The sequence below is a fragment of the Nonomuraea sp. NPDC005501 genome (assembly GCF_040605905.1).
Lineage (GTDB): Bacteria > Actinomycetota > Actinomycetes > Streptosporangiales > Streptosporangiaceae > Nonomuraea.
Genome location: NZ_JBEXDT010000004.1, coordinates 56,651 through 112,169, shown reverse-complemented (window position 1 = coordinate 112,169; position 55,519 = coordinate 56,651). Strand labels below are relative to the sequence as shown.

Annotated in this window: 61 protein-coding genes and 3 tRNA genes (1 of these 64 only partly in view); 30 read left to right on the top strand and 34 right to left on the bottom strand. The window is 66.9% G+C overall.

Annotated elements, in window-relative coordinates; translation table 11 throughout:
- Positions 1–36: 36 nt before the first annotated feature.
- Positions 37–762 (bottom strand): ABC transporter ATP-binding protein, encoded by a 726-nt coding sequence (locus ABZS51_RS04475; RefSeq protein ID WP_355436166.1) that lies wholly within the window; start codon positions 760–762, stop codon positions 37–39.
- 376 nt (positions 763–1,138) lie between these two features.
- On the opposite strand from ABZS51_RS04475, the gene ABZS51_RS04470 reads away from it, so the two are divergent.
- Entirely contained in the window at positions 1,139–2,341 is a 1,203-nt protein-coding gene (locus tag ABZS51_RS04470) for a PP2C family protein-serine/threonine phosphatase (RefSeq protein WP_355436163.1), read from the top strand.
- 114 nt (positions 2,342–2,455) lie between these two features.
- Here the strand turns inward: ABZS51_RS04470 and ABZS51_RS04465 are convergent, their stop codons facing one another.
- On the bottom strand, positions 2,456–3,094 hold the full coding sequence (locus tag ABZS51_RS04465; RefSeq protein WP_355436160.1) for a DUF6461 domain-containing protein: 639 nt from the start codon (positions 3,092–3,094) through the stop codon (positions 2,456–2,458).
- A 251-nt stretch (positions 3,095–3,345) separates the two neighbouring features.
- Between ABZS51_RS04465 and ABZS51_RS04460 the strand changes: the two genes are divergently transcribed.
- Positions 3,346–3,888: a GNAT family protein gene (locus tag ABZS51_RS04460; RefSeq protein WP_355436157.1), complete on the top strand. Its 543-nt coding sequence runs from the start codon at positions 3,346–3,348 to the stop codon at positions 3,886–3,888.
- 105 nt (positions 3,889–3,993) lie between these two features.
- Here the strand turns inward: ABZS51_RS04460 and ABZS51_RS04455 are convergent, their stop codons facing one another.
- Positions 3,994–4,554: a hypothetical protein gene (locus tag ABZS51_RS04455; protein WP_355436154.1), complete on the bottom strand. Its 561-nt coding sequence runs from the start codon at positions 4,552–4,554 to the stop codon at positions 3,994–3,996.
- A 26-nt stretch (positions 4,555–4,580) separates the two neighbouring features.
- On the bottom strand, positions 4,581–5,234 hold the full coding sequence (locus tag ABZS51_RS04450; protein ID WP_355436151.1) for a hypothetical protein: 654 nt from the start codon (positions 5,232–5,234) through the stop codon (positions 4,581–4,583).
- A gap of 323 nt (positions 5,235–5,557) precedes the next feature.
- Between ABZS51_RS04450 and ABZS51_RS04445 the strand changes: the two genes are divergently transcribed.
- The gene (locus ABZS51_RS04445) at positions 5,558–6,274 is read left to right on the top strand and encodes an erythromycin esterase family protein (protein WP_355436148.1); all 717 of its coding nucleotides are present in this window, start codon (positions 5,558–5,560) and stop codon (positions 6,272–6,274) included.
- Entirely contained in the window at positions 6,180–6,917 is a 738-nt protein-coding gene (locus tag ABZS51_RS04440; protein ID WP_355436354.1) for an SDR family oxidoreductase, read from the top strand. Before ABZS51_RS04445 ends, ABZS51_RS04440 begins: the two co-directional genes overlap by 95 nt.
- A 269-nt stretch (positions 6,918–7,186) precedes the next feature.
- Here ABZS51_RS04440 and ABZS51_RS04435 read toward each other — a convergent pair whose 3' ends face one another.
- Complete coding sequence (locus ABZS51_RS04435; RefSeq protein ID WP_355436146.1) at positions 7,187–8,362, bottom strand: MFS transporter; 1,176 nt, start codon at positions 8,360–8,362, stop codon at positions 7,187–7,189.
- Positions 8,347–8,811 carry a GNAT family N-acetyltransferase gene (locus tag ABZS51_RS04430; protein ID WP_355436143.1) on the bottom strand — a complete coding sequence of 155 codons (465 nt, stop codon included), beginning with the start codon at positions 8,809–8,811 and terminating at the stop codon, positions 8,347–8,349. The genes ABZS51_RS04435 and ABZS51_RS04430 overlap by 16 nt, the downstream gene beginning before the upstream one ends.
- Before the next feature lie 26 nt (positions 8,812–8,837).
- On the opposite strand from ABZS51_RS04430, the gene ABZS51_RS04425 reads away from it, so the two are divergent.
- A complete protein-coding gene (locus ABZS51_RS04425; protein WP_355436140.1) occupies positions 8,838–9,365 on the top strand; it encodes a CGNR zinc finger domain-containing protein in 528 nt (175 codons plus the stop codon).
- Positions 9,366–9,695: 330 nt separating this feature from the next.
- Here ABZS51_RS04425 and ABZS51_RS04420 read toward each other — a convergent pair whose 3' ends face one another.
- The 4 genes from ABZS51_RS04420 to ABZS51_RS04405 form a co-directional block, all read right to left on the bottom strand.
- Positions 9,696–10,331, bottom strand: coding sequence for a hypothetical protein (locus tag ABZS51_RS04420; RefSeq protein WP_355436137.1), 636 nt, complete (start codon positions 10,329–10,331; stop codon positions 9,696–9,698).
- Between the two features lie 397 nt (positions 10,332–10,728).
- On the bottom strand, positions 10,729–11,643 hold the full coding sequence (locus ABZS51_RS04415) for a LysR family transcriptional regulator (RefSeq protein ID WP_355436134.1): 915 nt from the start codon (positions 11,641–11,643) through the stop codon (positions 10,729–10,731).
- Positions 11,640–12,335, bottom strand: a complete 696-nt coding sequence (locus ABZS51_RS04410) for a hypothetical protein (RefSeq protein ID WP_355436131.1) — start codon at positions 12,333–12,335, stop codon at positions 11,640–11,642. The genes ABZS51_RS04415 and ABZS51_RS04410 overlap by 4 nt, the downstream gene beginning before the upstream one ends.
- Before the next feature lie 74 nt (positions 12,336–12,409).
- Positions 12,410–12,574 (bottom strand): hypothetical protein, encoded by a 165-nt coding sequence (locus tag ABZS51_RS04405; RefSeq protein WP_355436128.1) that lies wholly within the window; start codon positions 12,572–12,574, stop codon positions 12,410–12,412.
- Between the two features lie 365 nt (positions 12,575–12,939).
- Between ABZS51_RS04405 and ABZS51_RS04400 the strand changes: the two genes are divergently transcribed.
- Complete coding sequence (locus ABZS51_RS04400) at positions 12,940–13,602, top strand: site-specific integrase (RefSeq protein ID WP_355436351.1); 663 nt, start codon at positions 12,940–12,942, stop codon at positions 13,600–13,602.
- 190 nt (positions 13,603–13,792) lie between these two features.
- Here ABZS51_RS04400 and ABZS51_RS04395 read toward each other — a convergent pair whose 3' ends face one another.
- A complete protein-coding gene (locus ABZS51_RS04395; RefSeq protein ID WP_355436125.1) occupies positions 13,793–14,284 on the bottom strand; it encodes an NUDIX hydrolase in 492 nt (163 codons plus the stop codon).
- A 342-nt stretch (positions 14,285–14,626) separates the two neighbouring features.
- Between ABZS51_RS04395 and ABZS51_RS04390 the strand changes: the two genes are divergently transcribed.
- On the top strand, positions 14,627–15,145 hold the full coding sequence (locus tag ABZS51_RS04390; protein ID WP_355436122.1) for a hypothetical protein: 519 nt from the start codon (positions 14,627–14,629) through the stop codon (positions 15,143–15,145).
- 267 nt (positions 15,146–15,412) lie between these two features.
- Here ABZS51_RS04390 and ABZS51_RS04385 read toward each other — a convergent pair whose 3' ends face one another.
- Positions 15,413–15,721 (bottom strand): helix-turn-helix transcriptional regulator, encoded by a 309-nt coding sequence (locus ABZS51_RS04385; protein WP_355436119.1) that lies wholly within the window; start codon positions 15,719–15,721, stop codon positions 15,413–15,415.
- Positions 15,722–15,793: 72 nt separating this feature from the next.
- On the opposite strand from ABZS51_RS04385, the gene ABZS51_RS04380 reads away from it, so the two are divergent.
- Both ABZS51_RS04380 and ABZS51_RS04375 read left to right on the top strand, forming a co-directional pair.
- Complete coding sequence (locus tag ABZS51_RS04380; RefSeq protein ID WP_355436116.1) at positions 15,794–16,717, top strand: hypothetical protein; 924 nt, start codon at positions 15,794–15,796, stop codon at positions 16,715–16,717.
- A gap of 140 nt (positions 16,718–16,857) precedes the next feature.
- Entirely contained in the window at positions 16,858–18,510 is a 1,653-nt protein-coding gene (locus ABZS51_RS04375; protein ID WP_355436113.1) for a hypothetical protein, read from the top strand.
- Positions 18,511–18,753: 243 nt separating this feature from the next.
- On the opposite strand, the gene ABZS51_RS04370 is transcribed toward ABZS51_RS04375, so the two are convergent.
- Positions 18,754–18,868, bottom strand: a tRNA-Ala gene (locus ABZS51_RS04370).
- A 698-nt stretch (positions 18,869–19,566) separates the two neighbouring features.
- Here ABZS51_RS04370 and ABZS51_RS04365 point away from each other — a divergent pair.
- Positions 19,567–20,115 (top strand): hypothetical protein, encoded by a 549-nt coding sequence (locus tag ABZS51_RS04365; protein ID WP_355436110.1) that lies wholly within the window; start codon positions 19,567–19,569, stop codon positions 20,113–20,115.
- Positions 20,116–20,149: 34 nt separating this feature from the next.
- Here the strand turns inward: ABZS51_RS04365 and ABZS51_RS04360 are convergent, their stop codons facing one another.
- Positions 20,150–20,926: a methyltransferase domain-containing protein gene (locus tag ABZS51_RS04360; RefSeq protein ID WP_355436107.1), complete on the bottom strand. Its 777-nt coding sequence runs from the start codon at positions 20,924–20,926 to the stop codon at positions 20,150–20,152.
- A gap of 476 nt (positions 20,927–21,402) precedes the next feature.
- On the opposite strand from ABZS51_RS04360, the gene cutA reads away from it, so the two are divergent.
- Entirely contained in the window at positions 21,403–21,723 is a 321-nt protein-coding gene (cutA, locus tag ABZS51_RS04355; protein WP_355436104.1) for a divalent-cation tolerance protein CutA, read from the top strand.
- Here cutA and ABZS51_RS04350 read toward each other — a convergent pair.
- Complete coding sequence (locus ABZS51_RS04350; RefSeq protein WP_355436101.1) at positions 21,689–23,116, bottom strand: helix-turn-helix transcriptional regulator; 1,428 nt, start codon at positions 23,114–23,116, stop codon at positions 21,689–21,691. The two genes, cutA and ABZS51_RS04350, sit on opposite strands and share 35 nt — an antisense overlap.
- Positions 23,117–23,713: 597 nt before the next feature.
- On the opposite strand from ABZS51_RS04350, the gene ABZS51_RS04345 reads away from it, so the two are divergent.
- The 9 genes from ABZS51_RS04345 (at position 23,714) to ABZS51_RS04305 (ending at position 29,604) form a co-directional block, all read left to right on the top strand.
- Positions 23,714–24,358, top strand: coding sequence for a hypothetical protein (locus ABZS51_RS04345; RefSeq protein WP_355436098.1), 645 nt, complete (start codon positions 23,714–23,716; stop codon positions 24,356–24,358).
- Positions 24,359–24,656: 298 nt separating this feature from the next.
- Positions 24,657–25,016 (top strand): hypothetical protein, encoded by a 360-nt coding sequence (locus tag ABZS51_RS04340; RefSeq protein ID WP_355436095.1) that lies wholly within the window; start codon positions 24,657–24,659, stop codon positions 25,014–25,016.
- A 3-nt stretch (positions 25,017–25,019) separates the two neighbouring features.
- A complete protein-coding gene (locus ABZS51_RS04335; protein ID WP_355436092.1) occupies positions 25,020–25,226 on the top strand; it encodes a hypothetical protein in 207 nt (68 codons plus the stop codon).
- A 221-nt stretch (positions 25,227–25,447) separates the two neighbouring features.
- Entirely contained in the window at positions 25,448–25,636 is a 189-nt protein-coding gene (locus ABZS51_RS04330) for a hypothetical protein (RefSeq protein WP_355436089.1), read from the top strand.
- 25 nt (positions 25,637–25,661) lie between these two features.
- Positions 25,662–26,006, top strand: coding sequence for a hypothetical protein (locus tag ABZS51_RS04325; protein ID WP_355436086.1), 345 nt, complete (start codon positions 25,662–25,664; stop codon positions 26,004–26,006).
- A gap of 77 nt (positions 26,007–26,083) precedes the next feature.
- On the top strand, positions 26,084–27,829 hold the full coding sequence (locus tag ABZS51_RS04320; protein WP_355436083.1) for a cell division protein FtsK: 1,746 nt from the start codon (positions 26,084–26,086) through the stop codon (positions 27,827–27,829).
- A 152-nt stretch (positions 27,830–27,981) separates the two neighbouring features.
- Complete coding sequence (locus ABZS51_RS04315) at positions 27,982–28,164, top strand: helix-turn-helix domain-containing protein (RefSeq protein ID WP_355436080.1); 183 nt, start codon at positions 27,982–27,984, stop codon at positions 28,162–28,164.
- A 100-nt stretch (positions 28,165–28,264) separates the two neighbouring features.
- Entirely contained in the window at positions 28,265–28,417 is a 153-nt protein-coding gene (locus ABZS51_RS04310) for a ribbon-helix-helix domain-containing protein (RefSeq protein ID WP_355436076.1), read from the top strand.
- A 5-nt stretch (positions 28,418–28,422) separates the two neighbouring features.
- Entirely contained in the window at positions 28,423–29,604 is a 1,182-nt protein-coding gene (locus ABZS51_RS04305; RefSeq protein WP_355436073.1) for a site-specific integrase, read from the top strand.
- 101 nt (positions 29,605–29,705) lie between these two features.
- On the opposite strand, the gene ABZS51_RS04300 is transcribed toward ABZS51_RS04305, so the two are convergent.
- From ABZS51_RS04300 to galU, 7 genes are all read right to left on the bottom strand, one after another.
- Positions 29,706–29,782: transfer RNA gene (locus tag ABZS51_RS04300), tRNA-Ala, on the bottom strand.
- A gap of 56 nt (positions 29,783–29,838) precedes the next feature.
- Positions 29,839–30,444, bottom strand: a complete 606-nt coding sequence (locus tag ABZS51_RS04295; RefSeq protein ID WP_355436070.1) for a hypothetical protein — start codon at positions 30,442–30,444, stop codon at positions 29,839–29,841.
- A gap of 124 nt (positions 30,445–30,568) precedes the next feature.
- Positions 30,569–31,213, bottom strand: a complete 645-nt coding sequence (locus ABZS51_RS04290) for a GNAT family protein (protein ID WP_310709542.1) — start codon at positions 31,211–31,213, stop codon at positions 30,569–30,571.
- A 41-nt stretch (positions 31,214–31,254) separates the two neighbouring features.
- A complete protein-coding gene (locus tag ABZS51_RS04285; RefSeq protein ID WP_355436066.1) occupies positions 31,255–31,737 on the bottom strand; it encodes a MogA/MoaB family molybdenum cofactor biosynthesis protein in 483 nt (160 codons plus the stop codon).
- Positions 31,734–32,204 carry a cyclic pyranopterin monophosphate synthase MoaC gene (gene moaC / locus ABZS51_RS04280; protein WP_310709540.1) on the bottom strand — a complete coding sequence of 157 codons (471 nt, stop codon included), beginning with the start codon at positions 32,202–32,204 and terminating at the stop codon, positions 31,734–31,736. The genes ABZS51_RS04285 and moaC overlap by 4 nt, the downstream gene beginning before the upstream one ends.
- Before the next feature lie 22 nt (positions 32,205–32,226).
- Positions 32,227–33,414 carry a gephyrin-like molybdotransferase Glp gene (gene glp / locus ABZS51_RS04275; protein WP_355436063.1) on the bottom strand — a complete coding sequence of 396 codons (1,188 nt, stop codon included), beginning with the start codon at positions 33,412–33,414 and terminating at the stop codon, positions 32,227–32,229.
- A gap of 5 nt (positions 33,415–33,419) precedes the next feature.
- On the bottom strand, positions 33,420–34,322 hold the full coding sequence (gene galU / locus ABZS51_RS04270) for a UTP--glucose-1-phosphate uridylyltransferase GalU (protein WP_355436060.1): 903 nt from the start codon (positions 34,320–34,322) through the stop codon (positions 33,420–33,422).
- 24 nt (positions 34,323–34,346) lie between these two features.
- Between galU and ABZS51_RS04265 the strand changes: the two genes are divergently transcribed.
- From ABZS51_RS04265 to ABZS51_RS04255, 3 genes are all read left to right on the top strand, one after another.
- Complete coding sequence (locus tag ABZS51_RS04265) at positions 34,347–34,916, top strand: 5-formyltetrahydrofolate cyclo-ligase (RefSeq protein WP_355436057.1); 570 nt, start codon at positions 34,347–34,349, stop codon at positions 34,914–34,916.
- A 23-nt stretch (positions 34,917–34,939) separates the two neighbouring features.
- Positions 34,940–36,445, top strand: a complete 1,506-nt coding sequence (locus ABZS51_RS04260; RefSeq protein WP_355436054.1) for a potassium/proton antiporter — start codon at positions 34,940–34,942, stop codon at positions 36,443–36,445.
- Between the two features lie 72 nt (positions 36,446–36,517).
- The gene (locus ABZS51_RS04255; protein ID WP_355436051.1) at positions 36,518–36,844 is read left to right on the top strand and encodes an FmdB family zinc ribbon protein; all 327 of its coding nucleotides are present in this window, start codon (positions 36,518–36,520) and stop codon (positions 36,842–36,844) included.
- Positions 36,845–37,529: 685 nt separating this feature from the next.
- Here the strand turns inward: ABZS51_RS04255 and ABZS51_RS04250 are convergent.
- Entirely contained in the window at positions 37,530–39,497 is a 1,968-nt protein-coding gene (locus tag ABZS51_RS04250; protein ID WP_355436048.1) for an MDR family MFS transporter, read from the bottom strand.
- Positions 39,498–39,639: 142 nt separating this feature from the next.
- Here ABZS51_RS04250 and ABZS51_RS04245 point away from each other — a divergent pair, with 142 nt between their 5' ends.
- Both ABZS51_RS04245 and ABZS51_RS04240 read left to right on the top strand, forming a co-directional pair.
- Entirely contained in the window at positions 39,640–40,446 is an 807-nt protein-coding gene (locus tag ABZS51_RS04245) for an S-methyl-5'-thioadenosine phosphorylase (RefSeq protein WP_355436046.1), read from the top strand.
- Between the two features lie 400 nt (positions 40,447–40,846).
- Positions 40,847–41,320 (top strand): SAF domain-containing protein, encoded by a 474-nt coding sequence (locus tag ABZS51_RS04240; RefSeq protein WP_355436043.1) that lies wholly within the window; start codon positions 40,847–40,849, stop codon positions 41,318–41,320.
- A 153-nt stretch (positions 41,321–41,473) separates the two neighbouring features.
- Here ABZS51_RS04240 and ABZS51_RS04235 read toward each other — a convergent pair whose 3' ends face one another.
- The gene (locus ABZS51_RS04235) at positions 41,474–42,565 is read right to left on the bottom strand and encodes a D-alanyl-D-alanine carboxypeptidase family protein (RefSeq protein ID WP_355436041.1); all 1,092 of its coding nucleotides are present in this window, start codon (positions 42,563–42,565) and stop codon (positions 41,474–41,476) included.
- Between the two features lie 422 nt (positions 42,566–42,987).
- Entirely contained in the window at positions 42,988–43,548 is a 561-nt protein-coding gene (locus ABZS51_RS04230; protein WP_355436038.1) for a hypothetical protein, read from the bottom strand.
- A 246-nt stretch (positions 43,549–43,794) separates the two neighbouring features.
- Between ABZS51_RS04230 and ABZS51_RS04225 the strand changes: the two genes are divergently transcribed.
- A tRNA-Arg gene (locus ABZS51_RS04225) sits at positions 43,795–43,867 on the top strand.
- Positions 43,868–44,185: 318 nt separating this feature from the next.
- Here the strand turns inward: ABZS51_RS04225 and ABZS51_RS04220 are convergent.
- From ABZS51_RS04220 to ABZS51_RS04210, 3 genes are read right to left on the bottom strand one after another with little or no spacing between them, the layout of a single operon-like run.
- Positions 44,186–46,180: a hypothetical protein gene (locus ABZS51_RS04220; protein WP_355436036.1), complete on the bottom strand. Its 1,995-nt coding sequence runs from the start codon at positions 46,178–46,180 to the stop codon at positions 44,186–44,188.
- On the bottom strand, positions 46,177–47,325 hold the full coding sequence (locus ABZS51_RS04215; protein WP_355436033.1) for a 5'-methylthioadenosine/S-adenosylhomocysteine nucleosidase: 1,149 nt from the start codon (positions 47,323–47,325) through the stop codon (positions 46,177–46,179). The genes ABZS51_RS04220 and ABZS51_RS04215 overlap by 4 nt, the downstream gene beginning before the upstream one ends.
- Before the next feature lie 7 nt (positions 47,326–47,332).
- Positions 47,333–48,028 carry an NUDIX hydrolase gene (locus tag ABZS51_RS04210; RefSeq protein WP_355436030.1) on the bottom strand — a complete coding sequence of 232 codons (696 nt, stop codon included), beginning with the start codon at positions 48,026–48,028 and terminating at the stop codon, positions 47,333–47,335.
- A 165-nt stretch (positions 48,029–48,193) separates the two neighbouring features.
- On the opposite strand from ABZS51_RS04210, the gene ABZS51_RS04205 reads away from it, so the two are divergent.
- The 4 genes from ABZS51_RS04205 to ABZS51_RS04190 all read left to right on the top strand — a co-directional run bounded on the left by ABZS51_RS04205 (position 48,194) and on the right by ABZS51_RS04190 (position 51,837).
- Positions 48,194–48,844, top strand: a complete 651-nt coding sequence (locus ABZS51_RS04205) for an HAD family hydrolase (protein ID WP_355436027.1) — start codon at positions 48,194–48,196, stop codon at positions 48,842–48,844.
- A 121-nt stretch (positions 48,845–48,965) separates the two neighbouring features.
- Complete coding sequence (locus ABZS51_RS04200) at positions 48,966–49,256, top strand: hypothetical protein (protein ID WP_355436024.1); 291 nt, start codon at positions 48,966–48,968, stop codon at positions 49,254–49,256.
- 38 nt (positions 49,257–49,294) lie between these two features.
- The gene (locus ABZS51_RS04195) at positions 49,295–51,289 is read left to right on the top strand and encodes a hypothetical protein (RefSeq protein ID WP_355436022.1); all 1,995 of its coding nucleotides are present in this window, start codon (positions 49,295–49,297) and stop codon (positions 51,287–51,289) included.
- 8 nt (positions 51,290–51,297) lie between these two features.
- On the top strand, positions 51,298–51,837 hold the full coding sequence (locus ABZS51_RS04190) for a hypothetical protein (protein ID WP_355436019.1): 540 nt from the start codon (positions 51,298–51,300) through the stop codon (positions 51,835–51,837).
- An 80-nt stretch (positions 51,838–51,917) separates the two neighbouring features.
- Here the strand turns inward: ABZS51_RS04190 and ABZS51_RS04185 are convergent, their stop codons facing one another.
- The 6 genes from ABZS51_RS04185 to ABZS51_RS04160 form a co-directional block, all read right to left on the bottom strand.
- Positions 51,918–53,282 carry a tyrosine-type recombinase/integrase gene (locus ABZS51_RS04185; protein WP_355436016.1) on the bottom strand — a complete coding sequence of 455 codons (1,365 nt, stop codon included), beginning with the start codon at positions 53,280–53,282 and terminating at the stop codon, positions 51,918–51,920.
- Positions 53,279–53,470, bottom strand: a complete 192-nt coding sequence (locus ABZS51_RS04180; RefSeq protein ID WP_253771635.1) for a helix-turn-helix domain-containing protein — start codon at positions 53,468–53,470, stop codon at positions 53,279–53,281. Before ABZS51_RS04180 ends, ABZS51_RS04185 begins: the two co-directional genes overlap by 4 nt.
- Complete coding sequence (locus ABZS51_RS04175; RefSeq protein ID WP_355436013.1) at positions 53,463–54,797, bottom strand: replication initiator; 1,335 nt, start codon at positions 54,795–54,797, stop codon at positions 53,463–53,465. Before ABZS51_RS04175 ends, ABZS51_RS04180 begins: the two co-directional genes overlap by 8 nt.
- 119 nt (positions 54,798–54,916) lie before the next feature.
- Positions 54,917–55,039: a hypothetical protein gene (locus ABZS51_RS04170; RefSeq protein ID WP_355436010.1), complete on the bottom strand. Its 123-nt coding sequence runs from the start codon at positions 55,037–55,039 to the stop codon at positions 54,917–54,919.
- A complete protein-coding gene (locus ABZS51_RS04165; RefSeq protein WP_355436007.1) occupies positions 55,036–55,206 on the bottom strand; it encodes a hypothetical protein in 171 nt (56 codons plus the stop codon). Before ABZS51_RS04165 ends, ABZS51_RS04170 begins: the two co-directional genes overlap by 4 nt.
- 13 nt (positions 55,207–55,219) lie before the next feature.
- Positions 55,220–55,519 carry the 3' portion of a hypothetical protein gene (locus tag ABZS51_RS04160; protein WP_355436004.1) on the bottom strand. 48 nt of this gene lie beyond the right edge of the window, so the window shows 300 of its 348 coding nt (coding positions 49–348); its start codon lies off the right edge, out of view; the stop codon is at positions 55,220–55,222.

The window sequence follows — 55,519 nt, the reverse complement described above, 5'->3', positions numbered from 1 at the left end:
GATTGGTCCGGACGTTGTTCCAGGCGAGGACGAGTGTCACCGGCGGCCGCCCAGCCGCATGCTGATCTGGTCGGCCGAGGGCTTGTCCAGGACGTCGACGATCCGCCCGTCGGTCAGGAACAGCACGCTGTCCGCCCGGGCCGCCGCCTCCGGATCGTGGGTGACCATCACCACCGTCTGGCCGAACCCATCGACCGCCTCCCTCAGCAATGCCAGCACCTCGTGCCCGGTGCGGCGGTCCAGCGCCCCCGTCGGCTCGTCGGCGAACAGCACCTCCGGCCTGCCCAGCAGGGCGCGGGCGATCGCCACCCGCTGCTGCTGGCCCCCGGACAGCTGCGCCGGGCGATGCCCCTCCCGCCCCGCCAGCCCGACCCGGTGCAGCAACTCCCGCACGCGTGCGGATTCGGGCCGCCGCCTGGCCAGCCTGCTGGGCAGGATCACGTTCTGCCACGCGGTCAGCGACGGCACCAGGTTGAACGCCTGGAAGACGATGCCGATCCGGTCGCGGCGCAGCACCGCCAGTTCCCTCTCCCCCAGGCGGGTGATGTCCTGCCCGGCGATGCGCACCGCGCCCGAGTCCGGCCGGTCCAGCCCCGACGCGCACTGCAGCAGCGTGCTCTTCCCTGATCCCGACGGGCCCATCACGGCCGTGAAACTGCCGCGCGGGAACCCGATGCTGACCTGGCCGAGCGCCGCCACCTCGGTGGCACCTCTCCCATATGTCTTGGTCACTCCCTCAAGGAGGACCGCATGATCACTCATGATCAGCAGCGTGCCGGAGAGGTCCGTCATCGCCCATCGGGTTTCTCCCTGGCCACCCCCTTGGACCCGCCACTGGTCCCCTGACCCTTGACCCTGAGAGCGCGATGCCGACAGCAGATTCGATGATCCCCAGCTTCATCCAGCCGTCTCAAGAACGGCCCTCAGTCGTGCCGTCGGCGACGCTGCGCCTGCGTCGAGAGTCATCGCCTCGTTCCTTCCGGGGCGCTGCCGTCTGACATCACCCGAGCATTCCACGGCACCCGACCCGCAGGCCCGAACCCACACGAACGCGACTCGGAAACCCGTGGCACTGTTGTGTCACAGTGGGTGCCGCTTCGTGTCGCGGGAAGGAGGGCACCTTACTTTGGAGGCTGATATGGCGGCGACTCGGATCGGATTGGCGGAGGTGCTGGCGGCGGCGGAGGATGCCGCACCGGTCGGCTCCCTCGATGTCGTGGCACGTGATCTGCGTGAGCGGTTCGACGCGCGATACGTGTCTTTCCTGTTCGTCGACGTCGTCGGCCGACGCCTGCTGCGGGTCAACGAGCAGGCGGCTACGCACCAGGAGCGCCACGCCGAACAGGTGGCCCTCGCCGGCAGCAGCGTCTACGACGAGGTCTTGCGCACCCAGAAGCTGGTACAGGCGCCACAGGAGGAGCAAGGACAGCGGGTCCTCGCCCCCGTCACCAACCGCGGCGACACCATCGGGGTCCTGGAGCTGTTCCTCCCCGAGGTCACCCAGGACGTGCTGGAGCAGGTCGAAGAGGCTGCGCACGCGTTGGCGTACATCATCGTGGCCGACCGCCGCTTCACCGACCTCTACTACTGGGGCAATCGCACCACCTCGGTCAGCCTGGCCGCAGAGATCCAGCGCCAGCTCCTGCCCTCAGCCGCTTCCTGCGAGGCGGCCCAGTTCGCCCTCGCCGGCGCCCTGGTCCCGACCTCCGACATCGCCGGTGACACCTACGACTACAGCCTCGACCACGACACCGTGCACCTGTCCATCACCGACGCCATGGGCCACGACGTCGACGCCTCGCTCATGGCCACCCTCCTGGTCAACGCCTCCCGCGGCGCCCGCCGCGCCGGGGCGGATCTCGCCGAGCAGGCCCGTCAGACCCACCAGGCCCTCCTCGACCACGGGCGAGGGACCTTCGCCACCGGCCAGCTGCTGCGCATCGCCCTGGACGGATCCAGCGCCCAGCTCGTCAACGCCGGCCATCCCTGGCCACTGCTGCTGCGCGACGGCATGGTCGAGGTTCTGCAACTCGCCGTGAACCTGCCCTTCGGCTTCCCAGGGCAGGGCTCGTACCAGGTGCAGGACTTCGACCTGCGCCCCGGTGACCGCCTCGTGCTCTACACCGACGGCATGCAAGACCGCCAAGCGGAGTCGGTCGACCTTCCCGGCCTCATCCGTGATACCGCAGCGGAGCACCCGCGCGAGGCCGTGCGCGCTCTGATCGCCGCGGTCAACGACGCCTGCAACGGCTACGTGAAAGACGACGCCACCGTCCTGTGCCTGGACTGGCACGGTTTCCACTCCGGAGGCCGCCACGCGAACGCCGGAGCCGACGTCTGACCTTGCCGCGGACGGGATCCCGTCGACCGCAGTCCGGCCGTCCCAAGAACGGCCATGCGGTGGGACGTCTTCCCCGAGATCGTCGTGATCGTTTCCCGGGCGAGCTCCGAGGGTTCAGCGCGCTGCGTCGGGCATGCGAACCGTTATGTACGGATGTGCTTGCTCCAGCCACTCGCTGGTCAGCCTTGCTCCTGTGGTCAGGTCGATGACCGCGAGCATGGCGGCTTGCCAGTCGTAGTCCTCGTCGCGTTTCTCGTACTCGACAAAGAAGTCCGTCATCGCCTGCAGTTGCGGCCATTGGCCGATGCCGGCATGGTCTTCCGGGCGCCCGGGACCGAACGCGTCGATCGTCAGGATGAGCTCGCCTCCGGTCGCGAAGCTCAGCCGGTTGTGGGCGTTGACGTTCCACCAGGCGCTGTAGACCCGAGCTTCCTGACTGAGTCGCCGGAGCACGGCGGGGGTTGATCCGAGGTAGTCCCCCTCCAGGAGCATGGCGGCGGACCCGCACCAATCGGCGAACACGGGATTGTCGGTCTCGTAGGGGATCATGACAGCTCTGGGCACCGCCGGCTCATGGAGCCGGTGCGGCGCAGTTCCGCTGAGCCGGGCGGCGAGCTGGTTCAGAGGGAGCGTTTGTCCGCTGTCTGGGACCACTACGGTCCAGCACATGGCCACGTCGAGCCATGGCTGGCTGGAGCGGAGTCGCCGGTAGTGCTCGCGCAGGTCGACAGTCGGCGGCTGTCCGGTGTTCACGCATTGCTCCTTCAGCTTTCCGCAGGACGGCAGTCAGGCACCTGTTCAGCGGCGCGCGGCGGCCCCGCCGGCGGCCCGGGCAGGGCCCGTCAGAGCGAACGCCTCACCCTACAATCGATCATGAGGAGTGGCGCCAGGCGGAGGGCGTGCGTCCGCGGGCGCGTTCCAACGCCACACCGGGGTGTCCACGAACCGGTCCGACCTGGGACGGAAGAGCAGCACCGCGCTGCCCGATCGGTTAGGAAGCTTGCATGCTGAAGGGGAGCAAAGTCGGGCTCAGGGCCCGGCACGAGGACGACATCCCGATCCTGCAGTCCGACCTCTACGACGACGTGGTCACCCACTCGCGAGCCCAAGCCCAGCCGTGGCGGCCGATCACGCCCGGCTCGAAGAACTCGCCGCTCCTGGTGGACGACACGGAGCAGGGACACGTCCCGTTCTCCGTGGTGGAGCTGGACGGCGGCACGCTGGTCGGCACCGCGGTGCTGTGGGGCATCGACAACCACAACCGGTCCGCGCACATCGGGCTCGGGCTGCTGTCCTCCTCCCGCGGCCGTGGCTACGGCACCGACGTGGTCGCGGTGCTGTGCCACTACGGCTTCGTCGTGCGCGGCCTGCACCGGCTGCAGATCGAGACGCTGTCCGACAACGCCGCGATGCTGCGCTCCGCCGAGCGCAACGGCTTCGTCCGCGAGGGCGTGCTGCGCTCCTCGGCGTGGGTGATGGGCAAGTTTCTGGACGAGGTGCTGCTCGGGCTCCTGGTCCAGGACTGGAAGCCGGACTCGAAGAGCTAGGCTGCCGCCCGACGGTCGAGGGGGCCGCCGAGCCGCCACGGACGGCCGACGAGCAGGACGGCACCGGGCCGGAACACGCATCCGCTGAATGTGTCGGATGCACATTCAGCAGTTCTTCTCCTCCTTGAACACCAGGTACAGTGCCCGGCTCGGCCCCACGACCAGGACCCTGCGCGCTTCGCCGTACCGTTCGAGGCCGCCTTCCTCCGTCCGCCAGAAGCGGCCGTCGTCCTCGGCGTCAGCCCACACCAGCAGGCGGCGCTGCGGACCGCCCACGTACCGGACGGGCTCGTGGAGGAGCTCGTCCAGCAGAAAGGAGACGAGCTCGTCCTCCTCGTGCCCGGCGGCTTCCTCCCGGCAGGCGACAGCGAACGCTTCGACCTCGGCGAGGAATCCCGCCGCCGTTAGGGGCTTCATCCCTTCGCCCGGAATCCATCCTGTCGGCTCAAGGCCTTGCGCCGGATCGCCCAGTTCGAGTGGATCGCCTTCCGCCACAGGGAAGATCTCATCAAGATCGTATTCCTGGGCCTGCGGGTCGTCGGGCACGGGGTACTCGTCCTCCAGATACTCCTCTTCATAGCGTCGGCACCATTCGGTGCCGCTCCACCACTGGCGGACGGCGATCAGATCGGGGGCGGGCGGCAGCTCGTGCTCGGCCAGGCCCACCCGGAACGCGGCGTGCCCGGCAAGGTTCAGCGGGGCCGCAGAATCGTTCCGGCGCAGACGGCACGCAGTCGTATCTCGGCGAGCGCGAGACCGGCGTCCAGCAGGGGAGCATGGGCCGCGCACCAATGTCCGGCGAACGAGCAAGCCGGGTCCCGGTCGACCCGTCGACCGGCCACGCGACTGACGCTGATGCGGATCAGCCTGGAGCAGAACGCGAGAACGACATGAGTCTCGTCCCGGACGACCTCTCCGGTGGCAGGGTCGGTGACCGCCACCAGGACCGCCTCATCCGCCCAATCGAGGATGGCTCTGTCGAGCGCGACGGAGAGCAGTTCCAGGCGTCGCGATGGCCCAACGCGAAACAGAGCCTGCCGGACGGCCATGACAGCGTCCTGGATGCCGACCGGCTCACAGGCTAACGGCTCGCGCATCGGTCCGTCCGGCGACAGGAGGGGGAGAATCCCGCACTCCAGCAAGGAGGCGGCAAGCAGCGGGCCTTCATGGTCCCGGACGTCCACCACAAGGCGCGCGGCGTTTGCCGGATCTTCGGCCGCGTCCTCGTCCAGCCAGCGGTTCAGCAGGTGAGCATGCGCCGCCACCTGCATCTCTTCGCCCCAGTCGAACGACGAAGCATTGTCGTCGCAGACATGCCCGAGGAACTCGCAGATCGTGAAATCCAACGGTCTTGCCCTCCGCCTGATTCTCTGGGGGTGGGCCTCACCTGAACGCAGTCAACGCCGCACCAGTCTCTCGCGCTCAGGCTCGCGACAAGGTGAAGCGCAATGTGGTCCTACTGTGTCAGATCCACCAGGGCAAGAAGGGCCGACCATCCAAGTCCCTCACCCTGAACCGCGCCGAAACGGACGTTCTCTACAGGTGATTTCCGGTCCGATGATGGGGGTGCCGTAAAGCACGGCACCCCTACCTGATCGCGGCCAGGACGTACATCTCGTTCTTGATCGGGTAAGTCCTCAGCCGGTCCAGGCCGCCGTCGGGGATCGCCATGGTTCCTTTCGCATCCGGCCGTATGCCAAGGTCGGCGGACCTCGGCTTCCACCACGGCGACCTCGGCGCCGTCACGGTCCCGGAACCGGCCTCCGACTGGCTCGACGCCCGCCTCGGCGCCACCGACCAGCCCGCCCGCTGGCTCGACCTGCGTGACGGCGGATGGGAGGGGCCGATGAAGGCACGCGTCATCAGCGGCGTTTACCACCCTTCCAGGGACGCGGCCGAACATCTCGCCGTCGCCTCCCTGCCCGACGCGTTCGACGTGCTCGTCCACCTGCGCCAGGTGTCCCCCGTGCGCTGGTTGACGGCGTTGAGGTGCGCCGAGGAGCCCGACGTACCGGCAAGCCGGGTCGCCGTCATCCTGGCCGGCTCCGGACGGCCGGACCGGGGCGAGAACGCGGCCCAGGGCCGGGCTCGAACGACAAGATCCCGCCTGACCTTCAAGGTGTGCCGCCGCGCCCTGACCCACACAGAGGTGACGCACACCACATGCTCAAACCGTCACAGGATCCACGGGAGCGGCGTCTCCATGGACAGGGCGGCGACGCTCGCGACACATCACATGCCCGGAACCGAAGGAAATTCAACCCATGAACGAGTACACGTCACAGCCGAAGGTGGCCCTGATCACCGGCGCGAACAAGGGAATCGGCCGCGCGGCCGCCGAACTGCTGGCCGCACAGAAGGTGACCGTCCTGGTCGGCGCCCGTGACCCGCGCCGCGGCGAGGAGACCGCGGCGGCGATTCGCGCCACGGGAGGCGACGCACACGCGATCGAACTGGACGTCACCGACCCGTCCACCGCCCAGGCGGCCGCCTCCTGGATCGACGACCGCTTCGGCCGTCTGGACGTGCTGGTCAACAACGCCGGTATCACCGGATCAGGTCAGGCCGCGCCCCAGGACGCCCTCGACCGCATCCCCAGCGCCGTCGACGTGGATCTGGTCCGCGAGGTGTTCGAAACCAACGTCCTCGGAGTGATCACCGTGACCAATGCGGTGCTCCCGCTGCTGCGGCGGTCCCCCGCCGCCCGGATCGTCAACCTCTCCAGCCACGCCGCTTCGCTGGCGCTGACCGCCGAGGTCGACGGGCCCTTCTCGGGGCTGATGTCAGCGGCCTACTCTCCGTCCAAGGCCGCGCTGAACGCGTTGACTGTGCAGTACGCGAACGAGCTGCGCAAAGAGAACATCCTGGTCAACGCCGCCGCCCCCGGTTACGTCAACACCGACATCAACGGCCACAGCGGCTTCCTCACCCCGGCGCAGGGCGCGGCCGTGGTGGTGCGCCTGGCCACCCTCGGCGAGGGCGGCCCGACCGGCGGATTCTTCAGTGAGGACGGCCCACTGCCCTGGTAGGGATCCGGCAAGGGGACGTGGTCGGCCGTGAAACCGGTCCGGGTCAGTCGGAAACTCCCTAAACGACAAGATCCCGCCTGATCGCGACGATCAGACGGGATCCCGTCAACTTCAGTCCGGCCGTACCAAGAACGCGTCCACGAGTACGGCGGTGGCGCACGCATTGCACCATCTGGCGCGTCTTCTGCACAGCGATCCCGTCGTAGCGGCGGCGTTCGCGGAGACGCCGGCCGTCGTGCGAGGGCTACAGCGGCTGCCGTCCGAACTGGTCACAGCCGGGCTGTCGTCGTCAGGGTGACAGCGGTCAGCGCGGCGAGCAGGGCCCAGGCGGGCGCGAAGCTACCGCTCAGGTCCGTGAGCAGGCCGAGCACGGGTGGCGCCAGGATGACCGCCACCTGGTTGACGGCCATGGCCAGGCCGAGGGCGAATCCGGTGTGGCCCGGCGGCGCCGATTCGGCGGCGTAGGCGACCCAGGGGCCATACCAGCCGATTCCGAAGAAGCCGAGCCAGATGAAGGCCAGGCAGGCCGCGACGGGGGAGCCGCCGATGGGGGTCGTCAACACCGCCATCCCGATGATCACCGCGATCAGGCATGTCAGGACGCAGGCGTAGCGGCCGGACCTGTGGCGGTCGCTCCAGGCCGCCAGGCAGATACGGCCCAGCGCGCCCGCGCACTGGACCGCGACGTAGACCAAGGCCGCCGAGGCGGAGTCCATGGATGTCACCTCGTGCAGGTACAGCACGGTGAGGACGCCCACGCCGCTGTGCACCGACACCATGCTCGTACCGGAAAAGATGATCTTCTTCATGTACGGCTCGCGGAGCAGTTCCAGCCGCACGCGGGACGTGGTCAGCGTGGGGCGTTGGTCCGGTGGGCTGCGGTAGAAGGTCATGAAGGCGACGGCGCCTGACAGTGCGACGAGCGCGCCGGCCACGAGCGTCGACCGCCAGCCGAAGGCCGTCGCCAGTGCGGGAAGTGCGAAGGCGGCGAGGACGCCCCCGAGCGGGAGCCCCGCCTGGCGGATGCCCATGACCAAGCCACGCTGCGAGGCGTCGAACCAGGACGCCACCGATTTACTGCCGCCCGGCTGAATGGTGCTGTAGCCCGCACCGACGATCAGCAGGACGACGAGCAAGGAGACGTACCCCGGGGCCGCGCTGCCGGCGGCCAGTGCGAGGGCGACCACAAGAGCACCGATCCCGACGACCCAGCGTTCGGCGTGGCGGTCCAGCAGTCGTCCCGCCACGAGTAGTCCGGCTAGAGGAAGTAGCTGAGCCGCCGACAGCAGCAGACCCAGTTGGGTCGTGTTCAACTCCAGGTCTCGTTGCAGGTGGACACTCATCGCGCCGATGCCCTGCACGAAAAACGCGGCCGCGGCCTGAGTGAAGGTCGCGACACCCAGAATGACCCAGCGGTATTGCGATGTCTTCACGGCTTCCAGCACAGCAGGGGATCGGGGTGGTCGGAGAAGCCGAGCTGCCGGTAGAGCGGTTGCGCCTCGTGGGAGGCGGTGAGGTCGACCCGTACGGCGTCGCGGTCGCGGAACCAATCGAGCAGGCCGAGCATGATCGCCCGGCCGTGCCCGCGCCGCCGGTACGACGGGTCGGTGACCATGCCGATGACGTGGCCGATCCTCCCGTTGCGGGAGTGGGGGCCGGGGAACCACTGTTCGATCGTGCCGATGCCGCAGGCGGCCAGGCCGGTGTCGCCGTCCACGACCAGGATCTGGCAGTCGGGTTCGGTCAGCTTCTGCTTGAAAACCCGTGCGAGCGCGTCGCGCCAGTGGTCACCGGCGTCAGCGGGGTTGAAGAAGTCGCCGCCGAGGTCGTCGAAGAGCTGTGCCCGGAGGTGGACGAGCTCCGGAATGTCGTGCTCTGTTGCTGTTCGCGTCATGGCGTACAGGCTGATGTAATGAGCTTGTGCACCTCAACCCTTACGGCGCGGACGTGGTGAACTTCGCCGCGGAACTGGCGAACCGCCCACCGGCGAGCGCCGATGAACTCGCCGAGCGCTGCCGCACGGCCGGTCTGGTGCTGGAACGCCCCGTCGAACCGTCGGATCTCGACCAGACCCTCGCCGTCATCGACGCCTGGACGAACGTCGTCGACGCCACGGGCGAGCGCGCGAAGGCCGAGCTGGTCAACGAGATGCTGGCCCGGTCGGCCGCCTACCCCCGGCTGACCGACCACGCTCATGGTTGGCACCTGCACTATCGCGACGACCTGCAGCCGCTCGGCGCGGTGCTGTTCGCGCTGATCTCCGTGGGCACTGCGATGCACCTCGTCAGCCGGGGCATGGACCGGCTCGGACGGTGCGCTGCCGCCGGCTGCGAGACGATCTTCGCGGACACCTCACGCACCGCACGGCAGCGTTACTGCTCCCAGCCGTGCGCCAACCGGGACGCGGTCCGCCGCCACCGCGCCCGTCAGTCCACGCCTGCCACCTGACTGGCCAAGCCGGCGACGGTAGCTGGCGTCGTGGGCCAGCAGCCCGGCCACTTCGCCCAACCAGCACGCGAATAGAGGGTGCCGAGGCAATGGATCAGATCTTTCCGGACAGCCAACCCCATAAAGGCACCCATGATGCGCGGATACCTGAGGCGTGTCCTTGACGACACGGGCTCATTGTGTGTGGCCACTCAAGTCCCGCATTCGCACGTCGCCGTCACCGTCTCCGGTGACGGCGACCACTCTTCCATCCACATGTCCGATCGCCACGTCCCCAACCCAGTTGCTGTATCTCATTCGTCCGCCCAGCGGTTCGTACGTACTGAGATCTCAAACCTGCACGGCACCCCCGCCGTCTTCGTCATCACCACCACCGGCGAGGACGACTGGCCGGCCATTAACCTCTCCAACCACCACTGTCCTGACCCCATAGGTGAGACCTGTCGGTATCGGTACACCGATGAGTTGGTGGGTGGTTGAGTCCCACACCCGCATGTTCTCGTCGTCGCTGGAGACGGCGACCTGCCTGCCGTCCACCCGCCCGAGCGCGACCTCCCCGACACCGGTACCGCTGACCATCGGATCGCCCATCTGCTTGCGGGTGGCCAGATCCCATATACGTGTCGTACCGTCAACGCTGCCGGTGACGGCGACTGCTCGACCGTTCACCTCCCCGACCGCCACCGCATCGACGCGTTCGGTGTTGCTTAGCCGTATCGGTTCGCCGACGAGTGCGCGTGTAGTCAGATCCCAGATCCGTATAGCGTCGTCGTAGCCGCCTGTGACGACTACCGGGCGGCCGTCCACTTCCCCGAGGGCCATCGTTACAACGCCGACCGGGTGAGCGACGATCGGTTCGCCGATGGGATCGCCTGTGGTCAGGTCCCACACCCGTAAGGTGGCGTCATCGTAGCCACTACCAGCGCTTACGGCGACTGGCCGGCCCTCCAGTTCCCCTACCATCATCGCCCCGACAGGGTCGTCGTGATGCCCCAGCAGATCCGAGGAAGGCCACACCGCGACGGCTAACGCTCCCACAAGTGCCAGCGCGACAATCCATCGGAGGCTTCGACGAAAGTATGGTGGCCGCCTCCCATAATCGGGAAGCGGCCTTTGACCTGGTGGGATGTTCACGAGTCGTGTTGTCCAGCAAGGAGAAGACCTGCTTGAAGATCGCTTCCCGGACATCGAATGATCGTTTCCCGCACCGGTCCGATGTTGTAGGGCTTTGCGATGTTCTCCGCCGAGCCGCGCGACCGCGTCCCAGAGCGCTCGCCGGGGCCCGACCGATCCCGCCCCTGCGCCGCTCGCCGTAGAGCTGTGCGTACGCCGCGCCGACCTGCGCAGACCGCTGGTGGCGGCGCTATGGAGCCTGACTGACCGCCCGTGAGTTCATGGGGAGGCCGCATTGGTGGGCGGTGGCCAGTTCGGCGAAGGCGGTGGCTGTGGGGAGCGGGTCCGCGGGCAAGGCGAGGAGGATGACCCGCTCGGCGGCGGGCTCCAGCGGGATCGCGTGCACGCCGGCGTGGTGGGCGGGCAGCGACAGTTCGGGGACGATGCTCAGCCCGAGCCCTTCGGCGACCATGGCGAGGATGCTGTTGGTATCGCGCACTCGGTAATGACACTTCAGGCTCGCACCAGCCGCCCGCGCGATCGCCGTGATCAGCGGCTCGCACCCGCCCGTGGACATGATGAAAGGGTGCCGCGCCAGCTCGGTCACCGACAACGAATGGCGGACGCTCAACTCGTGGCCGCTGGGCAGGACGGCCAACATGCGGTCGGCGGCGAGCGGCCGCGCCACCGACCCGGCCGGAAGCGGGGCCTCGTCGACCGCAGCCGACACGGTGGCGATGTCCGCCGCCCCGGTCTCGAGCCACTCCAGGACCTCATTGTCCGAGCCCTCCATCACCGTGGGCCGCACGCGCGGATGCGCTTCGGCGAACCGGCGCAGGATGGGCGGCAGCAGCCGGGCGTTGGCGCTGGGGATGACGCCGACGCGTAGGCTGCCGCGCTCCTGCCCGCGGATCGCGGCCACCTCCTGCTCCAGCGCCTCCGCCTGAGTGAGGATGAGCGTGGCGCGGCGGCACACGGCCCGCCCCGCCGCTGTCAAGCTCACCCCCTGATTGCCTCGTACCAGCAGCGCCACCCCGAGCTCGCTCTCCAGCGCGCGCAACGCGTGACTGACGGCGGACTGGGTCGTGGCCAGTTCCTCCGCGGCCCTGGTCATGTTGCCGGTTCGCGCGACCGCCTGCAGAATCCTGAGCTGGGTGAACGTCATAGCGCCGCACGCAACAGGTCGACCACCAAGGGGTGTGGTGCCTCGGGACGCGAGCGGGCCTGCGGCACGAACAGCGTGGCCACGTAGTACGGGTGCCCGGGGATCTCCAGCACCCGGGCCGCGCCGTCGCCGTCCACGCCAGTGACCAGGAAGCCGCCGTCGTGCAGGATTCCCTGTCGGCCGGGATCGAGGCCGAAATTGCAGTAGTACTCCTCCTCGACCTCGGGCCGCCCATACAACGTGGCCACCCGGGAACCGGAAACCAGGGTCACGGGCATGGTCTTGCCCGCCAGCGAGCAGGTCAGCTCCGACACGAACAGGGTCGAGGCGTACGGGTCGTATTCGGCGTGCTGGGCGTCCTCATAGCCGAGCACGTGGCGGGCGTATTCGATGACCATGTGCTGGCAGCCGCCGCACGTTCCCAAGGTGGGGACGCCGTGCTCACGGCCGTGCCGGAGCGCGGCCAGAGCGCCGAGCAGGCTGCGGTACGGGCTGCCGGGCGCGCACCACAACACGTCGGCGGCCTTGACCTCGGCCAGATTGGACTCGAGCGGTTCGGTGGCGAGCCAGCGGACGTCCACCCCGATGCCGAGGTGCGCGGCGGCGTGGCGCAGCGCGTCGTCGGTGGCCAGGTGCGGAGGAAACGCGGGGTCGCGGTCGCCAATGACCGCGACGCGCAGGGATCGATCCATGGCCCTCACTATGCGACGACCCAGTCATGAGCGCCAATGTTGGACCACGCCCCCGCCATGAGCGATCACTCATGTCAGATCAGTTGGCGCAGGTCGGCGGCGGTGAGCAGGTAGGCCTGGGCGACGACGGCGGCATCCGCGGTCAGGAGGTCGGCCTGCACCCGCTGATCTCGGCGCTGGGCGGCGGGCCGGTGGACATCTTCGCCAGCAGCGGCACCAGCTCCGCCAGTGATCACCAAGGGTGCCCAGACCACGCGGGGACGTACGTCCACCCTCACGGGAGCAAGACCACGTTCGGCCCTACGCGGACACCTGGCTCAAATCCCGCAACCACGAGTTGGCCAGGGCCGCCCGCGACGCGTCGATCATGCGAAACCACGTCCTGACCCGCTGGCGCGACGTGCCTCTCGGAAAGATCGACCACTCAGCCGTTCAGGCATGGATCACCGACCTCGGCAAGCGGCTCTCCCCGGCCACGGTGATCGAATGCCACCGCCTCCTGTCCGGCGTCATGAAGTCCGCCGTCCGCGATCGACTCATCGGGGGCAACCCCTGAGAGGGCGTTCGCCTCCCAAAGCAGCGCTGCCAGGACGACGACGACCGGATCATCACCCGCGAACAGTTCACCACGCTCCTCCGCCACGTTCCCGACCGGTATCGCGCGGTCGTCGCCTTGGCGGCCGGCGCCGGCCTGCGATGGGGTGAATGCGCGGGCCTGCGCTGGGATGCCGTCGACCTCGACGCGGGCACGGTCCGCGTGCTCCGCGTCGCTGTGGAGGTCAACGAGCACGTCAGCATCAAGCCATACCCGGCGTCGAGAGCCGGTCGCCGTGAGGTTCCACTTCCCCGCTTCGCCGTCGACCTGCTCACCGCGCACCGGGACGCCTTCCGGGCCGGCCTCCTCGGCTCAGTGGTGCCATCGGGCAGCGATTTCGTCGACACCTGGACCAACAAGGCCGGCACCGAGCAGACCAAGCACTTCCCGACCAAGGAGGAGGCGGTCACCTACATCGCCCAGCACGCGGGCGAAGGGCTACGGTTCCACGACCTGAGGCACTGCTACGCCACCTGGCTCGTCTCCGAAGGCGTCCCGGTCAACGACGTCGCCGGACTGATCGGCCACGAGCAGATCTCCACCACGCTCAACCGCTACACACACGCATCCCAAGACCGCAACAACAGGGCTCGTGCCGTGTTCGCTGACTTTTCGCTGACTCCGGCCCCAGGGCCTTCAGCGGAGGCGCCACCCTCTGATCTCGACGACTGACCACCCGCACCTGGGCTGACCAGCAAAAGCCCGATCCTCGAAGCGAAGATCGGGCTTTTGGTCTTGTGGGGTGTTCACGAGTAGGTCTGGCCTGGGGCGCTGAGGGTATCTCGAAGATCGCTTCCCGAGGCGACGAAGATCGTTTCCCGCGGCATATCCAGCGAGGGCCCCGGGCGGGCGGGTATGGCGCTCACGGGGGCCGGGGGCCGTCACCTGCCGTTGCCTCTTCCAGAGCACGGAAGGAAACCCGGGTCGCGGCCTGGTCGGGATCGCGGACATATTTCTTCGCTTCGGACTCGGGAACCAGCCGCCGGTGCTGTATCTCGAACTCCGGCTGCCATTCCTGAAGCCGGACCTCCGCGCGCCAGTAAGAGCGGATGAGGACCAGGCCAAGCTCGTGTCCGCGCACGCATTCGCTGCGGGAATATCCAAGCAGGCGGCTACCGATGACGGTGACGCACGCTTCTTCGAGCATTTCGCGGCGCAGGGTCTCCTCGATGGTCTCTGTTCCTTCAGGACGTCCGGCTGGGAAACCCCAGTGCTCGCCGTCATGGCTGATCAGGACCATCTCCTTGGCGGCCGTCACGCAGATGCCGGCGGCTCCATGAGGCTTGCCTTCCTGCGGGTCGTCGACAGGGTGCCAGGACACAAGCCAATCCTGGCCGTTCGAATGCGTCAGCATCCGCTCCCTGTCACGGGCTGGGACGATAGATGTCATGTGGTTTCCACGTTGAGGTTTCTTCCCAGGATGTCGATGATCGTTTCCCAATGGAGTGTTCGGTGCGCTGATCGTGACGTCATGACCGACATGCTGTCGAACTTCACCAGCGCCGGCGAGCCTCGAGCCGCCTGGTTCCGCCACGCGCTGCGCGATCACGAAGGGGTCGCATACACGTCCTCTGAGTGCTGAAGAGATCTTGCGATCCTTGGGGTCAGCAATGCCATTGACGCCTACAGTGTGGAGTTGCAGCTATGCGTTGAGTGATGGGGGCCGCCGGGTGACTGCCGCGCGAGGGAGGCGATGGTGACGTCGCTGCTGACGAAGCTGGAGCGGGCAGAGGAGTCCGCGCGGCAGGAATGCGCTGAGCTGTCTGGGCAGATGCAGGAACTGCAGGAGCGGCTGGCCAGGGCGGAGCGGCGGCTGGAACGGCTGTCCATCGCGCGTGAGGAGCTGACCGCGCTGGAGGCGGCCGATGAACCGGCCGACGCAGAGCCCGGCAAGCCCGCTGAAGGCGATCAGGATGCGGGGCGCAGCGGCCAGGGCACTGGCGGGCGCGCGGAGGTTCCTCAGGAGCGTCCGGTTCTGCGGGGGTTGCGCAAGGACGCGGTGGTGTTGCTGGCCAGCTCCGACAAGCCGCTGCGGGCGCGGGATGTGGTGCGGGCGCTGGGTCAGCAGGATGTCCGCGGCCAGGTGGAGGGGATGCGCACGCGGCTCAAGCGGCTGGTGGACGATGGCTGGCTGGCCGAGCGGGAGCAGGGCCTGTTCACGATCGCGTCCGGGGTGAACGGGTTCGCCGGCGAAGGGGGAGCCGCCACGAGCTGAGTACGGCTTGCCGGTCTGGCGATCGGGTCAAAAGGGTGGTGCCGCCGAGTTGCTGCTCGACGGCACCGGGTTGCGTGAGCGCCCAACAGGTCCTAACTCTTTGAAGGCTCGCGCCTTCTGAGCGTAACGCGATAGGTGATCGCTTGGAGGCTGTCGAGCCAAATGACGGCTGCTTCTGCCCGGATGTCCGGGTTGTCGGGGCGGCGGAGAGAAGGCTCGACCATGCCGTCGAGGTCATCACGGCGTCCCGCACAGGGTTCGGCGCCGTCATCGGGGTGCCGGGGTGCCCTGCGGCCACAGCCGGACCGTGAGCGCGGTCTCCAGCAGGGCGATGGTGGCCACGTCCGGCCAGGAGCGGCCGGCCAGCAGGTCGGCGATGGACTGGCGGTTGACGCCGGAGGCGGCGGCCAGGCCGCGCAGGCTCAGGCGGCGTTCGGCCAGGACGCCGGCCAGGCTAACGGCGATCTGCTGGACGATGGCCGCGGCGGGATGACGGGCCAGGTCCGCGTGGGGCCAGGCCTGCGGGTCCTCGGCCAAGTCCCGAGGGGCGGCCGAGCGCGCGCGTCCTCCGACCATGACAAATCGCTCCTTTGGGTGGATGTCGTCGCCCTGCGTAACGGCTGCTTGTCCTGCCACTATGGATGGGGTGTGACCCTCGATCCCACGACCTCGGCCACGATCACCGGCTACCGGCCGCAGAACGCTCCGCCGGAGTGGGACCACATTTGCGGGCATGTGCGCATGCTGGTCGCTGCCAGCGCCGACCGCTCCCCTTACCGGGTCGAGCGGCTGCTCACCGCGACCACTCGCCTGGCCGTGTGGTGTCACCGCTCCGGCCTGCCCGATGACCCGGAAGTATGGCTGCGGCATGAGACGATCGACGCGTTCGTCCTGACCGGCTGCACCGACCTGGCCCCGAGTTCGGCGCAGACCTATCGCAGCTGGCTGCGGCATATGCGGGCCACGCTGGCCTGGCTGGAACGCGGTGAACAGGTGCCGCCACCGATGACAGCCCCCAAGAAGGTCAGCCCGCCCTACTCGCCGACCCAGCTCGGCCGCCTTCGTGGCTGGGCCGAACGTCTGCCCGGCCAAGCCAGAAGCGACGCGCTGGCGTTGATGGCGCTCGCCTTCGGCTGCGGTCTGACCTCTGGGGAGGTGGCCGCCGTCCGGACTGGGCATCTGCGCCGCCTGGCCTGCGGCGCGATCGTGGTCACCGTCCCCGGCACAGACCGGTTGATCGTCTGCCGCGCCGCCTGGGAGGACGTCCTGACCGATGCCGCCGACCAGCTGGGCGACCGGTTCGTGTTCCGGCCCAGGCGCGCCGCCCGGCACGCCAAGAACCTGTTCAGCTCCTGGACGGCCCGCCACCAGCCCACCGGCGGCCTGCCCACGCTGTCGATTCGCCGGCTGCGCTCCTCCTGGATCGTCGAACTGCTGAACGCCCGCATCGACCTGGGAGTGGTGGCCGCCGCGGCCGGGATGAGCACCTCCGCGCTGGCCCGCTACCAACACTTCGTCCCAGCCTTGGACGAGCCCACCGCGGTCGCGCTGCTGCGCGGCCGCGCCATGTGAGTACGGCGAAGCCACGCGCCTGGCCGCCGCGCACCACCCGAGCCCGAGCCACCCGTCCCCGGCCTCCTGCCAAGCAGACGGCACAGATCCCCGATGCCGTCGTCAGTCACTACGCCCGGCTGCTGGACGACTCCGGCATCATGCCGCTGATCGACACCGAACTCGGCCCGAGGCCCGGCCCGCCCGGGCTGCCCATCGCCGCGGTGCTGACCTGCCTGCTGCTGTCCATCAACCACACCGGCAAGGCCACTCTCGTCGAGGCCTGGCGGATCGCCGCGTTCTGCCTGACCGCCGCCGCACGCCACCGGCTCGGCCTGCCCGACATCAACCCCGCAGATGTCCACCAGGTGCTCGCCTCCTCCCGCCGCTTCTACCGGGCCTTTGACCGGCTGACCACCGTGCTGGATCCAGCCCGCCACGATCGGCGCGCCCGCCTGCCCCAACATCAGGCCGACACGCTGGCCACCGCCTGGGCGGATGACGACCCAGCACACTCGCACAAGCGGGAACTGCTGCAGGACATCGTCACCGCACTGGTGCTCACCCCGGTGCGCTGGGCCAAAGGCCGCGGCTACCTCCGTCACTTCCGCGGCGACGTCGGCATCGACACCACCGCCGCCCCGGTCTTCGCCCGCCCACCCCGCACGCGCCGCTCCACCGGAGAACTCCTCGCCTCCACCGAGATCACCGCGGGCTGGCACCACTCGGCCGGCAACGACCCACCCGAGTACGGCTACAGCGCCACGCTGACCGTCGCCGCCCGCACCCGCCCGGTTCTCGGGTCCTTTCCGCAGCTGGCGCTCGGCCTGGTCCTGGACACCCCGCACAAACGCATCGGCGCCAACGCCATCACCACCTTGACCCCGCTGGCCGGACTCGGCCTGCCCGCCCGTTTCGCCGCCGTCGACCGCGCCTACACCGACCAGATCGCCCAGCACTTCGCGCGCCCAGCCCGCGAGCTCGGCTACCGCCTCGTCCTGGACTACAAACGTGAGATCCGCGGAGTTCAGGGCAGTGTCCACGGCGCCCTGCTTGTCGACGGCGCGCTGGCTTGCCCGCTGATGCCTGACCGGCTCGCCCACGCCACCACCGACCTCGACGACGCGTTCGTCCGCAACCCCACCGAAGACTTGGCCGCGCTGATCGCCGCGCGAGAGCCGTACTTCCTGGCACACAAGCAAAGCGCGGACGCCCGCGGCGCGGTCCGGCTGCAATGCCCGGCGGCGGGAACCTCCCCGTCGCTGTCCTGTCCCCGTTTTGAACGCCTCCACCAGCGCCCCGGCAGCCGACCCGCCCCTGTCGACCTGACCGATGCCCGCAAACGAGCCGCTCACCTCTCGGCCAAGCCCCGCATCCTGCCACCGGCCCCCGACACCAAGCCCGCCGAACTGCCGAAGATCTGCCGCCAGCACAGCGTCACCCTGCACCCTGAAGATCACGGCCATCTGGACAAGTTCCGCCAGGACCTGGCCTATCTCAGCCCAGTCTGGGCAGACGTCTATAAACCTGCCCGCGCCAATACAGAGGGCTTGAACGGCAGATTGAAGGGATTCGATGTCGATCTGGGCGCCCCGAAGAACCGGCTCGCCCACGGCCGCGTCGCCCAAACCCTGCTCGTCGCGTTGACCGTCGCCGTCGCCAACGACCACTTCCTCGACCAGTGGCGCCACACCCGCCAGCCCCCAGATGAGCCCGACACATCCGCCGACATCCCCGAGAGTCCTGCGATCCCAGCAGAGCACCTCAACCGCTCGCCGCTCACGGACCGGAGCAGGCCACCACCCGCCCCTTAACGCGCAATTCAGATCACCTTGTCGCAGCACCCAGCCGGGAGCCGGCATCGCCATGCCCAGCGACGCGAACTCCGACCTCCACCAGCGCCTTGACATCAGCCGGGCCTTCCCGGACGCCTGCTCCACGGCTCCTAAACCAGGACGAACCCGATTCGGAAACCCCTGAAACGACAAGATCCCGTCTGATCTCAACGATCAGACGGGATCCCGTCAACTTCAGTCCAGCCGTTTCAAGAACGACCCTGGGTGGAGATGAGGGGATTCGAACCCCTGACCCCTTCGATGCGAAGGAAGACAGGCAAGTCTGATCATGTCGATCTGAGTCGATCGGGTGCCTCTCACCTTACAGAACACTCCGGAGAGGACGCGGGAAGTCTGAGGGAGCCGCAATGCGGTGGCTCCCAAAATTGGCTCCCGTGGCTCCTCACCGGGTGGGAGAGGAACCCCATGATCAACGAGTACCTTCCCGACGACAATGACGGGCGTTTCCCCGAGGACACGCCGGTTCTCGTCAAGTACCCCCTACGCGGAGACCAGAACGACGATCGCGACTCGTGGCCGTGGCTACAGGCACCGTCCTGGCTCAGTGCGGTCCCGACGAATGGCGGGTCGTTGTCGAGGGGCCAGAGCTGGCTATACCTGACCCTAGCGTGTCCAACGGCGACGCCCTTGAGAACCTGCTCTACCCCGCTTGCTTCGCGACGCGACCGAGATTCGCGCCGCCAGCATGCACCGGTGGCAGCGTGTGTGGAACGAGGTAGAGAACGGCTGACCTCGGCTGGCAGGCCACCGCCGACCCCGTCGGCGGTGGCCTGCTTGTGCACTTACTAAAACAATCCTCAACTCCGATTTTGCCAAAACCAATGTGCTGCACTCCTGTACCAGGGTACTAACCCCGACTGGCACCACAGGCGTGGCGCCCCAGAAAATCTCCAGAATATGGATAGGGAGATCAGCAAATGAGCCTCACACGAATCGACGCTAGGCGGCATTAGTATGCATTGGAGATCGACATCGGAAGAGAATGATCGAGAAAGACTTAAAATTTGGATATCGGTGGCTATAGAAGAATACAAGACTCTTCGCGATGAATCGCTCAAGGCGTTGCATGCACAACAGTTGGCAGTTCAAATAGGTTCAACCCTGCTTACAGCGATCTTGGCTGCCGCTTTTGGCCTCAAACCAGGTGTGGTGCGGTTCATTCTATTGGACTTCATCGGTCCCATAGTTGGATTGTTTGTGGTTGTTGTGTGGCGCGGAGAAGTGGAGCGCTCCATTCGCGCAGGTGTTTTTCTCCGGAGGAGAGAGCTTGAAATATCGAACGCTGTAAAGGTTCAAAATCACCCAAGAGCTCTCTCGTGGGAAAGATGGCTAGCCAGGAATCCTCAGTTTAGGCTATGGAAGTACTATCGAGCCCAGCTAGTAGTGCTCTTGGGGTTGGCAAGCGCAAATGTTGCAGCCGCGATCCCAGATACCCTTAAAGCTAAGCAATGGTATTGGACAGCTTTCTCTTTTGTCGGATTCGCCCTTGTGGTTAGCACTGTAGTTTTCTACGTTCTGAATGAAACGCGACTGCGACAACATCTCGTTACGATGCAGAACTGAACATCGTGCCAACCACGTGGGAAGCCTACCCCCCTTAACGCTGAGCCCAGCAAATAATCCTCTTCCAAATATGCAGATACGGGCCACTTTCGCCAATCCTCTCAAATAGACGTCTTTTATACTGGGAAGCGAATGCCTCAAATAGGTCACTATTCATAAATCTGCGATAGTGAACCAGGAGACCACCGCGCACCCAATCATACAGCTCCTGCGGCGATTTCATATAATGCGTATATACACGAAGCTGGACGCTCTGATCAGTAAAGCCGGCATGATGAAACGTCTCCGCATAGGCTTGCGGCTCCATAACGGAGGAGAAGGGATCCAGGTGATCCGATCCCAGGATCTCGCAAAATGGAGGCTCCTGAGCCACATCAATCGCTACCAAATGTGCTTCGTGATCACGATTGGTCGGCACCTGAAATGCCAATTGCCCAGCCTCGCGCAGGCTCTTGTGGAAGTGAGACACAAGTCTAGGATGATTGGGCAGCCACTGCAATGCCGCATTAGAGAAGATTAGATCGTAATTCTCTCCCGTCCACGTTGCCATGTCTGCAAGCTCAAAATGAAGCCCTCCTATATGCAGCTGTGCTGTTTCTCTAAGCATCTGACGTGACGAATCTACGCCCACTGTCTCAGCTAGGCCAAGACGCCGATGCAGTTCGGCTGTCAAGTCACCCGTGCCGCACCCAAGGTCAGCAGCTCGGCCGCCCACCACAGGCTTAATAAGCGTAAACAGATCATCGATGTGGCGTCGACGCTGCTCAGCGAAGCGTAGATACTGATTCGGATCCCATCCGTTACCTTCCATTTCGACTCCCGGATCGGACTGAACACTAGCGCTCAGTTCAGAGAATCACAGCATTGGCAAACATCGCGACAACATGGGGTATGGAAGGTCCTATTTCAACCTATACAGCAGCCTGTGGGCAGGGTTCAAGACGCGAGGCGCAGACCCTTCATGAAACAAGATGCAGCTTTTGCAAACGCGTATCTTGATCGCACTCCGGCGCCGATCTGGTTACTAAATATTTAAGATCTATTGGGAAATTCCTTACAGAATCTTGGAACTCTCAACACCGTACCTGCCCAACCCGCCACGGCCTCGAAGAATTCTTCCGAAAGGCGTCAGTAATTACTAGGGCGCTCACAACCGCTTCCACGAGAACTGCGCAAAAGATCACTGAGGGTTGAACCGGCCTTTGACCGGAGGGCCATGGGCCTCTTACTGTATGACCTACATGATCAAACCTTCTGCTCAAGGGGAACTGGGTTGTGAAGGGTTACATGCAGGTCCTGACCACTGTCCCGAGCGCTAACGAGGGCGCCGCACTGGCACATAGCATCACCTCGCAACGCCTGGCCGCTGGCGTGCAGATCATCGGACCGATTAGGTCCATGTACTGGTGGCGAGGGTCTTTGCGCGACGAGCAGGAATGGCAGTTGATCATCATGACCACGCATGCTCTGCTCGCCGCGCTTGAGAACCACATCAGAGCGAACCACAGTTACGAGACACCAGAAATCATCGCAACTGAAATTGTTGCGGGGAGCGACGATTACTTGGACTGGATCAGCGCGGAGACGCAGAGAATTGACGCTTCGTAACGGCCAATTCTTCTAGGAATGCGCGGACTGGTGGTTGAGTCTGCCAGCGTCTGAGCGCTTCTCCGAGAACGATGAACCGTGGCAGCCAGATGCCGGATTCCGTCTCGCGAATGACGGCGAGACCATCCCTAGCCGCTCTGGCTGCTTCTTGGACTGAGCCATGCACGATATGAGCCGTGGCAATGTCTCCGAGAATGATTCCTGCCCGCTTTCTCTCCACCTCGGGCAGGCGTGCTATGACCGCATGCGCCACCGCTTCGGCTTCTTCCAGTCGGCCGATTTGAGCATAGGTTGAGATTTTAAAGGAGTCAAAACGGTCCTGATCTAGGAATCTTGTCCATACACGATCCTCTTCCGGATCGGCGATATTGAATGCCTCGCGCGCTTCATCCCACGATTGAAGGGCGGCTTCTGTTTCTCCTAATGCTGCGCTCTCTTCTGCGTGTCTTGCAGCCAGCCATGATGTGGTTCCGGGTGAAGCGTTCTTGGGCAAGTGCTGTAGTGCGGTCGCTAGGAGGGAGCGCGCTCGTCCGTGGTTTCCTTTGCCGCTCGGTATATAGCTTCTATACCCAAACGCGCATGCGATGATAGCCGGGTCGCCGGCTTCCTTTGAAGCCTTCTCAGCGGTGTCATAGAAGTTCCGCGCAGCAGATATGTTGCCCAGATCTGTTGCGATCCAACCGGCAAGCACGCTGCTTTCTCCTGCGACCACGATCAGACGCCTACGAAGCTCGTCTTTGGGATCGGTGGCTGTGCCGTTCAGGATGGTTCCGACCTCATTCAGATGGGCTGCCAAGCCCTTGAAAATTGTATGCGCCGGCAGCATTTCTTCGAGTCGGTGGAAACCGGCGGCTCTAGCCTCCATCTCTCGCACCACTGCTTCGTCAATGGAGCTCGGCCTTGACAGAGCAAAGGCGACTTTCTCCCATGCCTCACTCTGAACTAGAGCTGACTGGGCACCGAGCTGTGCCACCATGGCCAGCAGTTCGCGGCGCTTCAACGGCTCGCCCCTTTTCCCGATCGCTTCAGCGAAGAGCTGCAAGTCGAAAGTGTCTGTGGGGATCTGGACCCCATCACTGACGACTCGCGCACTGCTTCTGCCATCAGAGGACGCCAAGCCCATATAGCGACGCAAGTGGCCAGGCATGCCCAAACCGTCAGCGAACGACTCAAATGTATGCTTTGCGGTCGGGATGCGCTTGCCGCTCTTGTACTCGCTGACCCGTCCCTGGGGTATCCCAGTGAGGCTCGCGATCTGGCCTTGGGTGATGCCGTACTTCGTCAGGATGCGGATAACGCCGCCGAGATCACGCTGCTTGCACACATCCTCTATGTCCTGACGTGCGAAAACAGTCCCCAGAACATGGCGGACTCGCTCTTGATCCATCGTCATGGCGGCGTTCCGTTCCCCTGGTAGCGCGCCTTTCGAGAAAAGTAGAACTCATCCAGTCCATCACACCGTGAGATATCACGGTGAGATTCTGCGAAACCGGCTTGCTTGGAAACCTCACATCAGTTCATGGCGCAGGTCGGAACTGAGCTGAGGCGAGAATCCAAGATCATCATTTGTCCGACTTCCGCCTCGCTTCTTTCCCTCGATACGCGGAGTTGCGGGAGGCGGATGCATGACCAGGGAGCAAGGGCCGTCTCGGCTCGCCTCCAATGCCGCCGTTGCCGTGGCTGACCAGCTTCAACGAGAGCTGGCCGTGCTCGGGATCTCGACCGATGTGAACGACGGCTACGGGTTGGCCGTGGTGTCGGTTTGGCGTGGCCTGATCGTTTGGACGAACGGTGATCGCTTTTGGTGGCGTACAGGCTGGAACCGCCGACATGACCGCCCTGTCTACGCCTGGCTTCCCACCGCAGACGCGAGGCGAACTGCGCGACGTGTCGCCGCGCGATACGAGGAGCTTTGCGGAGCCGCGCCCAAGCCGCCTCTACCGACGCCCGGTGCGTCCGGCGAGGTGCCGTGCCGAGGAGGTGATCTTGGATGAGCGGCTACTCGACCATCCCGTACACGATCGCGTTCGCCAACGAGCTGGTAGCCGACCCGATCAGCTTCGAGCCGTACGCCGGTAGGGCGCGCTTGTCCTACTGTCCATCGCGAGCCGGCGACTGGATCAACCCGCATGCGGACACGTTGGGCAGCGTGGGCGGCATCCTCCGCGCCCGTACGCGCGATCTACGCGACGATCCGGCAAGGCGTGGCTCAGAGCGCATGCGCAAGCTCAACACGCGCCGTCAGTGGAGATGCATGGACCGGTTGTTGTGCCAGGTGTGTGGCGATCCCGCGGCCGATTCCACATCGGGGCTGATCCCATGGCCGCTTACCAAGACGGTGTTCGAGCGCACCGGCCCGGACAGAGGGCGCACCAACGCCCCGCCTACGTGCTGGAACTGCATCCCCAAGGCGTTGGAGCAGTGCCCGATGCTGCACGAGGACTTCACCCTCTACACCGCGACCCACGCTCGGAGCGTCGGCGTGCTGGCCGACCTCTACCGGCCCGGCGTGCTCAGTGCCGTCGTCCTGGCAGCGCACAACGTGTTCGTCGGCTGGGACGATTTCCACCTCCACCCTCGCGCACTGGCCGTCGCCCAAGTCGTCGAGCTGCACGGAATGAAGACAGTGCCGTAGACACGCGACGGTGCGGCGACTGGCTCATACCTTTCCCACTGGTCGCGCACCGTCGTGTCAACGCCCCCGGCAGGGCCCTTCTGCGCTCGTGAGAGTGCCAGTTCCCAAAGGGCCCTGTCGGGGGTCTCATTTGCGCATGTGCCGTGAGCTGGGGCTTATCTCACCACAGGATCTAGAGCATCTCATCGCACGATGTTTTTGATCTCACTGCAAGATCACATCGCGTGATGGGTTCACCCCTTCCCTGAAACCTACTTTCTCCTCGTAGGTCACCAGAGACGGAAGGGATGTGATCTAGATGAGCCCAGCTCAGCGTTACCACCGCCGCGAACTGATCGCCGGATTGCGCACCCTGGCCACCTTCCTGGACGGCCACCCCCAGGTTCCTGTTCCCAGGTACGGAACCGTTCGGGTGTCGGTCCACACTAACTACGACACCGACGCCAGTAGCGAGGTTGAGGCGATCGCCGAAGTCGAGCGGATCGCTGCCCTGTTGGGCACCACACCCACGGTCGAGGACGGGCACCACGTTGCCGGTGCGGAGTTCGGCAGCGTCCGTTACGAAGCTGTCCTGATCACGCAGGCGGCGATGGATCGCCGTGCGGCGCTGGACTCCTACCGCGACGCGATCGCCCTCGACGAGATCGAGGGGGCGTGAGCGGTGGACATCGGACTGTTCGTCGTGTTCCTGGCCCTTGCCCTGTCGGCCACCATGCTCGTGCTGTTCGTGGTGCTGGTCATCTCGATCAAGCGTGAGGACAAGCGCCACTTGCCCAACACGGCCGCCTCCCCCATGGGGGCGATGAGCCGCCGCGTCCTGGGCACCTACGCACACCACCACGTGACCAGGGCGGGGGTGAATATCTGATGCGAACCCTGCCGATCACGCTTCCGCTGGCGAGGGGCTGTGCCTGTGGCGCTGCCGTACAGCGTGGCCAGAGGCGGTGCTCCAAGTGCCGCGCACGTGCCCGTTGGCACCGCCGCAAGGCGCACCAGGACGGCATCTGACCTTCCCGTCTCTGCGTGCCAGGGCGACCGCGCCGCCCTCTGGTACACGCCGTTCCGCCCGTCGAGAGGAGGTGAGTCTCTGTGGAAGTCACCGTTCCACTGGTCGTGATTGTGGGCGTGATCGTGTTCATCTCCTGGCGCTACCTCGGGTTGCGCCTGTGGCAAGCGATCCTCGCCCTCGTGTTCGGCTTCCTGCTGGCCGCGACCACGTTCGCGCCCGGCATCAGCACCGTGATCAACGGCATCGCGAAGTGGATCACCAACCAATGACCCCCGACCGAAGGAGGGATGCCTAGTGTCAAACCGCCACCCCTACCCACATATCGATCTTCAGGAGGTTGCCACCCGCAACAACACCGCCGCTCAACTCCTGGCGGCACTCACCCGAGACCCCCTGCCCCTGCTCCCTGTCTGGGCGTACGTGATCAGCGCCCTCGACGACATCGAAGCCCTGATCGACGAGATCACCGGCCTACGCGCCGAACTGGCCAGCATCCGCCACCAGCGCGCCAACCTGCTGGCCGCCATCCGCGCCACGCTAGCCGCCGAACGCGATGGCGACGACGACCCCCTGTACTACGTGCGTGACGAGCTGCACGCCCAGACCCACCCCGACCAGACGGCCGGTGAGGGCTGGTGAGCAGGCACCGGGCATCGCGCTACGAGATGCGCCGCAACGCACGTCGGATGCGCCGCTATGGCGTCCAACCCGTCGCCATGATCGACGACCTGGAGTTGGCGCCCCTGGCCATCGCCGGTATCGCCCGCCTGGTCTGGCGGTATCGGTCCGAACTCGCCCCGCTCATCGTCGCCGCATCAGTCCTGCTGAACGGCGTGATCCTGCGTCGGTGGTTTCCCGAATGGTGGTCTACCGTCCTGATCAGCGCGATCGGGATGGCCGCCGCACTGGTCGTATGGGGCCGATGGGCCAACCTCCCCCGCCCGATCGAACGCGGTTATGCCGCCTTCACCACGGCGTTCGCCGGAACATGGCTAACCCTGGCCGCCTATCTAGGGCCGTTCACGCCACCCCTACCCGCCGTGCTCGGCATCGGCTCTCTCGTACTCGCTGTGCCCTGGTGGGCGCATCGCCGGCGGCGTGCCCGCGTGCGGGTCGAGCGCACGCTTGCCGCCTGGCCGGACATCGCCCAAGCCGTCGGCCTGGCCGGATCTCGCATCCAATCGGCCATGGTCGATCTCTGGGGCTACCGCGTCCGCCTCAAGCTGGGACGCGGCCAGACCGTCGAGGACGTGGTCAACGCCGTCCCCCGCCTGGAATCGGCGCTCGGCACCACACGCGGCGGGGTACGTGTCCAACCGGTGGCCAGCAAGCAAGCCAACCGTGCCGACCTGCGGGTGATCGAAACCGACCCGCACGCCGACGCCATCGCTTGGCCAGGCCCGTCCATCACATCGATCACGCAACCGGCGAAACTCGGGCTGTTCGAGGACGGTGCGCCCGTACGGGTTCCGCTGCTCAGGCGGCACGGGCTGTTCGCGGGCATGTCCGGGGCAGGGAAGTCCGGAGGCGTGAACGTCCTGCTCGGGGACCTGACCGCCTGCCCGGACGTGATCCTCTGGGCGGTCGACCTCAAGCGCGGCATGGAGTTGTTGCCGTGGGTGTCGTGCATCGATCGCCTGGCCACCACCCCGCAGGAGGCGGAGGCTCTGCTGGCCGATGCGGTGGTCATCCTCGACGGACGGGCGGATGACCTCACCCGACGCGGCGAACGGGTATGGGAGCCATCACCGGACAGGCCCGCATTGATCATCGTCATCGATGAGTACGCCGAGCTGGCCAGCGAGGCACCCCGCGCGATCACGTACGCCGACTCGATCGCCCGACGTGGTCGCGCCCCAGCCGTCAACCTGATCGCCGCCACTCAACGCCCGTCGAAGGACGCGATGGGCAAGAGCGCGGTCCGCTCCCAGATGGATGTCCGGCTGTGCTTCCGCGTCCGGGAACCCCGCGACGGAGACCTCGTTCTAGGGCAGGGCATGGTCAAGGCCGGATGGCACCCGCACAAGCTGGATGCTCCCGGCAAGTTCCTGATCAGCTCTCCGGAACACGACGTCCCCCGCCGCGCCCGGACCTACCTCCTCGACGACGAGGGCGTACAGGCCACCGCCGACCGGCACGCCGAACACCGCCCGCCCCTCGACCAGGTATCGGCCCAAGCCCTGCTACGTGCGGCTGAAATGCCCGTCATGCCGTCACAGTCCACCGTCCGACCATCGCCCCGGCATGCGCGCGACAGCGCTGCGCGGGAGGCCGAGGAGACCCTGACAGCCACGCTGAGGCAGGCCCCCAGCGACGGGGTAAGCATCGGCGATCTCATACGCGCAACCGGCATGCGCCGCACTTGGGTCTACCAACGCCTTCAGGAGTTGGGCCACGCACGCCAGGTCGAACAGGTCACGCGAGGACGCTGGCGGGCCCTCCCAGAGATACACGATCCGTAATCGTCCGCGTCCGTCGTCCGCGTCCGTCCGCGCGTCTGCGCGTGTAGGAGGCACCACACACGCGGACGGACGAACGGACGGACAATCACAGTCTGTAACCAGCGGCAATACCGCGAAGGAAGGAGCCGCCCACCCGACGAACGAGAGGGGGGATGCGCATGCAGGCATACACCGTCGAACAAGTCGCGGAGATGCTGAGCATCGGACGTGACAAGGTCTACTTCCTTCTCCGTACCAACCAGCTCAAGAGCATCAAGATCGGCAAACTCCGTCGAATCACCGATCGGCACCTTGCCGACTTCATTTCCTCGCTGGAGGCGATAGACGACGCGTAGAACAGCGTGCTACAACGTTCTACAGGACGGGTTGTGCGGCACCGGCGCACAACCCGGCAAGCGCCTCTTGATAACTGCATGACACGAAAGGAAGCCGTCAATGACGAGCGACCGAACGACCCTGCCTCCCGTACGGGTGGACACGGAACTGAAAGACCGTCTCCGCACGTACGCCGAGTCGCAGGAACGAGATGTGTCGTGGGTGATCAGGAAGGCGATCGAGGAGTACCTCAACCGTCACGAGAAGGGGTGATCCCTTTGGCCAAGATCCTGATCGGCAAGTACGAAGCGACCATCTATCCCGAGGGGGACGGCTACACCGGAGCCATCTCCCTCGGGTTCGGCCCCGACGGCAAGCGTCAGCGCCTCAAGCGCAAGGGCAAGACCAAGACCCTGGTCAAGGACAAGCTGATCAAGGCCGTCAAAGCCCTTGAGTCAGGCGTCACCGCATCGGAGACCTATACCGTGCGAGATGCCGTCAACGACTGGCTCAGCAAGGGCCTCAAGGGCCGGTCCGAGAACACCGTCACCAAGCTGCGCATCCTCGCCGAGACGCACATCATCCCGGCATTGGGGAAGATCAAGCTCCAGCAGCTACGCGCCGATCACGTGGATGAGTGGCTTGACCAGCTCGCCAACAAGCTGGCCACAACCACCCTCCGGGAGATCCACGGCGCACTGAAGAGGGCCATCCGCCAGGCTCAGGCACGCGACATGGTACTCAGGAACGTGGCCGAACTGGTCACCACGCCCAAGGGCACGGACGGACGACCCAGTAGAGCGCTCACCCGGCAACAGGCAGAGGCCGTGCTCAACGCCGCCGAGTCGTCCGAACTCCACGCCTACGTGGTCGTCAGCCTCACCACGGGCATTCGCACCGAGGAAGCCCGCGCGCTGCGCTGGGATCACGTCGTCGCCTGGATGCCGAACCTCAAGCAGTGGCGACCGGTGACCGAAGTGGGGTTCAACGACAAGCGGTTCGCCATCTACGTATGGCGCGCCGACCGAGAAGGAGGGGACACCAAGACCCGTAAGTCACGCCGCACGCTGGAACTTCCCAAGCTGGCGGCTCAGGCCCTCCGACAGCACCACGTAGGCCAAGCCGCCCAGAGGCTCCGGGCAGGCGAGGCGTGGCGCGATCACAACCTGGTGTTCTGCACGAGCGTCGGTACCCAACTGGACGCATCAAACGTGCGACGGGCCTTCCGCAAGATCACCAAAGCAGCGGGACTCGGAACCGCATGGAGTCCCCGCGAACTGCGTCACTCATTCGTCTCCATCATGAGTGACCAGGGCGTACCCATCGAGACCATCGCCGATCTCGTCGGGCACGCGGGCACCAGCGTTACGGAAACGGTCTACCGGCACCAGCTCAGGCCGGTGATCAGCAAGGGTGCCCAGACCATGAACACCATCTTCGGCGAGAAGCCCACGGGTTGAGAGTCCGAGTGAGATGGCTCCCCGATTGGCTCCCATCGACTTCCAGACATGAGAAAAGGGCCTCTGGATTACTCCAAAGACCCTTCTCACCTGCATCTTCCTGGTGGAGATGAGGGGATTCGAACCCCTGACCCCTTCGATGCGAACGAAGTGCGCTACCGGACTGCGCTACATCCCCAAGAACCTCGACCAGATTAGCAAACTCTCCGAGGTCCTCGCGCCATCCCCGCCCCCTCAATCCCCCACCGCGCGCCGCGGCGGCTCCGCGTACTGGTCGAACAGGGCATCCTCCTGCCGGGCCGCCAGGTCGATGATCTCGGCGCGTTCCTGCTCCGCCGCCAGGCTCGCGGCGCGGCGCTGGTCGCGGAGGCGGCGGGCGCGTTCGGCGCGGGACTGGGCGGCGCGGTCGCGCCGTTCCCGGTCCACCTGTACGGCGATGCGCAGGAACCCCAGGTACGACAGCATGACGACCACCGAGGGCGCCACCCCCCACCACGGCATCATCCTGACCGAGGCCGTCACCACCGAGGCGACCACGAGCAGCCCGGTGAAGAAGAGCAGCCGGCGGCGCCGGGCGACGATGATGGCGCGGCGCCTGACGCGGAACTGGCGCGGGTCCACCCGTTCGCCCTCCACGGCACCCGGCGGCGGTGGTGGCGGTGTGAAGGCGCCTTCCTGGGCTTGCAGGCGCTCCAGGTCGGGCAGTTGGTGCTCGCCGGTGTAGTACTCTTCGAGCTCCGCCAGTTCGGCCAGGTTGGTCTTGTCGCGGCGCAGCCACATGGGCACGAGCACGCACAACCACATGACGACGATGGCGAGGTAGAGGAGGACGCTGCTCACGGCCACCTCCGGGCACGACGAAGACACCCGGGTGTTTTCGGCGTCTTCGATGTGCTCACGTCACGCACCGTAAGACCGCGTGTCACTGATTGACGAGCATTCGGTGCGGTGTGTCGCGAGATCGTCAAACCTCTTCTACCGGAGACCCGCCGTGGGAGGCCGACTCGCGAGCGCGTCGCCACTGCACCAGCAGGCCGCCGGGGACGTCCTCGACGGTCAGCGCGTAACAGATGTGGTCGCGCCAGGCTCCGTCGATGTGGAGCTGACGGCGACGAATGCCTTCTTCCCGGAATCCGAGCTTCTCAACCACCCGGCGGCTGGCCTGGTTCTCGGGGCGGATGTTGGCCTCCAGGCGGTGCAGGCCGGTGGTGAAGAAGCAGTGGTCGACGGCCATGGCCAGCGCCGTGGGCGTGATGCCGCGGCCGGCGAGGGCGCCGTCCACCCAGTAGCCCACCTGGGCGGAGCGGGCCGAGCCCCAGACGATGGCGCCGATGGTGAGCTGCCCGGCGAACCGGTCGCCGTACGTGATCACCCACGGTAGCGCCAGGCCCTGCCGGGCCTCGCGGCGCAGGGTGCCGACCATGGAGACGTACGGGCCGAGACCGGTCTTGAACAGCGGCGTCTCCGGGTTGCTCGGCTCCCAGGGACGCAGCCAGTCGGCGTTGCGCACTCTCGTATCGCGCCAGACGCGTACGTCGGCCAGCCGCAACGGCCTGAGACCCACGGGACCCTCTTCCAGGGTCGCCGGCCAGCCACGAAGTCGATCCACATCACTCATCATCCCCCCATCGGGGATGTCGCCGCCACGGCTCAGGCGGAGCGCTGGTGGTCGCCGCCGTTGACCTGCTCCACCGCATGTCCGAGAACCGACACGAGTACCGCGACGCCGTCCCGTACGCCTCCCGTGGAGCCGGGGAGGTTGACGATCAGCGTGCGGCCGGCCTGGCCGGCGAGGCCGCGGGCGAGAATCGAGGTGGGAACTTTGTCGCGGTTCACTTGCCTGATCGCTTCGGCTATGCCGGGAATTTCCCGAGATATCACTCGGGCGGTCATCTCCGGCGTCAGGTCGGCGGGCGTCAGCCCCGTCCCCCCTGTCGTCACGATCACGTCGTACGCGGCCGCGACCCCGTCGCGCAGCGCCGCCTCCACGGGCTCGCCGTCCGGCACCACCACGGGCCCGTCCACGGAGCACCCGGCGTCCTCCAGGAGGGACACCAGCAGCGGCCCCGACCGGTCCTCGTACACCCCGGCGGAGGCCCGGTTCGACACCGTCACCACCAGCGCGCGGATCACGGCCGCGTCCAGTGCCCGGTCTTGCCGCCCGTCTTCTCCTCCACCCGCACGTCGCTGATCACCGCGGCGGGGTCCACCGCCTTGACCATGTCGATCAGCGCCAGCGCGGCCACCGACACGGCGGTCAGGGCCTCCATCTCCACGCCGGTACGGTCGGCCGTCTTCACCCGGCAGGTGATCGCGACGCCCTCGTCCTCGACGTCGAGCGTCACCTTCACACCGTGCAGCGCGATCGGGTGGCAGAGCGGGATCAGGTCGGGTGTCCGTTTCGCGCCCATGATGCCGGCGATCCGGGCCACGCCCAGCGCGTCGCCCTTGGGCACCTCGCCCGAGCGCAGCAACGCGACGGCCTCCGGCGACAGCAGCACCCGCCCGGTGGCGGTGGCCGTGCGCGCCCCGATGTCCTTGCCGGACACGTCCACCATGCGTGCCGCGCCCGTTTCGTCCAGGTGCGTGAACTCACTCACCGAAGGTTCACCTTCCGACAGATCACAGGGGGATCACCTCGACGGCCGTGCCCGCCGGCACCTCCGTCACGTCCTCGGGCACCACGATCAGCGCGTTCGCCGAGGCCAGCGCCGCGAGCTGGTGGGATCCCTGCCCGCGCACCGGCGTCACGGTGCCGTCCGACGCCAGCACGCCGCGCAGGAACGAGCGCCGCCCCGACGGCGAGCGCAGCGGGCCGACGACGTGCGCGGTCACGGTCTCGGGCGCCTCCGCGTCCAGTCCGCGCATCTTCCGCAGCGCCGGCCGTACGAACAGCATGAACGACACGAACGACGAGACCGGATTGCCGGGCAACGCGAAGATCGGCACCTGGTCCTCCCCCACGACGCCGAACCCCTGGGGCATACCCGGCTGCATGGCGACCTTCTCGAACCGGACGGTGCCGAGCGGCGCGAGCGCCTCCTTGACGGGTTCGTAGGCGCCCATCGAGACGCCGCCGCTCGTGACGACGGCGTCGGCGCGCAGGAGCTGCGAGTCGAGCTGGTCGAGGAACACGGCGGGGTCGTCGCTCACCGTGGGGGCCCGGAAGCCCTCCGCCCCGGTGGCCCGGACCGCGGCCGTGAGCGTGAAGCTGTTGGAATCCCAGATCTGCCCGGGCTGGAGCTCGGTACCCGGCTCGGCGAGCTCGGCGCCCGTCGACAGCACGACGACCCGCGGCAGCGGACGCGCCAGCACGCGCCGGCGGCCCACCCCGGCGATGATGCCGAGCTGGGCGGGGCCGATCACGGTCCCCGCCTCCAGGACGACGTCGCCGGCCCGCACGTCCTCGCCGGCCCGCCGGATGGCGTTGCCCTCGGGAGCCGTGCGCTCGATCGTGACCGTGACCGTGCCGCCGTCCGTCCACTCCACCGGCACGACGGTGTCGGCGCCGGCGGGCACGGGAGCGCCCGTCATGATCCGTACCGCGTGCCCGGGCCCGACCGCCCGCAGCTCGCCGGAGCCGGCCGCCACGTCGTCCACCACCGGCAGCCTGACCGGCGCCTCGGCGATGTCGGCGGCGCGGACGGCATAGCCGTCCATGGCCGAGTTGTCGAACGGCGGCAGTGGCACCGGCGAGGTCACCTCCTCGGCCAGCGTCGTGCCCAGCGCCCGCTCCAGCTCCAGCTCCAGGGGAGCCAGCGGGCGTACGGTGGCCAGGATGTCGGCGAGATGCGCGTCGACCGACTTCATCGAGGTCAACCGATCTCGTCGAGGAACTCGCGCAGCCACGGCACGAACTCCGGCGCCAGATCCTCCCGGTCCGCCGCGAACTTCACCACGGTGCGCAGATAGTCGAGCTTGTCGCCGGTGTCGTAACGGCGCCCTCGGAACAGCACGCCGTGGACCGGGCCGCCCTGGTCGGAGCCGCGGCCGGCGAGCGTGCGGAGCGCGTCGGTGAGCTGGATCTCGTTGCCGCGGCCGGGCGGGGTGTTCTCCAGCACCTCGAACACCGCGGGGTCGATGACGTACCGGCCGATGACCGCCCAGTTGGACGGCGCCTCGTCGACCGACGGCTTCTCCACCAGGTCCGTCACGCGCACGACGTCCGACTCGTCGGTCGCCTCGATCGTCGCCACGCCGTACAGGGAGACCTGGTCCTTCGGCACCTCCATGAGCGCGATGACGCTGCCGCCGTAGGTGCCGCGCACCTCGATCATGCGCTGGAGCAGGTGGTCGCGGTAGTCGATCAGGTCGTCGCCGAGCAGGCAGGCGAACGGGTGGTCGCCAACGTGCTGCTTGGCGCAGAGCACCGCGTGGCCGAGGCCCTTCGGCTCGCCCTGCCGTACGTAGTGGAGCGTGGCCAGCGAGGCCGGCTCGCGAACCTGGGACAACCGGTGCTCGTCGCCCTTGGCTTCGAGCACCTCCTCCAGCTCGAACGCGCGGTCGAAGTGGTCCTCGATCGACCGTTTGTTCTTGCCCGTCACCATGAGGACGTCCAGGAGCCCGGCGGAGGCGGCCTCTTCGACGACATACTGGATGGCGGGCTTGTCGACGATGGGCAACATCTCCTTGGGTGTCGCCTTGGTCGCCGGAAGGAACCGGGTGCCCAGACCCGCGGCGGGCACGACGGCTTTCGTCACAGGGTCGAAGTCAGCCATGAGTAGACCCTAGTGGAGGGACCTGTGGACAAGCTGAACCTGCGCCGCGAAGTGATGTCGTCACGTGCTTCACTCTCCCCAGAACAGCTCCGGACGAACGCCTCCGCAGTCCGCGAAACACTGCTTGACCAGCCGTGGGTCCAGATGGCCGGGCTCGTCGCCTGCTACTGGTCGGTGGGCACGGAGCCGGGGACGCACGGGCTGGTGTTCGCGCTGTGGAAGCACGGGGCGACCGTGATCCTGCCGGTCCTGAAGGAGGACCACGACCTCGACTGGGCGGTGTACGACGGGCCCGACACGCTCGCACCCGGCCGGTACGGGGTCATGGAGCCGGTGGACACGCGCCGCGGCGTCGACGCGATCCGCACCGCCGCCCTGGTCATCGTCCCCGCGCTGGCCGTGGACAGGCTGACGGGGGTTCGGCTGGGCCGGGGCGGCGGCTCCTACGACCGCGCCCTGGCCCGCGTCGGCCCGAACGTGCCCACCGTCGCGCTGCTCCACCCCGGCGAGCTGGTCGACGGGGTTCCGGCCGAGCCGCATGACCAGCGGGTGGGCTGGGCGATCAGTCCCGAGGAACTCACTAGGCTTATGTGACCGAACGTACGAGAGGGGGCCAGATGCCACTGGATGTCTGGCTTCTGATCGGTGCGGCGATCGTCATCGCCGCCATCGCCTCCGTACGGATCGCACACCGCAGCGGGCTGCCCAGTCTGTTGCTGTTCCTGGGGTTCGGGCTGGTTCTGGGCGAGTCGGGGTTCGGCATCCCGTTCGACAACCCCGATCTGGCCAAGCAGATCGGCATGACGGCGCTGGCCGTGATCCTGGCCGAGGGCGGTCTGACCACGAGCTGGAGCCATGTGCGCCGGGCGGTGCCGCTGGCGCTGATCCTCGCCACCGTGGGCGTCGCGGTCAGCATCGTGGTGCTGGCGCTGGCCGTCCACGTGCTGCTCGGGTTCGAGCCGATCACCGCGCTCATCCTGGGCGCGGTGCTGGCGCCCACCGACGCCGCCGCCGTCTTCTCCGTGCTGCGCCGGCTGCCCGTACCGCCACGGCTGGCGGGCGTGCTGGAGGCCGAGTCGGGCTTCAACGACGCCCCGACCGTGATCGCCGTGATGCTGCTGAGTGCCGCCGGCCACCAGACGCCGTCGATCGGCACGTTCCTGCTGGAGACCGGGGTCGAGCTGGCCATCGGCGCCGCCGTCGGCCTGGCCGTCGGCCCCGCGGGCGCGTACGCGCTGCGCCGCGTCGCGCTGCCCGCCTCGGGCCTGTACCCGATCGCCGTACTGGCGCTGACCTTCGTCTCGTACGGCGGCGCGGTGCTGCTGCACGGCTCCGGCTTCCTGGCGATCTACCTGACGGCCCTCATCCTCGGCAACTCCCGGCTGCCGCACCGGGCGGCGACCAGAGGCTTCGCCGAGGGGGCGGCGTGGCTGGCGCAGATCGGGCTGTTCGTCATGCTGGGACTGCTGGCCAGCCCGCAGGAGATGCCGTCGTCGATCGTGCCCGGCCTCATCGCCGGGACCGTCCTGGTGCTGCTGGCCCGGCCGGCGTCCGTGCTGTTCAGCTCGGTGCTGGCGCGGGTGGTCCGGGTCGCGCGGGTGAGCTGGCGGGAGCAGGCGTTCCTGTCGTGGGCGGGTCTGCGCGGCGCCATCCCCATCGTGCTGGCGACCATCCCGTGGGCGGCGGGCGTCGAGGGGTCGAAGGACGTCTTCAACGAGGTGTTCATCATCGTCATCGTGTTCACGCTGCTGCAGGGGCCCACGCTGCCGTACGTGGCCCGGGTGCTCGGCGTGACCGCCCCCGGCGAGGCGCACGACCTGGAGGTCGAGTCGGCCCCGCTGGAGGAGCTCCAGGCCGACCTGCTGCAGGTACGGATCCCGGCCGGCTCCAAGCTGCACGGCGTGGAGCTGTTCGAGCTGCGGCTCCCGGCGGGCGCCGCGGTGACGCTCGTCGTCCGCGACGGCCGCTCGTTCGTCCCCTCGGGCACCACCCAGGTACACGCCGACGACCAGCTCCTCGTGGTCACCACCGCCGCCTGCCGCGACCAGGTGGAGCGCCGGCTGCGCGCCGTCAGCCGCCGCGGCAAGCTGGCCGGATGGTACGGGGAGCGGGGACTGGAATAGTCAATTGACGGTATCGGTTACCATTAGCAGTCGCATAGCTCGAGTGCCAGAGCAAGCCTGAAGGAGGAGCGCGTGCCGACCTACCAGTACGCCTGCAACGACTGCGGTGAGCAGCTCGAGGTCGTCCAGAAGTTCACCGATGAGGCGCTGACGGTCTGCCCCGCCTGCCAGGGCAACCTGCGCAAGGTGTTCTCGGCAGTGGGCATCGTGTTCAAGGGCTCCGGCTTCTACCGCACGGACAGCCGCTCGTCGTCGTCATCCACGTCCCCCGCCTCGTCCTCGTCCTCGTCCTCGTCTTCCTCTTCGTCGTCTTCTACGTCGTCGTCGAGCAAGAGCGAGTCGTCGTCTTCGTCGACGTCCTCCACACCGAGCACGGCCGCGGCCGCCGCCACCAACTGACCCTGGGCCGGCGCTCGGGCGACCCGATACCCACAACGCTGGTACGGCGTCTCGTCAAGCCGCGCACGACATGAGACGCCAGCCCAGCTGTAGCACTGTGCCCGCGATCTGACGCTCGTAGGCCCAGCAAGCACCACGCATGCCCGTCCCGGCCCGCGAACGCGCACCGGGCACGCCGCTCCCGCTCGCCGGGCAAGCACACCCTCTGGCCGGGCAATGCGCATGTCCCTGGGCGGCGAGGCGAACAGCCGAACGCGCGCCCCGAACGGTGACGCACCAGCAAACGCCGCCCCGGCCACCCGGCCGCCCCGGCCGCCCCGAGGCGAGGCTGGCGCACAAATCGCGCGCCCTTCGGCCGACCAGGACCGCGACGAGTTGCTCGCACACCCTGGAGTCCCAACAGATCCGGATCGCTTGTCTCGATCTGCCACGCCAGCCACTGCTAGGGCGTCACAATGTTGTCCGCGGCCATCGCTTGCTCCTTCAGTCCAGGTCAAAACTCGAAGGATCACTCGATGGCCGTCTTCATTTCACGACGCCACGCCCACCGGGTCAGCCTCGTCCACCCCCAGTCGTCGCAACCGAGCAACGCTGGACATCGAGGCACGCGCAACGCCGAACCGACCGTTCGCGCGCCCCTCGCCGCTCGCACCGCCAGTGCGACGCCCTTCGCCGCCAACCGTCGTCAACGTGGCCGATCGGCACGCGCCCCCAGCAGCTCCGGCGTGATCCGCTCACACAACCGCTTCAACTGCGGGCTGTCCCCCCAATCCGCCACCAACCCCCGCAAGCTCTCAAGCGACGACCGTGTAAGCCGCCCCGCCGCCACCCGCCCCTCACCAGTCAGCCGCAGACGGTCTTCATCGTCCGACCGCTCCACCAGCCCCCGCTCGACGAGCTGATCCACGTACGGCCGGCCGGTGGCCCTGCTGACATCGGCCCGGCACGCCAGTTCCGCCGCCTCCACCCACCCCTTCCCGTCGAGCCTGGCGATGATCCACACGCCCTGCGGCGCGATGCCGTCCAGCCCGGCCAGCGAGCCGAGCCGGGCGTAGAAGCCCCGGCGCAGGTCGGCGTCGGCCAGCCGTACCAGACCTCGTTCGACCTCGGCCAGTGAGGAGCGTTCGGCGGAGGTGGCGCCGAGCCCTTCTCCCAGGTCGGCGGCCTTGGTGGTCTCCCGGAGCTGCTGCTGCGGGATGAGCCAGGTGAGCGCGAACGCCACCAGCATGATCGGCGCCGCCACCTTGAAGACGGTGGCGATCGCGTCGGCGTAGACGTGCAGGAAGTCGGCCGCGAGCTCGGGCGGTAGCCGCTGGATGGCCGTCGGGTCCTGCTGCACTTGGGCAGGGTCGAACCCCGGCGGCAACCGCGTCCTGGCGAGCACCCTGGACAGATCGTCGTTGAGCCGGGAGGAGAAGACGGAGCCGAGAGTGGCGACACCGAACGCACCGCCGATCGACCGGAAGAACGTCACACCCGACGTGGCCACGCCGAGATCCTTGAAGTCGACGGCGTTCTGAACGATGATCACCAGCACCTGCATGGTCATGCCGAGCCCCATGCCGAGCACCAGGAGGTCCACACTCATCGTCCACAGGCTGCTGTGCTCGGTCAGCATGGAGAGCATGAGCAGGCCGACCGTGGCGAACGCGGTGCCGGTGATGGGCAGGTAGCGATACTTGCCGGTCCTGCTGATGATCTGTCCCGAGATGATGGACATGGTGAGCATGCCGGCCATCATCGGCAGCAGATGAAGGCCCGAAAGAGTCGGCGTGACCCCGTGGACCGCCTGGAGGTACAGCGGAAGGTACGTGAGCGCGCCGAACATCGCGAACCCCACGACGAACCCCACGGCCGACGACATCGTGAACGCCCTGAGCCTGAACAGCTCCAGCGGCAGCACCGGCTCACGCGCCCGCCGCTCCGCCACCGCCCACGCGACCAGCAGGACGACCGCCGCGCCGGCCAGCCCGAGGATCACCGGATCGCTCCACGGATACGTGGTGCCGCCCCAGGTCGTCAGCAGGACCAGGCAAGAGGTGGCGCCGCCGAGCAGCACCACACCCGCGAAGTCGATCCTGTGCCGGGTCTGCGACTTGTCGTTGGGCAGGCCGGCGACGATGACGAACAGCGCGACGGCGCCGAGCGGCAGGTTGATGTAGAACACCCAGTGCCACGACAGATGGTCCACGAACAGACCGCCGAGCAGCGGCCCCACCACGCTCGCGACGGCGAAGACCCCGCCGAACCACCCCTGGTACTTCCCCCTCTCGCGCGCCGAGACGACGTCGCCCACGATGGCCTGCGCCAACACCATCAGGCCCCCGCCGCCGAGACCCTGGAGGGAGCGGTAGGCGATGAGCTGCCCCATGCTGGAGCTGAGACCGCACAGCGCCGAACCGACGAGGAAGATGACGATGGCGGTCACGAACAGGTACTTGCGCCCGAACTGGTCGCCCAGCTTCCCCCACAGCGGCGTGGACACGGTCGAGGCCAGCAGATAGCCCGTCACGACCCAGGACAGCTCCTCCAGGCCGCCCAGGTCGCTCACGATCGTCGGCAACGCGGTGGACACGATCGTCTGATCGAGCGCCGCCAGCAACATGCCGAGCATGAGCGCGACGATGATGAACGCGAGACCCCTTCGCCTCATGGGCCGATCCTACTCACCGTGATCTCATGATCACTCCCCGCTCGGGTCGCTTATCCACAGAACCCCGTTCTGCCGTCCCCTTGTCCACAGACCGCCGTTCCAGCCGCGTTCCCCACCACCCGCCCCCGCTAATCTCAGCGCCATGCTCACTCGCGCAGACATCGGCGTCATCGGCGGATCCGGTCTCTACTCCCTGCTGGACGACGCGGAGGAGATCCAGGTCCCCACCCCGTACGGCCCGCCCAGCGACATCGTCACCGTCGGACGGATCGGTTCGCGCTCCGTCGCCTTCATCCCCCGGCACGGCCGCGACCACCGGTTCCCGCCCCACCGCATCCCCTACCGCGCCAACCTGTGGGCACTCCGCTCGCTCGGCGTGAGACAGGTGCTCGCCCCCAGCGCCGTCGGCTCCCTGCGCGCCAAGCACGGGCCGGGGACACTCGTCATCCCCGACCAGCTCATCGACCGCACCTCCGGGAGAGCGCAGACCTATTACGACGCGGGGCACGCGGTGCACGTCTCCTTCGCCGACCCCTACTGCCCCTCAGGCCGCGCGGTCGCCATCGAGGCGGCCAGGTCAGGCGGCTGGGAAACGGTCGACGGCGGCACCCTCGTGGTCATCGAAGGCCCGCGGTTCTCCACGCGGGCGGAGTCGCGCTGGTTCGCCTCCAACGGCTGGACGATCGTCGGCATGACCGGTTTCCCCGAGTCCGTCCTGGCCCGCGAGCTTGCGCTGTGCTACACCTCCCTCTCCTTGGTGACCGACCACGACGCGGGCGTCGAGGCAGGTGAGGGCGTGACCCACGAGGAGGTGATGAAGTTCTTCGCCCAGAACGTGACCCGCATGCGCACTTTGGTGGCCGACACGGTCGAAGCCCTGCCCACCGAACCCACGTGCCCATGCGGCTCCACCCTGGACGGTCTCGACCTGCCTTTCGAGCTCCCATGACCCGCCTCCAGGCCCTCGCACCCACCACACCCCGCCGTTCGACCCCGGCCACCAGCGAGCCGCGGCCCCCACACACCCTCGGCGAACCAACCCCGCCGCAGCCCCACGCGGATCGACCGGCCGCCGAGCGAGTGGGCTGTACCGGTCCGGCCGGGGCAGGCAAATCACCCAAGGCGGTCAGCCTGAGATGACGGAGCCAGGCAACCGCAAGCCCGGCCGTCTGAGTCCCTCAGCAGCAACGATCCTGAACCTCAGCGGCAACCGAAGCCGACGACCCGGTGGGCGCATCCCGAAAACGGATGGAGCGAGCAGAAGACCAGGCCGGTGGGCCCGGTGCAGCCGACGGCGCCTCATCGCCGCCGTCCTGGCCGGCATCGCCGTTCTCCTGGGCTACGCGGCCATGCGCCCCGACCCAGCGCCCACCGTGCTGGTGGCCGCCCGCGACCTGGCCCCAGGAGTGCTCCGTCCCGGTGACGTACGCGCCGTCCCCCTCACACCGCCCCCCGACGGAGCCCTGCGGACCGGAGCCGTCGGCCGCGTCCTCGCCGGCCCCATGCGCCGCGGCGAGCCGTTCACCGACGCCCGCCTGCTCCACTCGCTCCACCTGCCGGCCGGAACGGTGGCGACACCGGTTCGCATCGCGGACGCCGACGTGGCGAGCCTGCTCTCCCCCGGCTCGACCATCGCCGTGCTGGCGGCCTGGGAAGGCCAATCCGCTCAGCTGGTGGCCGACGACGTCACGGTCGTCACCATCCCGAAGGCCACGGACGAGCACGACGCCCTGCTGGTCCTCGCCACCACGCCGGACCAGGCGGGCCGGCTGGCGGCAGCCCAGGCGTCCGGCCGCCTCTCCATCACCATCAAACCAACCTGAGCCGCGCACCCTGACCACGCCGCCACAACACAGCACCAGAGCCGGTGACCGACAGAGCAGGCCGAGTGGCAGAGACCCTGTGCGGGGGCTGGCCGGCCGGCCAAGCCACGCCGCAGGAGCGACCACCGAACCACCACCGACAGATACGACGCCCTACAACAGGGAGTCGATCTTCGGGTTGTACTCCCAGTGCCACGGCTCGAACGGGCTGCTGTACGCCCAGGCCGGATGGAACCACCCGTACCTCTTGGAGTTCTGCTCCATCCACACGAACTCCGCCGACTTGTACCTCTCCACCCCACCACAGAGATCGACGGCCAGGCCAAGCCCATGATTGCTACGCCCAGGCACCGCGGCGAACCCCGGCCGCCGGTAGTACACCGACTGCTGCGCGGCCAGGCTGCGATAGGCGTCGGTCACACACATCTGCCTGCCGAACCGCCGGCGGTACGCCTCGTTCAAGCTGACGAACGCGATGGCGGCATCGGCCCGCAGGCTGTGCCCCTTCTGCTGCAACGGACAGAGCATGGCCTGGGGAATCAGCCCGTTCGGGAAGGAGTTGGCCGTCGCGGCCCGAAGCGGGTTGCAGCTCAGCGCCGCCCGCCCCACCTTGTCGATCTTGATACCGAGCTTCACCAGGGCAGCGGTCAGCGACTTGACGATCTTGTCCGAGCGCTGCCGCAACGTGTCCACCTCGGCCGACATCTGCGCCTCGGCCAGCAGGTTGTTCGCCCTGATCTCCTGCGCCTCGGCCGCCAGCCGTTGCGCCTCCCGGGCCAGCGCGGCGGTCCGCTCGACGGAGTGCTGCTTCACCTGCACGATGTACGTCGCATAGGTCATCGCCCGCAGCGAGTTCGCGTTCGCGTCACCCGACAAGAACGGCGCGACGCCATCGCCGCTGACCGGCTGCTGGTACAGCAGCTCCGCCATCTGCGCCACCGGCTGGCGGATCCGCGCGAGGTTCCGGTCGGCCTCCTGGAGCTTGTCCAGCTTGGCTTTCAGGTCCTTCTCGGCCGTCGCGATGTCCGCCCGGCGCTTCTCCAGCGCCTTGGTGGCGTCCTCCAGCTCCTTGGCCGACTTCTCGGCCTCTTTCCGCAACGCGGCAAGGTCAGCCGGGTCCTTGTTCTCCGCCCGTTCCGCACGGTCGGCGCGCCCGGTAACGGCCTGAGCAGGAGGAGGCATCGCGACCAGAGAAGCCATCACCATGACGACCGCGATCAGACCCGCTGATCGAGGGGATGGCACGTCCGACTCCTCCGTTTGCGAACTCGTTACCTGGGTCAGGCACGCACGTTACTACAGCCCCCGGAGTGCCCGGACCTAACTCCGGCGACCCGTTATGACACAAAAGCGCACTTTGTACGCCCACCCTGCCGGGACCGGCGCGAACGCCGCCACAAGATCAACACCCATATCGTGAACTACGCTCACCATCGCCACCGGGTTCGCCCACCGAAGACAGAAAGCCCCGGCCACAAGCCCCGCCGGAGGCGGTGATCACAGCACCCGCCGACGAAGGTCCAGAGCCCGCCCGGGCCTACTCGAACCCTCGCCCGCCACCACCACCGCCTCCACGCAGACCTAGCGAACGGGGCAGGCCTAGCGAACGGGCGAATCGAGCCAGCGAGGCGGCGTGCACAACTCAGTGACGCGGCATGCGAGCCGCTTCACCCCTCATCCCCGGAGAGCACATCAACGCCCCCCTCGGCGATCGCACGCTCCTGCTCCCGCTCCCGGCAGACCTCCCACAACCAGGTGTCCACCCACTCCCCCGGGCACTCCTCTTCCTGAGCCCCGGCAGCACCCTCCATCGCCTCACCCGAGCTCCGCCGCTCAGCGACCCCCGGCGACATCGCATCCACCCCAACGGGAGCCGCCCGCCCACCACGCGAGGAACGCCCCACAACACCCAGATCAGGAACGGAGGAAACAGATATGACCTCCGGCACCCGATCCACCTTCACCTGGGACCGAGAGCGCCCCCCTACCGGAGCCGGAACAACCCGCTCATACCGCCGCTCAGCCCGCGCCGGAGCCGGCAACAACACGGCCTCCACCACCACGTCGCCACCGTCAGCAGCGACCCTCATCTCCTGCCTCATGCCGGCACGCTCGTACCTGCTGAGCTCGCCGGCCAGCAACCCACCCGCCAAGATCACAGGCGCCACCAACGCCACCCCCAACACCACGGGCCGCCGATGCACGTCCTGCCGCCGCCTTCTGGTCACCCGCCCGACGTTAGCCACCCCCGCCCCCACCCCACCCGATCACCGCCATCCCTTTACGCCTACTCACACCACCCATGACTTCGCCACGCGGTGGGACCCACCGAGCAGTCCGCTCACCCACCAGGAGCAGGCGCAGCGATACCGCGGCCGCGACCCGCCCGAACCCACATCCCATGCTCATGACCTCAAAGTCACCCGCCCCCACGGCCCACACAGTGCCGGACTTTCGCTAGGCTTACGGGGTCCGCCTCCGTAGCTCAGGGGATAGAGCACCGCTCTCCTAAAGCGGGTGCCGCAGGTTCGAATCCTGCCGGGGGCACTCTTCTCCACCAGAGATTTCGCCTTCTGACCTGCGGTTTCTTGGCCGCAGGTCTTCTGGCTCCCGGGCCCTCGGTAGGTCGCCGACGGCACCCGTGTGCAGCTGTAGGACCATGATCACGGGACATATGCGGGATGATCTTGGCGACGATTTCTCAAGCCTGCCGCGCTGCTCAGGTGACGAGCCAGGCCAGCGCCATAGGAGCCGGTACCCTCTGCCTCCACCGCATGCAGTTGATCGCGCAGCGGTTAAGCCGCGAGCAGCTCCGTGCCCCCGGGCACCAGCACGATCGCCAGCGGCGGATCTGCCTGCCATTCGTCAGGCGAAGATGGCGTTCACGGCCTCGCTCATCTCCGCGAGGGGGACTTTCTCACGTTGGCGCTCGAAGGCGATCCACTCCTTGCCTTCCGCAGCGACGCCCTCCAGGACGTGTAGGGCGTTGCCGAGCCCCGCCGTGCCGAGGGTCACTTGTGACGCGCCCTGCGGATTCTTATCCTCCTTCTGGGTGACTTCTGTGGGCGGATCGGTCACCTTGACCTTGATCGGATCGCCGTTGGTCAGCGTCAGCTCGAAGACGTTCTCTCCGTTGTCGGTCTCGGCCACCTGGACCGAGGTGAACGCGTCATAACGGTAATTGGTGCGTGCCCGGCTGCGGAATGTGGCCTCCTGGAAGTCGAGGTGCACCGTTAACTGCCGCACGCCATCCTTGGTGAGCAGGAAGAGCAGGATCTTGTATTTCGAATAGCGCCATGGCCCGTCCTCAATGCGTGCCCTGCTGTAGGAGGGTGTGGCGGGCGCCTCGATAAAGGCGTGGGCGAGGACGTCCTGCCGCTTCAGCCTGTAGAAGCCCATCGCCTCCTCCATCAATGCCTTGCGGTCGCACTCCAGCCAGCGAGCCATCTCTAGATCATCCGGCCTGTCGGCGAGTTTGCGCTTCCACCGTTCGAGAGCCGCTTCGCGGCCGGCCAGTAGGACCTCCTTTTCCGCCTTCTCGGCGGCGTGCCGCTTGTACTCCGCGGCGATGCGCAACCAGACGCGAGCCGAGAGCCAGACTGAAGCCAGAGCGACGAATGCGGCCAGCGGCACGATGAGCGGCCTGACGTGCGCGCCGCCCCAGATCAGGAGGGCGCCTGCCGTAGCCGCCGCGATCGCCGCCAGGACGCACATCGCCTTCACCAGCAAGGGGACGCGTAACTCCTTGCGGTAGTCCCACAACTTGCCCGCCTGCCAGCGCCGCGCGACGTCGGTGACCAGGTATCTGGTGAGCCAGGCGACTCGCTTGGCGTTGACCGTGCTCTCCCGATAAATGGTGACGACCTCGTCACGCAAGGCCCGGCGGACGCCCGCTGTCTCGGAGAGCCAGCGGGCCTTGTCTGCGCCGCGCGGGGTGTACAGCGCGAAATAGTGGTTGAACTGCTGGTCGATCTTGCTCGCGAAACCATCGCCGCGTGTGGTGGTGGCCGGCCGACGTAGATACTCCCGGTCCTTCGCCTGGCGGCGCTCCTTCCTACACCGCCACTCCACGCCGCTGCGAACGCTCGCGTAGCAGCCAGCCGCCAGAGCAAGCAGGGCGGACACCGCCGTCGTCCCGTTGTACTGCCATGCCGTGGCACCGATGAAGCCGACGGTCACCAGAGCGAGCGCGGTGGTCGCCGTGGCTCCGGTCCAGGTGCCCAGTCGGATGAGGACAGGATCCGCTGGCCGTACCCGTGCGCCGCTGGGCTCCGGTTGGAAGAATTTCCAGGCCCGGCGCAGCCGGTCCTTCGCGTAGCGGTCGCTCCTGGCCGCGTCGAAGGCGCGTGCCCAGAGGGCGTCCTCGGCAGAGCTGTCCAGGAACATCTCCATGTGCTGGAGAACATCGTTGCGTTGCCCGTCGGTCAGATTCTGGAGTTCCTGCTCTATGTCGGCAGCTCCGCTCTCCGTAGAACGGGACGTCAGGAGGTGGTCGACCATCTTGATGGCGTCGGCCCATTCGTCGTCGTCCTTTACGGCGCCGCGTACAGAGCGCAGTATGGCGATCTCCTTCGGCGGTACCTGCTGCAGGGTGCGTCCGCTGAGCAGGGCCAGCAGCAGGTAGAAGCAGGACTGACCGTTGACGTAGTTGCACAGGACTACGGCGTCGCGGATGTATTTGCGTGCCTCCGGAGCCATCCCCGCGCGCAGGGAATTGAGCCCCGCCTTGAAGGTCTTCTCAGGTGAAGGGGCGCCCGCGACCTGGTAGACGTTGACAGGTCCGTGGATGGCCTCCGCCTGGACGGCGACGTTCGCCGAGTCGGTGGCAAGGTTGGTCGGGCCGGAGTGGGAATCGTTCACAAGACGCCCCGGATAGCTGCGATGACGGCCGCCACGTGCGCCGCCAGCTCCGCCACGTCCGCCAGGAGCCCGCGGAGTCTCTTGAGTGCGATCACTGCCTTGCTCCTGCCCTCCTCGGTGCTCTCGGACAGCGACTCGGCGGCGACAGCGATCTCATCTTCAGCCGCGGTGAACGTATCGTCGTCCACCTTCTGGGCCTTGCGCGCCCTGGCCAGCCGGTCGCGTAGCTCGGCAAGCTGGGTGACCGGGTCGGCTGCCTTAGCCTGGGACGGGTGGCCGATGGTGACGTTGCCGTGGATCTGCCCAGCCTGCACGCCCACCCGGGCGTTGTCGCGGGCGACGTTCTTCACGCTGTCGGACATACCTCGCACCTCTCTCGCCTTGCTCGCCGGATGGTTCTCGTGCTCCACTGCCAGTTCCTGAGCGAGGGCCACGGCGAAGGCTGCGGCGTTGGCCGCCGCCTTCGGCTGCCAGTTCAAACCGTCAGCCGTGGTCTTGGTGCCGTCGGCACGGTCGCTGATGCCGCGCACCACAGCCATGGGCAGCGACCTGTTGTGATGGGCGGCCTGCGCCACGCCGGCCGACTCCATCTCGATCGCGAGCGCGTCGTTATAGGTCTGGCGCACCCACTGGGCGTGCGTGGAGATCGCGGAGTCCTGTACTACCTCGCCAGCCGCGATCGGGCCGAAGCGCACCGCGGGCACGGCCGCGCCCGCAGGCAGGCGGCGGGTCCAGGTCTCGGTGCGGTAGAGGTGACGGGCGATCTGGTCGGTCTCGTGGTCGATCTCCCAGACGCGCGGGCGGGCTTTGAGGCCGTCATCCTCGCTGGTGCCGCCGTGGTAGGCGTAGACGTGCGTGGCCACCACCACGTCGCCCAGGCCGATGCCGGGCCACAGGGCCCCAGCGACCCCCACGAACAGCAGCGCCGACGGCGAGAACTCGGCGATCGCCCGCTCGGTGATCACCGCCGACGGATGGTTGCCCTTGCCGACCAGGCCCAGGGCCACCCGGCGCCCGTCGCCGCCCAAACGGCCAACCTCGAAGCGAGTGCCGGCGGTGTGGCGATGCACGCGCGGGTCGGTCAGATGCTCGCGGACGGCCTGATACTCCAGATCCAGTGCGGTGAGAATCACGATCACGACCATCGACCTCCTAAGGCCGAGTCATCGGGGGATTGAGGACGTGGACCGGACCCGCCTTGAAGAGCCGGGCGGGCCTCCCGTTCGGAGTCTTGCGCATCGGGCCGTCGGCGACGATGAAGCCGCGGGCACCCTGGACCTTGCGGTAAAAGTTGCGGGGATCGAGGCGGACACCCCAGACCGCCTCGTATACCTGCTGGAGCTCCGAGAGGGTGAAGCTCTCGGTACAGAACGCGGTGGCCAGGGCGGTGTGCTCCAGCTTGGTACGCGCGCGCTCGACCCCGTCGATGAGGATGCGGCGATGGTCGAAGGCCAGTTTCGTGCCCGGGGCCAGGGCCTCGTCCACTGATGTCCAGGAGGCGTCGGCGGCGTCGGTGCCGGCGATCGGCTCCGGCAGGCGAGGCGCAATGGCCAGGTAGGCGACAGACACGACGCGGCCGCGCGGGTCGCGGCCCGGATCGCCGTACACGGCCAGGGGTTCCAGGTGCACGTCGGACAGTCCCACCTCCTCCGAGAGCTCGCGCCGCGCCGCCGCCTCGATCTCCTCGCGCTCGTCGCGCAGGAAGCCGCCCGGGAGGGCCAGAGCGCCGAGGAACGGGTCGATGCCACGTTTCACGAGCAAGACGTGCAGGCGCGCGTCGCGCAGCGTCAGGATCACCAGGTCGACCGCGAGCAGGATGCGCGGCGGCTGCCATGGGTCGTCGGGCATGAGCACACCATAGCTTTTTGTCAGATCGACAGGAAGTCTTTGTTGAGTGCAGGGGTACTCATGCCGGCCTCACTCGCCGACCGGCCGATTCGATGATCGGGGAGACCTCCCGGGGGCGTATCAGGGTCGATCCGTGCCAGTGAGACGTCCATCTAGGGTGACCCCATGCAGCGCCTCGCCCTCTTCGATCTCGACAGGACGCTCATCGACCTTGACGACGCGTTCTTCCGCTGGGCTGAGGAGTTCGCCATGCACCGGCAGTTGGGCCCTGAGGGCGCCGCCTGGCTCGTCTCTCTGGATCGAGACGGGTACCCGCATCGAGAGATCTTCTTCGGCAAGGTGCGCGAGCACTTTGCTCTGACGGAACCAGTCGATGAGCTATGGGCGGACTACCGCCGGCGTATGCCGCACCTCGTGCGCTGCTACCCAGGCGTTCTGGCAGGTCTTGCCGAGATGCGCACCGAAGGGTGGCGAGTCGGCATCGTCACGAACGGCATGGCCGACAACCAGCTCGGAAAGCTTCGGCGGACCGGTCTTGCTGACGCAGTCGATGGCTATGCGGTGTCCGGAGTCGAGGGCATCCGCAAGCCACAAGCCCGCCTCTTCCACATAGCTGCTGAGCGGTGCGGGGCCAGCCTCGCCCGGGGCGGCTGGATGGTCGGTGACAACCTCATCTCAGACATGGAAGGCGCCCGAACGGCCGGTCTACGTGCGATATGGATCGACAGAGGAAGGCATCCAGCCAGCGAGCACCAAGTCGACCACGTGGTCGCCGACGTCATCGAGGCAATCGCGATCCTGTGTGATACGCAGTAGTCGAAACACTCGCTGCCCCTTATGCCGCTTCTGTCGTTCCCCTCGACGCAAGCGAAGGCTTCGCTTATCGTCACATTGATCCCAGGGATAGCCGTCTCGAAGGTCCAGAGGAACCCGGACGATGGCGACACAGGAACAGATCAACACCGCTCGGCGCACGATTGAGCGATTACGCGACCAGCACGCCAACGACGTGCGCAAGCTCATCGGCCTGCTCGAAAGCGGCGCCATGAAGGGCAAGGCCGCGGACAAGCTCATCGAGGACTGCCAAGGCTGGCAAGCGGCCTACAACAGCGTCTTTGACCGAGCGCTCGCCCTGATCGATGCCATTCCCGTCAACGCTGAGTCGGGCGCGCTCACCCCGGACCCGCTCGCGCGGTTACGGCCACACACCCCGTGGATGCCCTCCTGATGAGCCCTCCCAACCGAATCGGCATCGACCCAACCCTCATGACCCAGCTGATCGGCGAGATCAAACGTCTGGAGTCCGCCTGGTCGGAAGTCGACGCACAGATCAACAGCGCGTTGAGGGCGATCGGCATGAGCATGTCCGGGCCCGGCTTGTTGAGGGACGTCGGCTTTCAAATCGCTGAGCGCATCCCCGACCTACAGCGCCGCCTCGACCTCATCATCGCAACCCAGAAGATCAGCCTCGACAAGGGCCTCATCTGGGCGAACGAGTCGCTGTGGGTCTCCCATACACCAGCTGGAGGCGCAGCGGCCGCAAGAACAGTGGCCGACGAGCTACGCCGCGCTCGGCAGAACTTCCCCTTCTTGCAGCGGCCTCTCAGTGACGAGACCCTCGACGCGCTGGAGAAGCATCGGCACGATCCCTACTTCGCCATCGCTTTCGTTAAGGAGATGGCGCCCAAAGAGCTCAAGGAACTCCTTGCGGAGCTCGATCATGCTCAGGACTCCAAGCTTCCAAGCAAGCAAACGACAGGCGCCGCAGCGGATGTGAACCGGCTGATAGACACGCTTGGTTCCATCCTGGGAACGGCATCACGGGGCGTCGGCGACATGAAGTTACCCAAAGGGTACGTCGATCAGTTGATCGCCAATCAGGACGTAAGGCATAGTCGTGTAGTCAACGAGTTGTTGAGGCACGGCACTTTCGACGATGCGTTCCTCCTTGACGTCGCCAATAAGGTTTATGACAACGCACAGAGAGGTCACGCGGGCCAGGGCGACATTATCGCCTTCAGTTCCGGGCTGGCGGCCGCCCTAGCACACAATCCAAGGGCTGCGCAGGACTTCTTCCTCGATCCAGCACGAAAGCCGCTAGCCTTCCTGCTGCGACGCAACTGGGACGACAGCGGCCGAGAAATCGGGCGAGCGATCGAGGGAGCAGCAACAACATATCGAGATAACGCGCAACCTCCCGGAACGTCGCGCGGATACAAGTCCGCCCTCATTGCCTCCTGGGCGGTCCACTTTTGGGCAGGCCAGAGCGCCCAGTGGAACACCCCCGCCGCGCGGCAAAGCGCCGCACGTGTGCTTGCCTCCTATATCAGCGATGTCCATCGTGTCCCAGGAAGCAGCGCGAAAGAGACCATGGGCGTCACTCCCCTGGCAGACTCGGATCCCAATCTGCCGGGCAGCCAACCGTACGGCGCCCTGTTCGAAGCCGCCAGCGTGAAGAACATGATGACCTGGGCTTTCACCGATCCCAAGGCGCTCAATACAGTCGTCGAGGCCCAGAGCCGGTACAGCCTTCTGGTCCTCAACGCCCAAGCCGCCCAGATCAAAGAGGCGAACGACCAAGCGCTCAAGAAGTGGATCCGCGAAAACCCAGACGCTACCAAGACCGAAATCGCCGAGCAGCGCCAGAAGATCATCGAAGACACGATGAGCGGCAGCGCTGCTGAAGAATTCAAGGCCAAGGTATTCGATCTAAGCAGATCGCTCTATCTCGTCGTCGATGCCGGAAACTTGGCAGACATCAAAGAGGCAGACAGAAAAGACGAGGCACACAAAGCGTTCAAGGAGGCTTTGACGAGCACATTGAAGGTCGTGCTAACTCCAGCGGGGGATGAAGTCGTCGGAGGGTATGAGTTCATCGAGAGCAATATGGGTGACGAGGTCAAATTCGAGGACGGAAAGAGGGCGCGGGAGAGGGCCGAGAGCACCCTTACCGAGAGCCAGAATCTCTTCAAGGACCTCACGGCGGGAGCGATGCTACGGCATGGACTGTTCGGAGACGCATCTTTCCCGGGCAGCACGCACCCGCACGCGTTCGTGAACTACGCCAAGGGATCGAAGGGGGATTTCCTGTTCGACAAGGGACAACTCAAGCCCCGCAGCGCTATGGACGCCACGGAAGAGTATGCATACTTGGAATGGTTACAGCACTCCAAGGCATCAGCCATTTTTCATGGAACGGACCAGGCTGTTAACAGCGGATTCACCCCGCAAGTCCCACCTCATCCCAAGGCTGATGAATGAGATCACACTTGCTGACGCCCATCGCGCTGGCCGCGCTCCTGATCACGGCAGGATGCTCGAGTCCTCCCCCGCCCGAGGATCGCCGGCCGCTGGGCAACATCACCACGGAACCTCGGGAATGCGGTCTGATCTCTCATGATGTCATCGCCCGGGCAACAGGACTGAGCGACTTCTACGCGGACGGAACAGAGTCCGCAGGCAACTTCACGTACTGCATGATTAAAAGATCCCCGAGTGCGTCCGAACCAGCCTGGATGCTGATCGAGCTGCGTGATCCGTCAACCGACACCGTCCAAGGCCTTGAGGCGAGGAGAGTGAGCGACAAGGGCACCTCCCTGCCAAAAGAAATGGGGCCCGGATTCAGCGCGCCGATAACAGACAAGGACGGGCAAGCCGTGGGAGCCTACGCCCTTGCTTGGACTCCTGACGGCGGCAAGCTGCTGTCTGTACGGATCGCCCGAGGCGCTCCGGGCCGCGACAAGCGCGCCGACGCCATCGAGTTCGCCAGGCAGCTCAGGCCGCTGTTGTTTTCGCCATCCCGTAGTTGAGACCGGACACTGCCGGAGCCAGTCCGTACCCATCCGCCAATTAGGTCGGCCCCAGCCGAAGCCGGGGCCGCATCAATGCGCTAGAGGTTCAATGCGCCGTTGATCTTGATGTTGATCTGCTCTTGTTGGCCGTCCATGCACTTCGCGTAGACGCGCAGCAGGACGTCAACGCTGTGACCCGCCCGCTTGGCAACCTCGGGGGCCGGGACGCCTGCGTTCAGCCAGAGCGAGACGGCGGCGTGCCGGAGGTCGTAGGGACGAGCAGCCAGGGACGAGGCCACCTGCGCCGGGGTGAGGGCGAGCTTGCGAGCCTCCTGCCAGACGTAGGAGTACGCCGAGCTGGAGTAGGTCCCGTCGGTGCCGGTGCGGAAGATCCGGCCGTCCTTGGCTGTCCCGTACTCGGCGATGTGCTCGTGGAGCATGGCAACCAATACGGGCGGAATCGGGATCTCTCGCGTCTCCTTGTCCGCGCGGTGCTTCAGGCTGCGCGACTCGTGGGTCTCGCCGGAGTTGGTCCAGCGCTTCGTTGCCTGAGGCCGAGCCCTCTCCAGGACGATCAGGCCCCATCCGGACTCCGGCAAGGTGCAGTTCTTCAAGCGCAGGTCCGCGGCCTCCTCCGGCCGGAGCGCCGCATAGTAGATGCAAGCGAACAGCGCCCTCAGCCGAGCACCGCGCTTGCGGCCCACCTCGGGTACGGCGTTGAGTAGCTGCCGCGCCTGGCTGGGGTTGACCACCGTACGAGGATCGACGACCGTCACCGCCTTGGGCACCGTCCACTTGATCCCGTCCAGCGGGTTGCTGCTGAACACCTTTTGCTCCACCGCGTGCTCCAAGAGGTGATGGAGGATGGCGCGCTTGCGGCGCACCGTGTTCGCGCCCGCCGGCGCACCTGTGAACGTGACCGAGATGGCATCGAGAGCCGTACGAAGGACGTGCGCATCGCCCAGAGCCGGCAGCGGGAGGGATGCCCTCTCCAACCAGTGCAGAGCCGCGGCTTGTGTCGTGGTCAGGCCGGCCCGCCGCTTCTCCGGGAGGAGCGCGTGGATCCGAAGGACTTCCCGGAGCTCCTCAGTGGAGGGACGGCGTGGGGCATCGGACACCAGGGCAGGGACGAGTGTCAGGAGCGCGTACGCGTCCGTCTCGCGGGTCCTCGCGGCTGAGGTGCTCCAGCGTCGAAGGACGTACGTTTGAGCGAACTCCAGGAACGACGGCCCTGAGGACTGCGGTGCCAGCATCGACACCGGCAGGCCGGTGGCAATGTCGAACTCCTCCCCCGCCTTGGCCGCCTGCCGCAGGTCGGACATGAAGGCGTTGGCCAGGCCCTTGGTGCGGAAGCTCTTCGACTTCTCCTTGCCGGCCACCCGCCAGCGGGCGACGTAGGTCGGCGTGCCGCGGTTGGAGCGCTGCTGGATCTGGCTGAGCTTCACGTCGTAGGTGGTGTTCACGCGACCTCCCGACGGGAGTCGAGCCAAGCCAGGAGATCGCTCCGCCAGACGCGCAGCTCGTCATTGGGGAGCCGGATGCACGCGGGTGCCCGGCCGAGTTCGCGCCAGCGGTAGAAGGTGCGGCGCGAGACTCCGCCCAGTTCTTCGAGTACCTCGGGAACGGTCAGGAGCTTGTCCTGCCTACTCATCAGAAGCACCGCCCGCGTACGACAGGCTGGTGCCGGTGAGTGCGGCGGCTAGGAGTTGGTCTCCGAGGGACAGGCCCTTTCCGGCGTACTCCCAGTGGGCGATGACGAGGACGGTGTCCTCGTCGAAGAGAGGCAGGCGGCCGGTAGTGATTTCCTCTGCTCGCTGGTGTTCCTCCCGGGCGGCGCGGAGGGCGCCGAGGGTGGTAGAGTAGCGGCGGCTCTTGGTGGAGAAGTGGCCGCGGAATCCGAGCATGTGGGCCCACTGGGTGAGGCGGAGGTCCGCCAGGTCGTCGAGGGCGCCCAGGCGGAGGCATTCGGCGATGAGGCGACGGGCGTGTTCGCGCAGCGGGTGGAGGGCCAGTTCGTCGAGGGTGTGGATGCGCCGGTCGAGTGTGCCGACGCATTCGGCGGCCTTGGTGGCGTACTTGGCGATGTAGGCGGCGACCGCTTGTTCGGTGAGGTCGCCGTTCATGGTGATAAGGCGGACGTCGAGCTGGGTTCCCCAGCGGAAGACGCGGGCCAGCGGCTCGACCTCGACGGTGATTGCGCCGGCCGCGTGCTGGACGGCTTTCTCTAGGGCGTCAGCGGTGGCCCAGGCTGGAGGTGGCGAGGTAGGTCCGGTGGGGCCGTCGAGGCGGATGACGGCGTGGAAGTGGACGACGCCGCGCCGCTGGTATTCGGCGACCTTGGCGAAGGAGACGGTGAGTCGTTCACGCAGCTCGCGCAGCGTGAGTCCGGAGAGGCGGGCGAACCGTCGCCGCAGTGCTTCGGTGAAGCGCCGCCACAGCTCGGGAGCCACGGCGTTGAACAGCACCGAGCCCTCATAGTCGTAGCAGTCCGGGCAGAGTGGTTCGCCGAGGTGCGGGTCGCCGGCTGCGTGGCGTGCCGTGCAGGACATGACGTGCCCGTGTGAGCAGGTCTCGGCGTCGCGGCGGGCGTGGCAGGGCAGGACCTTGCCGTTCTTCTCCCGGCGGACGTGCACGGCCCCGAACGAGGGTGCGGTGAGCGTGACGAACAGGGCCGGGTGCGCGGCGACCGTCTCCGGAACGCCCTTGCCACCCACCAGCCCCGCGCGAACGAGTTGGTAGGTGTCGGCGCGGTAGGTCTCGGCGCAGGCGGGGCAGCGGGAGGCGCGGCGGGTCTTGCACGGCACCCGCAGGACGCCGCCCGGTTCGGTGTGGGTGCTGTAGCGATGGAGGAGTTGGCCGGTGGCGCGGTCGTAGTGTTCGACCTTGCCGCGCAGGTGGATGGGCTGGCGGCAGCCGCCCGTGCGCTTGATCTGGTGGGCCCAGCGGTCGTAGTTCGGGTCGTGGAGCCGGGTGATCATTCCGGCGAGTGCGTGTGGGTGGGGCAAGATGGGTTCCGTCCTATCCAGTGTTCTGGGTGGATGGCCCCCGGCCTGGCGCGGATCTTGGCGGATGTGTGGCCAGGCGGGGGGCGCTACGGCTATGCGCCGTGGTTGTCGATTCCGGTGCCGTCGCAGTCGCGGCAGGTGTCGCGGTCGTTGTCCAGACCGGTGCCGTTGCAGGTGCAGCAGCGGTAGTGGAGGACCGTGACGTCGCTGGTCATCGGCTGTGGTCCGTCTCGCGCGGGACGATGTTGACGTAGATGTGGTACTGACGCGGTCGGTGCCGGCTGGGGTAGGCGCGAGACACCGAGGTGACGGTGAAGATCTCGCGGAGCCGGAACATGCTGTAGGTGATCTCGGGGCGGGTGCCGTCGAGGCGAATCTTCATGGCTGTGATCCCTTCAGGCCGGGTGGCCGGGGTCGGTGTCGGTGGAGTCGTAGACGGTCCGGTAGGCGGCTTCGGCTGCTGCGTGGCGGGCGCAGGAGTCGGCGAGGCTGGCGGTGGCCTGGTACTCGACGGCGCCGAGCCGGATGAAGGTCGAGTAGTGGCCGTTGTGCTCTTCGGTCGTGGTGCCGAGCAGCGCCGCTATGCGGTCGATCTCGGCCCGCATCTCGTCGTCGGACACCTTCTGGGCGAAGTGGTAGACGTCGATCCGGCGAGGTGCCGGGATGTCGGGGCGGTCGTGGAGGAGTTGGGCGAG

Bases quoted from the DNA above. Each gene is read 5' to 3' on its own strand.
- ABZS51_RS04320 (WP_355436083.1), top strand. From the start codon at position 26,084: ATGATCGACGACCTGGAGTTGGCGCCCCTGGCCATCGCCGGTATCGCC.
- ABZS51_RS04210 (WP_355436030.1), bottom strand. From the start codon at position 48,028: ATGCCCGACGACCCATGGCAGCCGCCGCGCATCCTGCTCGCGGTCGAC.
- ABZS51_RS04415 (WP_355436134.1), bottom strand. From the start codon at position 11,643: ATGACGTTCACCCAGCTCAGGATTCTGCAGGCGGTCGCGCGAACCGGC.
- ABZS51_RS04195 (WP_355436022.1), top strand. From the start codon at position 49,295: ATGACCCAGCTGATCGGCGAGATCAAACGTCTGGAGTCCGCCTGGTCG.
- ABZS51_RS04430 (WP_355436143.1), bottom strand. From the start codon at position 8,811: ATGACGCGAACAGCAACAGAGCACGACATTCCGGAGCTCGTCCACCTC.
- ABZS51_RS04395 (WP_355436125.1), bottom strand. From the start codon at position 14,284: ATGCTGACGCATTCGAACGGCCAGGATTGGCTTGTGTCCTGGCACCCT.
- ABZS51_RS04420 (WP_355436137.1), bottom strand. From the start codon at position 10,331: ATGATGGTAGGGGAACTGGAGGGCCGGCCAGTCGCCGTAAGCGCTGGT.
- ABZS51_RS04215 (WP_355436033.1), bottom strand. From the start codon at position 47,325: ATGGTCGTGATCGTGATTCTCACCGCACTGGATCTGGAGTATCAGGCC.
- ABZS51_RS04310 (WP_355436076.1), top strand. From the start codon at position 28,265: ATGACGAGCGACCGAACGACCCTGCCTCCCGTACGGGTGGACACGGAA.
- ABZS51_RS04460 (WP_355436157.1), top strand. From the start codon at position 3,346: ATGCTGAAGGGGAGCAAAGTCGGGCTCAGGGCCCGGCACGAGGACGAC.
- ABZS51_RS04445 (WP_355436148.1), top strand. From the start codon at position 5,558: ATGGTTCCTTTCGCATCCGGCCGTATGCCAAGGTCGGCGGACCTCGGC.
- ABZS51_RS04170 (WP_355436010.1), bottom strand. From the start codon at position 55,039: ATGACCAGCGACGTCACGGTCCTCCACTACCGCTGCTGCACCTGCAAC.
- ABZS51_RS04340 (WP_355436095.1), top strand. From the start codon at position 24,657: ATGAGCCCAGCTCAGCGTTACCACCGCCGCGAACTGATCGCCGGATTG.
- ABZS51_RS04410 (WP_355436131.1), bottom strand. From the start codon at position 12,335: ATGGATCGATCCCTGCGCGTCGCGGTCATTGGCGACCGCGACCCCGCG.
- ABZS51_RS04165 (WP_355436007.1), bottom strand. From the start codon at position 55,206: ATGAAGATTCGCCTCGACGGCACCCGCCCCGAGATCACCTACAGCATG.
- ABZS51_RS04360 (WP_355436107.1), bottom strand. From the start codon at position 20,926: ATGGAAGGTAACGGATGGGATCCGAATCAGTATCTACGCTTCGCTGAG.
- ABZS51_RS04200 (WP_355436024.1), top strand. From the start codon at position 48,966: ATGGCGACACAGGAACAGATCAACACCGCTCGGCGCACGATTGAGCGA.
- ABZS51_RS04345 (WP_355436098.1), top strand. From the start codon at position 23,714: ATGAGCGGCTACTCGACCATCCCGTACACGATCGCGTTCGCCAACGAG.
- ABZS51_RS04375 (WP_355436113.1), top strand. From the start codon at position 16,858: ATGCCGCTGATCGACACCGAACTCGGCCCGAGGCCCGGCCCGCCCGGG.
- cutA (WP_355436104.1), top strand. From the start codon at position 21,403: ATGCAGGTCCTGACCACTGTCCCGAGCGCTAACGAGGGCGCCGCACTG.
- ABZS51_RS04205 (WP_355436027.1), top strand. From the start codon at position 48,194: ATGCAGCGCCTCGCCCTCTTCGATCTCGACAGGACGCTCATCGACCTT.
- ABZS51_RS04315 (WP_355436080.1), top strand. From the start codon at position 27,982: ATGCGCATGCAGGCATACACCGTCGAACAAGTCGCGGAGATGCTGAGC.
- ABZS51_RS04385 (WP_355436119.1), bottom strand. From the start codon at position 15,721: ATGGTCGGAGGACGCGCGCGCTCGGCCGCCCCTCGGGACTTGGCCGAG.
- ABZS51_RS04475 (WP_355436166.1), bottom strand. From the start codon at position 762: ATGAGTGATCATGCGGTCCTCCTTGAGGGAGTGACCAAGACATATGGG.
- ABZS51_RS04470 (WP_355436163.1), top strand. From the start codon at position 1,139: ATGGCGGCGACTCGGATCGGATTGGCGGAGGTGCTGGCGGCGGCGGAG.
- ABZS51_RS04180 (WP_253771635.1), bottom strand. From the start codon at position 53,470: ATGAGTAGGCAGGACAAGCTCCTGACCGTTCCCGAGGTACTCGAAGAA.
- ABZS51_RS04240 (WP_355436043.1), top strand. From the start codon at position 40,847: ATGCGCCCCGACCCAGCGCCCACCGTGCTGGTGGCCGCCCGCGACCTG.
- ABZS51_RS04350 (WP_355436101.1), bottom strand. From the start codon at position 23,116: ATGACGATGGATCAAGAGCGAGTCCGCCATGTTCTGGGGACTGTTTTC.
- galU (WP_355436060.1), bottom strand. From the start codon at position 34,322: ATGGCTGACTTCGACCCTGTGACGAAAGCCGTCGTGCCCGCCGCGGGT.
- ABZS51_RS04250 (WP_355436048.1), bottom strand. From the start codon at position 39,497: ATGAGGCGAAGGGGTCTCGCGTTCATCATCGTCGCGCTCATGCTCGGC.
- ABZS51_RS04175 (WP_355436013.1), bottom strand. From the start codon at position 54,797: ATGATCACCCGGCTCCACGACCCGAACTACGACCGCTGGGCCCACCAG.
- ABZS51_RS04260 (WP_355436054.1), top strand. From the start codon at position 34,940: ATGCCACTGGATGTCTGGCTTCTGATCGGTGCGGCGATCGTCATCGCC.
- ABZS51_RS04245 (WP_355436046.1), top strand. From the start codon at position 39,640: ATGCTCACTCGCGCAGACATCGGCGTCATCGGCGGATCCGGTCTCTAC.
- glp (WP_355436063.1), bottom strand. From the start codon at position 33,414: ATGAAGTCGGTCGACGCGCATCTCGCCGACATCCTGGCCACCGTACGC.